At 75.4% G+C, this 42786-nt stretch carries 31 protein-coding genes, 3 pseudogenes and 1 riboswitch; of the genes and pseudogenes, 19 read left to right on the forward strand and 15 right to left on the reverse strand.

What is annotated here, in order from left to right:
- Positions 1 to 182 precede the first annotated feature (182 nt).
- Genes KJS59_RS23380 through KJS59_RS23390 form a run of 3 tightly spaced genes read left to right on the forward strand, consistent with a single transcriptional unit; the run spans position 183 to position 1334 of the window.
- Positions 183 to 551, forward strand: coding sequence for an Rv2175c family DNA-binding protein (locus tag KJS59_RS23380; RefSeq protein ID WP_213455145.1), 369 nt, complete (start codon positions 183 to 185; stop codon positions 549 to 551).
- Positions 552 to 567: 16 nt separating this feature from the next.
- Positions 568 to 918: a lycopene cyclase domain-containing protein gene (locus KJS59_RS23385; RefSeq protein ID WP_213455121.1), complete on the forward strand. Its 351-nt coding sequence runs from the start codon at positions 568 to 570 to the stop codon at positions 916 to 918.
- On the forward strand, positions 915 to 1334 hold the full coding sequence (locus KJS59_RS23390; protein WP_213455122.1) for a lycopene cyclase domain-containing protein: 420 nt from the start codon (positions 915 to 917) through the stop codon (positions 1332 to 1334). Before KJS59_RS23385 ends, KJS59_RS23390 begins: the two co-directional genes overlap by 4 nt.
- Here the strand turns inward: KJS59_RS23390 and mptB are convergent.
- Both mptB and KJS59_RS23400 read right to left on the reverse strand, forming a co-directional pair.
- Positions 1243 to 2871, reverse strand: a complete 1629-nt coding sequence (gene mptB / locus KJS59_RS23395; protein WP_213455123.1) for a polyprenol phosphomannose-dependent alpha 1,6 mannosyltransferase MptB — start codon at positions 2869 to 2871, stop codon at positions 1243 to 1245. The genes KJS59_RS23390 and mptB overlap by 92 nt on opposite strands.
- Positions 2872 to 3233: 362 nt before the next feature.
- Entirely contained in the window at positions 3234 to 4334 is a 1101-nt protein-coding gene (locus KJS59_RS23400; protein ID WP_376771245.1) for a polyprenyl synthetase family protein, read from the reverse strand.
- An 87-nt stretch (positions 4335 to 4421) separates the two neighbouring features.
- Between KJS59_RS23400 and metF the strand changes: the two genes are divergently transcribed.
- The 3 genes from metF to asnB all read left to right on the forward strand — a co-directional run bounded on the left by metF (position 4422) and on the right by asnB (position 8067).
- Positions 4422 to 5345 carry a methylenetetrahydrofolate reductase [NAD(P)H] gene (metF, locus tag KJS59_RS23405; protein WP_213455124.1) on the forward strand — a complete coding sequence of 308 codons (924 nt, stop codon included), beginning with the start codon at positions 4422 to 4424 and terminating at the stop codon, positions 5343 to 5345.
- Between the two features lie 39 nt (positions 5346 to 5384).
- A complete protein-coding gene (locus KJS59_RS23410) occupies positions 5385 to 6056 on the forward strand; it encodes a CDP-alcohol phosphatidyltransferase family protein (RefSeq protein ID WP_213455125.1) in 672 nt (223 codons plus the stop codon).
- A gap of 103 nt (positions 6057 to 6159) precedes the next feature.
- Entirely contained in the window at positions 6160 to 8067 is a 1908-nt protein-coding gene (gene asnB, locus KJS59_RS23415; protein ID WP_213455126.1) for an asparagine synthase (glutamine-hydrolyzing), read from the forward strand.
- Between the two features lie 9 nt (positions 8068 to 8076).
- Here the strand turns inward: asnB and KJS59_RS23420 are convergent, their stop codons facing one another.
- The 7 genes and pseudogenes from KJS59_RS23420 to KJS59_RS23455 form a co-directional block, all read right to left on the reverse strand.
- Entirely contained in the window at positions 8077 to 9606 is a 1530-nt protein-coding gene (locus KJS59_RS23420) for a phytoene desaturase family protein (RefSeq protein WP_213455127.1), read from the reverse strand.
- 85 nt (positions 9607 to 9691) lie between these two features.
- Entirely contained in the window at positions 9692 to 10810 is a 1119-nt protein-coding gene (locus KJS59_RS23425; RefSeq protein ID WP_213455128.1) for a glycosyltransferase, read from the reverse strand.
- Entirely contained in the window at positions 10792 to 11520 is a 729-nt protein-coding gene (locus KJS59_RS23430; protein ID WP_213455129.1) for a carotenoid biosynthesis protein, read from the reverse strand. The genes KJS59_RS23425 and KJS59_RS23430 overlap by 19 nt, the downstream gene beginning before the upstream one ends.
- A gap of 155 nt (positions 11521 to 11675) precedes the next feature.
- Positions 11676 to 12230 (reverse strand): annotated as a pseudogene (locus KJS59_RS23435) (GNAT family N-acetyltransferase); the annotation flags it as partial.
- A complete protein-coding gene (locus tag KJS59_RS32035; RefSeq protein WP_376771246.1) occupies positions 12227 to 13204 on the reverse strand; it encodes a hypothetical protein in 978 nt (325 codons plus the stop codon). The gene KJS59_RS32035 and the pseudogene KJS59_RS23435, both read right to left, overlap by 4 nt.
- Complete coding sequence (locus tag KJS59_RS23450; RefSeq protein ID WP_213455130.1) at positions 13201 to 13671, reverse strand: YbaK/EbsC family protein; 471 nt, start codon at positions 13669 to 13671, stop codon at positions 13201 to 13203. The genes KJS59_RS32035 and KJS59_RS23450 overlap by 4 nt, the downstream gene beginning before the upstream one ends.
- 53 nt (positions 13672 to 13724) lie before the next feature.
- Positions 13725 to 14687, reverse strand: a complete 963-nt coding sequence (locus KJS59_RS23455) for a S1C family serine protease (protein WP_213455131.1) — start codon at positions 14685 to 14687, stop codon at positions 13725 to 13727.
- Positions 14688 to 15274: 587 nt separating this feature from the next.
- Between KJS59_RS23455 and KJS59_RS23460 the strand changes: the two genes are divergently transcribed.
- The 8 genes and pseudogenes from KJS59_RS23460 (at position 15275) to KJS59_RS23500 (ending at position 27000) form a co-directional block, all read left to right on the forward strand.
- The gene (locus KJS59_RS23460; protein ID WP_249714783.1) at positions 15275 to 15682 is read left to right on the forward strand and encodes an SAV_6107 family HEPN domain-containing protein; all 408 of its coding nucleotides are present in this window, start codon (positions 15275 to 15277) and stop codon (positions 15680 to 15682) included.
- A 597-nt stretch (positions 15683 to 16279) separates the two neighbouring features.
- Positions 16280 to 16861 (forward strand): annotated as a pseudogene (locus tag KJS59_RS23470) (hypothetical protein); the annotation flags it as partial.
- Complete coding sequence (locus KJS59_RS32445; protein ID WP_249714772.1) at positions 16858 to 19347, forward strand: DNA polymerase Y family protein; 2490 nt, start codon at positions 16858 to 16860, stop codon at positions 19345 to 19347. The pseudogene KJS59_RS23470 and the gene KJS59_RS32445, both read left to right, overlap by 4 nt.
- A gap of 90 nt (positions 19348 to 19437) precedes the next feature.
- The gene (locus KJS59_RS23480; RefSeq protein ID WP_376771248.1) at positions 19438 to 22899 is read left to right on the forward strand and encodes an error-prone DNA polymerase; all 3462 of its coding nucleotides are present in this window, start codon (positions 19438 to 19440) and stop codon (positions 22897 to 22899) included.
- A 246-nt stretch (positions 22900 to 23145) separates the two neighbouring features.
- Positions 23146 to 23886 (forward strand): annotated as a pseudogene (locus KJS59_RS23485) (methyltransferase domain-containing protein); the annotation flags it as partial.
- Between the two features lie 152 nt (positions 23887 to 24038).
- A complete protein-coding gene (locus KJS59_RS23490; protein ID WP_213455134.1) occupies positions 24039 to 25214 on the forward strand; it encodes an alkaline phosphatase family protein in 1176 nt (391 codons plus the stop codon).
- 9 nt (positions 25215 to 25223) lie between these two features.
- The gene (locus tag KJS59_RS23495; protein WP_213455135.1) at positions 25224 to 26531 is read left to right on the forward strand and encodes a DNA polymerase IV; all 1308 of its coding nucleotides are present in this window, start codon (positions 25224 to 25226) and stop codon (positions 26529 to 26531) included.
- A gap of 82 nt (positions 26532 to 26613) precedes the next feature.
- A complete protein-coding gene (locus tag KJS59_RS23500) occupies positions 26614 to 27000 on the forward strand; it encodes a DUF3040 domain-containing protein (protein WP_213455136.1) in 387 nt (128 codons plus the stop codon).
- Between the two features lie 183 nt (positions 27001 to 27183).
- On the opposite strand, the gene KJS59_RS23505 is transcribed toward KJS59_RS23500, so the two are convergent.
- From KJS59_RS23505 to KJS59_RS23515, 3 genes are read right to left on the reverse strand one after another with little or no spacing between them, the layout of a single operon-like run.
- Entirely contained in the window at positions 27184 to 29646 is a 2463-nt protein-coding gene (locus tag KJS59_RS23505) for a transglutaminase family protein (protein ID WP_213455137.1), read from the reverse strand.
- Positions 29643 to 30941, reverse strand: coding sequence for a DUF58 domain-containing protein (locus tag KJS59_RS23510; RefSeq protein ID WP_213455138.1), 1299 nt, complete (start codon positions 30939 to 30941; stop codon positions 29643 to 29645). The genes KJS59_RS23505 and KJS59_RS23510 overlap by 4 nt, the downstream gene beginning before the upstream one ends.
- A 2-nt stretch (positions 30942 to 30943) precedes the next feature.
- Positions 30944 to 32005: an AAA family ATPase gene (locus tag KJS59_RS23515; protein WP_249714774.1), complete on the reverse strand. Its 1062-nt coding sequence runs from the start codon at positions 32003 to 32005 to the stop codon at positions 30944 to 30946.
- 350 nt (positions 32006 to 32355) lie between these two features.
- On the opposite strand from KJS59_RS23515, the gene leuS reads away from it, so the two are divergent.
- Complete coding sequence (leuS, locus tag KJS59_RS23520) at positions 32356 to 35205, forward strand: leucine--tRNA ligase (RefSeq protein ID WP_213455140.1); 2850 nt, start codon at positions 32356 to 32358, stop codon at positions 35203 to 35205.
- A gap of 176 nt (positions 35206 to 35381) precedes the next feature.
- Here the strand turns inward: leuS and KJS59_RS23525 are convergent, their stop codons facing one another.
- The 3 genes from KJS59_RS23525 to KJS59_RS23535 form a co-directional block, all read right to left on the reverse strand.
- A complete protein-coding gene (locus tag KJS59_RS23525) occupies positions 35382 to 36137 on the reverse strand; it encodes a TVP38/TMEM64 family protein (RefSeq protein ID WP_376771250.1) in 756 nt (251 codons plus the stop codon).
- A gap of 65 nt (positions 36138 to 36202) precedes the next feature.
- The gene (locus KJS59_RS23530; protein ID WP_213455141.1) at positions 36203 to 36934 is read right to left on the reverse strand and encodes a type 1 glutamine amidotransferase; all 732 of its coding nucleotides are present in this window, start codon (positions 36932 to 36934) and stop codon (positions 36203 to 36205) included.
- Complete coding sequence (locus tag KJS59_RS23535) at positions 36924 to 38162, reverse strand: Mur ligase family protein (RefSeq protein WP_249714776.1); 1239 nt, start codon at positions 38160 to 38162, stop codon at positions 36924 to 36926. The genes KJS59_RS23530 and KJS59_RS23535 overlap by 11 nt, the downstream gene beginning before the upstream one ends.
- A 543-nt stretch (positions 38163 to 38705) precedes the next feature.
- Positions 38706 to 38832, forward strand: a riboswitch (cyclic di-AMP (ydaO/yuaA leader).
- A gap of 4 nt (positions 38833 to 38836) precedes the next feature.
- Between KJS59_RS23535 and KJS59_RS31405 the strand changes: the two genes are divergently transcribed.
- From KJS59_RS31405 to KJS59_RS23555, 4 genes are all read left to right on the forward strand, one after another.
- Positions 38837 to 39697 (forward strand): C40 family peptidase, encoded by an 861-nt coding sequence (locus KJS59_RS31405; protein WP_249714778.1) that lies wholly within the window; start codon positions 38837 to 38839, stop codon positions 39695 to 39697.
- A gap of 281 nt (positions 39698 to 39978) precedes the next feature.
- On the forward strand, positions 39979 to 40410 hold the full coding sequence (gene mraZ, locus KJS59_RS23545; protein ID WP_213455143.1) for a division/cell wall cluster transcriptional repressor MraZ: 432 nt from the start codon (positions 39979 to 39981) through the stop codon (positions 40408 to 40410).
- A gap of 273 nt (positions 40411 to 40683) precedes the next feature.
- Positions 40684 to 41826, forward strand: coding sequence for a 16S rRNA (cytosine(1402)-N(4))-methyltransferase RsmH (gene rsmH / locus KJS59_RS23550; protein WP_213455144.1), 1143 nt, complete (start codon positions 40684 to 40686; stop codon positions 41824 to 41826).
- Positions 41827 to 42423, forward strand: a complete 597-nt coding sequence (locus KJS59_RS23555; protein WP_249714780.1) for a hypothetical protein — start codon at positions 41827 to 41829, stop codon at positions 42421 to 42423.
- Positions 42424 to 42786: the final 363 nt, after the last annotated feature.

A 42786-nucleotide genomic window follows, 5' to 3' on the forward strand; every position in this document is an offset into this window, starting at 1 on the left:
GGCCCGCGCCGCCCGGCCGGCCGCCCGGTGCGCTCGCCCACGGGCAGCGCCCGCCGGGCCGCGGCCAGGTCGTACCGCAGCGACCGGGCCACGCCCGCCGCCTCGTCCCGCGCCGCCCGCAGAATGCTCACGGTGCCGTTCTCCTCCCGTCCGCTGTTGGTCGGGCGGCGCCGGCATGGCAGATTGGTGACGTGAGCCAACCCACCGTGCCCGCGACCGAACCCACCACCTGGTACACCCTGCCCGACCTGGCCGAACGCTTCGAGGTTCCGGTGACCCGGGTGCGCCAGATGATCCGCGAGCGGCAGTTGCTCGCGGTCCGCCGGGAGGGCGTTCTGCGGGTCCCCGGGGAACTGGTCGGCACCCCCACGGCCCTCAAGCACCTCCCCGGCGTCCTGACCTTGCTGCACGATGCCGGGTACAACGACGAAGAGGCGCTGCGGTGGCTCTACACCCCGGACGACACGCTGCCCGGCGGCACGCCCGCGGCCACGCTCGGCGGTCCGGGCGCCACCGAGGTCAAGCGGCGCGCCCAGGCCGTCGGCTTCTGACCCGAGCGGCGCGGCCGTGGGTCACCTGACCTACCTCGGCGTCCTCGCCGGCTGCCTGGTGGCGGCGCTGTGGCTGGAGCCGGTGCTCCGGGTGAACGTGCTGCGCCGCTGGCGCCGCCTGCTGCTGACCCTGCTCCCGGTGATCCTGCTGTTCGGCCTGTGGGACCTGGCCGCCGTCGCCGCCGGTCACTGGAGCTTCGACCCGGCGCAGGTCAGCGGCGTGCGGCTGCCCGGCGGGCTGCCGCTGGAGGAGGTGCTGTTCTTCGCCGTGGTCCCGGCGTGCGCGATCCTCGGCTTCGAGGCGACCCGCGCGGTGCTGCGCCGCCCCGCCGGGGACGAGGCGGCGGCCGATGAGGAACGACCGTGACCTACACCGCCGCCGCGCTGCTCGGGGTCGCCGCCGCGCTCGCCGTGGACCTGGCGGTGCTGCGCACCCGGCTGGTCACCCGGGCCGTCTTCTGGGCCACGTACCCGATCATCGTCGGGTTCCAGCTGCTCTCCAACGGCGTCCTCACCGGCCGCGACGTCGTCCGGTACCGGCCGGACGCGATCCTCGGCTGGCGGATCGCGTCCGCGCCCGTGGAGGACCTGCTGTTCGGCTTCGCGCTGGTGCTGTTCAGCCTGTCGGTGTGGGTCTGGCTCGGCCGCCGGGGCGTCCAGCGCACCCCGGCCGCACAGGGCCGCCCGCGCTTCACCGCGCGCCGCGCGCGCCCCGGCGCCTCCACCGCCACGCCAGCACCGCCAGCGCCGCGGTCACGAGATACGCGCCGGGCAGCTTCGTGAGCACGGCGACGCCGAGCCCCTGCGGGAGGATCAGCGCGCTCAGCGCGATCACCCCGCCGGCCAGCCACCTCCGGCCGGTGGTGCCGAGGGGCACGGCCGCGAGGACGGCGAGCGGCGTCAACGCGTACCAGGGGTAGAACACCGGCGAGAGCAGCAGGACCGCGGTGAACGCCGCCCCGCAGGCGAGCAGGATCCTGCCGATCTCGAGGCGGCGCCAGCACCAGCGCAGCAGGGCCGCGTAGACGAGCACCATCGCGAGCAGGCCGGCCACCCGGGCCACGGCGACCGCCGTGGCGTACCCGCCGGCCCAGCCGAGCGCCCGCAGCGGGTACCCGGCGGCCATGCCGACGGCGGTGGGCACGGACGTCCACTGCACCAGGGTGCCGGTGTCGCGCAGGGCGCCCACCCAGCCGAGCCCCAGGCCGGCCGCGCCGGTGCCCGCGGCGAACGCGCCGACCAGGCCGGCCAGCGCGATCGCGCCGGAGCGGGCGACGGCGGCCACCCGCGCCCGGCGGGCCACCAGGAGGACGGCGAACGGTACCGCCACGATCGCGGTGACCTTCACCGCCGCGGCCAGCCCCAGCAGCGCACCCACGGCCAGCGCGCCCCGCCACGAGCGCCCCGCCGGTGCCGCCGCGTGCGCCGGCGAGGGCCGCGCGGCCACCGCCAGCGACGCCGCCACCAGGCCCGCGAGCAGGGCGTCGTTGTGAGCGCCGGACACCGCGTGCACCAGCACCAGCGGCGCGAGCGCCGCCAGCCACACCGCCCACGCGGTACCACTCGGCGCGCTTCCGCTAGGCGCATGTTCGCCGGGGGCGTGTTTGTTCGGGGCGCGTTCGCCCGGGGCGTGTTTGTTCGGGGCGCTTCCGTCCGGCCCGCTTTCTTTGGGGGCGTGTTCGCCCGGCCCGTGTTCGCCCGGGGTCCTTTCGGGCGGCACGCAGCGCGCCAGGCGCAGCGCGGAACCGGCCGCGAGCGCCACGCCGGCCAGGGCCAGCAGGCGCAGGACGGTCACCGCGGCGAGCAACTGCCCCGCCGTGCCCAGCGGCAGTGCGCGGGCGATCGCCGCAGCGCCGCCGGACAGCGCGACCGCGAGCGGACCGTACGGGGTGGGCGTCGTCTGCCACAGCGGGGGGACCGCCTCCAACCACGGGCAGCCCGCGGCCACCCCGGTCGTATACGGGTCCCGCCCGTCCGCCCAAAGCGCGCCCTGGCACGCGTACGCGTACACGTCCCGGCTGGCCAGTGGCGGGGCCAGGAGCAACGGCAGCGCCCACAACGCAGCGGTCGCCAGCAGCCACCGCGCACCCGCCCAGCCCAGCCGGCCGCCCAACCGCCACCAGGCGACGCCGAGCAGCGCCAGCCCGGCCGCCCAGGCCACCAGACCCAGCCGGTAGGCGGTGGAGGTGCCGGCCAGCCAGGCCGGCACGAACCGGGGAGCGGGGTCGCCGCCGGGCAGCGCGCCGGCACCGTACGCGCCCGCGGCGAGCAGCACGGTGGCGCCCAGCCCCGCGTACCGCAGCCGTTCGGGCCCCCGCACGCCCCAGATGATTCCACGCGCCGCAGATCTCCGTACCGCCGCCGGGCGAGGGTGCCGCCAGAACCGGCGGCGCGAGGCGCCATGGCGGCCGGGCGCCAACGCGGCCGGGCCGCCAACGGGCCAGGCGTCAACGCAGCGAGGCGCCAAGCGGCCAGGGCGCCAAGCCCAGGGCGTCGGGCGGCCAGGGCGTCGGGCGGCCAGGGCGTCGGGCGGCCAGGGCGTCGGGCGGCCAGGGCGTCGGGCGGCCAGGGCGTCGGGCGGCCAGGGCGTCGGGCGGCCAGGGCGTCGGGCGGCCAGGGCGTCGGGCGGCCAGGGCGTCAACGCGGCGAGGCGTCAACCAGCCGGGCGGCGATGGGCGCGGGTCAGACCGCGCGGTGGGTGGCGGCGGTGGCCAGGGCGGTGAGTTCGGCGGCGGCGGCCGGGTCGACGGGTGCGGCGGCCAGCGCGGCCAGCGCCTCCTCGGCGAGTTCCGCGATGCGGTGCTCGGTGCGCTGGAGGGCGCCGGTGTCGGCGATGATGCCGCGCAGCCGGTCCACGCCGGCCGCGTCCAGCGCCGGGTCGCCGAGCCCGGCGACCAGGGCCCGGCGGGCGCCGTTGTCGGCGGCGGCGAAGGCCGCGGCGACCAGGAAGGTGCGCTTGCCCTCGCGCAGGTCGTCGCCGGCGGGCTTGCCGGTGACGGCCGGGTCCCCGAACACCCCGAGCACGTCGTCGCGCAGCTGGAACGCCTCGCCCAGCGGCAGGCCGTACCCCGAGTAGGCGGCGGACAGCGCGGGCGGGGCGCCGGCCAGCGCGGCGCCGATGAGCAGCGGCCGCTCGACCGTGTACTTGGCCGACTTGTACTGGGCCACCTTGCTGGCCCGCTCGGCGGACGTGTCCCCGGTCGCCTGGTTGAGCACGTCGAGGTACTGACCGACGGTGACCTCGGTGCGCATCTCGTCGTAGTGCGGCCGGGCCCGGGCCAGCGTCTGCGGGTCCAGGCCGCTGGTGTGCAGCAGTTCGTCGGACCAGACCATGCAGAGGTCGCCGACGAGGATGGCCGCGCTGTCGCCGAACGCGTCCGCCCCGCCGTGCCAGCGGCCGGCGCGGTGCAGGGCCGCGAACCGGCGGTGGATGGCGGGCTGGCCGCGGCGGGTGTCCGAGCAGTCCATCACGTCGTCGTGGATCAGCGCGCTCGCCTGCACGAACTCCAGCGCGGTCAGCGCCGTGACGACCGCGTCGGAGTCGGGGGCGCCGGCGCCCCGGTAGCCCCAGTAGCCGAAGGACGGGCGCAGCCGCTTGCCGCCGCGCAGCACGAACGCCTCCACCGCCTCCGCCACCGCGAGCAGCGCCTCGTCGATGCCGCCCAGCCGCCGCCGCTGCCCGGCCAGGAAGGCGGCCAGCGCCGCGTCCACCCGCTCCGGTACCGTCCGCGGCGCCGCTACCAGCCCTGGGCCGACCGGGGACACCGCTGAACCGTTGGTCACGGCACCGACGCTAGGCCATCGCGGGTGGATCTTCTAGCTGGCGGGATGGCGGCCCGCCGCACCGTGGTCACCGGCTAGAGTCGCTGCGTGGCACTCGGTCTTCCCTCGGTCCTGCCGGGCGGGCAGCCGTCGATCGGTGGCCTGGTCCGCGGTGACCGGCCGACGTTCTCGTTCGAGTTCTTTCCGCCCCGTGCGCCCGAGGCCGATGCGTTGCTGTGGACGACGATCCGCGAACTGGAGCCGCTGCATCCCTCGTTCGTGTCGATCACCTACGGCGCCGGCGGCACCACCCGGGACACGACCGTCTCGGTGACGGAGAAGGTCGCCACCGAGACCACCCTGCTGCCGATGGCGCACCTGACCGCGGTCAACCACTCGGTGGCCGAGTTGCGCAACGTGATCGGCCGGCTGGCCGCCGCCGGTATCCGGAACATCCTCGCGGTGCGGGGCGACCCGCCGGGCGACCCGAACGGCGAGTGGGCGCGCCATCCGGCGGGCGTGCACTACGCGGCGGATCTGGTGCGGCTGATCCGCGAGTCCGGTGACTTCTGCGTGGGCGTCGCCGCGTTCCCGTACAAGCACCCGCGCTCGGCGGACATCGCCTCGGACACCGCCCGGTTCGTGGAGAAGTGCCGGGCCGGCGCCGACTTCGCGATCACCCAGATGGTCTTCGACGCCGAGGATTACCTGCGGCTGCGCGACCGGGTCGCCGCGGCCGGCTGCGATACCCCGATCCTGGCCGGCGTGATGCCGGTGACCACGATGAACACGATCGCCCGCTCGGAGCAGTTGTCCGGTGCGCCGTTCCCGCCCGCGTTGGCCGAACGGTTCGCCCGGGTGGCGGAGGACAAGGCGGCGGTGCGCCGGCTCGGCATCGAGACCTGCGCCGAGATGTGCCGCCGGCTGGTCGCCGAGGGCGTGCCGGGCATCCACTTCATCACCATGAACCGCTCCACGGCCACCCGTGAGGTGTGGCAGGAACTTGACCCGGGCCTGGCCGCGGCCGCCTGAGGGCGCGACCTCACCGCGCCCGCGGCGGTTGTGCATCTGATGGACTGGAACGGGTACGCGACGGGCTGGGCCCGACTGCACGGCGGCTACGACCCCCGCCGCGCCGGCCCGTTGGTGCGCGGGTGGCTGCGCATGTCGTACGGGGTCGGCCGGGCGCTGAACCGGATCGGGTTCACCCCGAGCGCCGTGACCACGCTGAACCTGCTGTTCTGCCTGGCGGTCCCGGCGGTGGTCGGGTGGCGGCCCGGGGTGCCGGTGCTGGTCGCGTCCGGCCTGGTGCTGCTGGCCGCGGTGGCGGACAGCGCCGACGGCGCGGTGGCCGTGATCAGCGGGCGCACCAGCCGGATCGGCTACGTCTACGACTCGCTGGCCGACCGGATCGGCGAGAGCGCCTGGCTGGCCGCGTTCTGGATCATCGGCGCGCCCGGCCCGCTGGTGGTGACCGCCGCCGCGCTGTCCTGGCTGCACGAGTACACGCGGGCCCGGGCCAGCATCGCCGGGATGCGCGCGATCGGGGCGGTGACGGTCGGGGAGCGGCCGACCCGGGTACTCGTGGCCCTGTTCGGCCTGGCCGCGTGCGGCGCCGCCGGCCTGGTGTCCCGGGAACTGCCCGCCGGTGCGGGCACCCTGGTCACCGCGGTCTGGGTGCTGCTGTCCGCGATCGGCCTGACCCAGTTGTTCGCGGCGGTCAGCACCGAACTCGGCCGGTAGCCGCTTCCACGCTTAAGCAAGCACCAAACCGGGGACCCTGAAATGCCGGAGTTACGGCAAATGTCTGATCAGGGGGTCGGCCGTGTGCGGGTTGGTGGTCTACGTGAGCGCTGGGCAGCGGGGTGCGCGGGGGGAGCGGCTCCCCACCGACCTGCCGCAGCGGCTGGGGTTGATGCGGCACCGCGGACCCGACGAGACGTCCGTGCGCGTCGTCGACGACCAGATCGTCCTGGGCTTTCAGCGGCTGGCGATCGTCGACGTGGACGGCAGCTCGCAGCCGCTGAGCTACCCGCCGGAGGGCGAGGACGCCGAGCGGTGGGCGCTGTGCTTCAACGGCGAGCTGTACAACTACCGCGAGCTACGGGACGAACTGCGCCGCGAGCACGGCGCCCGGTTCGCCACCAACGGCGACGCCGAGGTGGTTGCGGCCGCATACCACTACTGGGGACCCGAGGCGGTGCACCGGTTCCGCGGCATGTTCGCGTACGCCCTGTGGGACCGGACCGACGGCGTGCTGTACGCGGCCCGCGACCCGTTCGGCATCAAACCGCTCTACTACCTGCCCACCCCGGACGGGCTCTGGCTGGCCAGCGAGAAGAAGTCGCTGCCCAACGGGCGGGAACTGGACACCGACGCGCTCGGGCACTACCTGTCCCTGCAGTACGTGCCGGAGCCGTTCAGCCTGCACGCCGGGGTGCGGCGGCTGTCCGCGGGCGGCCGGCTCAGCTACCGGCCGGGCGGCGACGTGATCGCCGAGCGGTACGTGCGCCCCACGTTCCAGCCCGCCGACTCGCACGACGGCGGGCGACCCGCCCAGGACGGGCTGGTGACGGAACTGCGGGAGGCGCTGCGCGACAGCGTGCGCACCCACCTGAACGCCGACGTGCCGGTGGGCGCGTTCCTCTCCGGCGGCGTGGACTCCACCGCCGTGGTCGCCCTGGCCCACGAGGTCAAGCCGGACCTGCAGGTGTTCAGCGTGGGCTTCGACACCGACGGGTACTCCGAATGCGACCTGGCCGACGCCAGCGCCCGCGAGTTGGGGGTCAAACACACCCCCACCGTGATCACCGGCGCGGACGTGCTCGGCGCGCTGCCCCGCATCGTCTGGCACCTGGACGACCCGCTCGCCGACCCGTCCCTGACCCCGCTGTACTTCCTGGCCCGCACCGCGTCCGAGCACGTCACGGTGGTGCTCTCCGGCGAGGGGGCGGACGAGTTGTTCGGCGGGTACACCATCTACCGGGAGGCGGCGGCGGTGGCCCCGGTCGGCCGGCTGCCGCACCCGCTGCAACGGGCGCTGCGCGGCCTGACCGCGGTGCTCCCGGAGGGGGTCAAGGGCCGCAGCTACCTGGAGCGGGCCACCACCCCCCTGGAGCAGCGGTACTACGGCAACGCCCGGATGTTCGACGCGGCGGAGAAGGACACCCTGCTGCGGCACCGGCAGACCGCACCGCGCACCGAGGTCACCGCCCCCGTCTACGCCGAGGCGGCGGCGCTGGACGACGTGAGCAAGATGCAGATCGTCGACATGTACACCTGGCTGCCCGGGGACATCCTCACCAAGGCGGACCGGATGTCCATGGCGCACTCGCTGGAACTGCGCGTGCCGTTCCTGGACCGCCGGGTGTTCGAGGTGGCCAGCCGGATACCGAGCACGCTGCGGGTGCCGGCCGGCAGCAAGACCACCAAGTACCTGCTCCGTGAGGCGGTGCGTGGGATCGTCCCCGAGCCCGTCACCGACCGGCGCAAGCTCGGCTTCGCCACACCCACCCGGGTCTGGCTGCGCGGCGAAATGGCCGACTGGGCGGACGACCTGCTCTCCCACTCCGGCGCCGGTGACCTGATCGACCTGGAGTACGTGCGCGGCCTGCTCGCCGCCCACCGGCAGGGCCGGGCCGACCACGCCCGGAAGATCTGGACGGTGCTCGTGTTCTGCCTGTGGTACGCGATGTTCATCGAGCACTCGCTCGACCCGTTCGCGGCACCCGCCCGCCCCCCGGTCCCGGCCTAGGGTGGTGGCTCAGGGTGCCCCGATCTGCCGCGCGACGATCTGGGCGGACAGGGCCACCATCGGCAGCCCGCCGCCCGGGTGCACCGAGCCGCCGACCAGGAACAGGCCGGCCACCGGCGACCGGTTGGGCGTACGCAGCAGCCGCCCCGCGGTGCCGTAGATCGCCCCACCCGGAGCCGCCGTGGCTGCGGCGAGGTCGGCGGGGGTGTGCACCCGACAGAACAGCACCCGGTCACGGACGTCGACGCCCCGCTCGGCCAGCACCGCCAGGACCCGGTCGGCGTAGGCGTCGGCGAAACCGGGCCGCCGCCAGTCCACGGCGCCGGTGCCGGTGCCGTGCCGGGGCGCGTTCACCAGCACGAACCACGCCTCGTGCCCGTCCGGGCGGACCAGCGGGTCGGCCGGCGCCGTGACGAACACCGTCGGGTCCGGCGCCGGGCGGGCCGGCGCGCCGGTGCGCGGGTCACCGAACACCGCGTCGAACTCGGCGTCGTACCCGGCCACACCGCCGGGCGGGAAGAACACGCTGTGGTGCGCCAGGCCCGGGGTCCGCCCGCGCACGCCGAGCAGCAGCACGAAGCCGGCCAGGCTGCGGTCGACCAGCCGGGCGGCCCGCGCGGGGCGGGGGAGCAGGTCCCGGTAGACGGTCAACGCGTCCGCGTTGGCCACCACCACGTCCGCCGGCACGCGCCCGCCGTCCGCGAACCGGACCCCGGTCACCCGCCCGCCCGCCGCGGCGACGCCGGTCACCGTCACCCCGGTCTCGATCACCACACCCAGGTCCAGGCACCGGCTCACCAACGCGTCGGCGAGGGTGCCCATCCCGCCACGCGGGTACCAGCCGCCGTACGTCAGCTCCGCGTACGGGATCGCCGCCAGCGCGGCGGGCGCGCGGCGCGGGTCCGCGCCCGCGTAGGTGGCGTAACGGTCCAGCAGGGTGCGCAGGCGCGGGTCGCGCAGCGTGCGCCGGCCGAGGTCGCGCAGCGACCGACCCGGCGCGATCGCGGCCAGGTCGCGCAGCAGCCGCCCCGGCCGGCGGGCCAGCGGCGCCAGCGCCAACGGCGAGTCCACGGGGGAACGCAGCACGTCCCGCCAGGACGCCTCCCAGACCCGGGCGGCCCGCCGCCACAGCACCGCCCAGTCGGCGGCCGCGTCCGTGCCCAGCGCCGCCCCGATCCGCTCCGCGAACCCGGCCGGGTCCGCGCACGAGTCCAGCACGGTGCCGTCCGCGAAGGTGTGCCGCACGATCGGGTCCAGCGGCACCAGGTCCAGGTAGTCGGCCAGCTTCGCGCCGGTGGCCTCGAACAGGTCCGCGAACACCTGCGGCAGCGTCAACAGGCTGGGGCCGGTGTCGAAGACGAAGCCGTCCCGGGCGTACCGCGCCAGCTTCCCGCCGACCGCGTCGCCCCGCTCGTACACCGCCACCCGGTGCCCGACCGCGGCCAGCCGGGCGGCCACCGCGAGCCCACCCACCCCCGCCCCGATCACCACAACCCGGCGGCTGCCGGGCGGTGCGCTCCGGGCGCTCCTCGCACTCACGGTGTTGGCCTTTCGTTCGTGACTGCGGTGCTTCCTGCGCGGTCGCCGGTCCTGCGGCCCGGTGCGCTCCGGGCGCTCCTCGCACTCACGGGGGTAACTGTATGCGGCGGCCCTTCCAGCGCGCCGCGTGCCGCACCCGGAACGAACGGACCACCAGCCAGGCGAAGACCACGATCGACAGCGGGTGGGCCAGCGCGTCCGGCCAGGTCCGCGCCCCGGTCGCGCGGCCCGCCACCACGCGCGAGAAAACCCCCACCGCGTACGCGCAGAGCGCGGTTCCCGCCGTGCGCCACGCACCCGCCCCGGCAGCGCCGAAGGCGAGAACCACCTGAACGGGGTACAGGAAAAGCAGCAGGAGCACGACGGCGGCGGCGCCGGCCGGCGTGCCGAAGGCGGCCCAGAGGCTCTTGCCGTAGCCGTCGACCAGGCCGGACCAGGAGTCGTACATCCGGCAGGAGGCCAGGCGGGAGCCGTCGGCCAGGGCGATCCGGCCCCCGGCGCGCTTGACCGCGCGGGCGAGTTCGATGTCCTCGAGGACCCTGTCCCGCACGGCGGCGTGACCGCCGGCGCGGTCGTACCCGGAACGGGTGACCACGAGGAACTGCCCCCCGGCCGCGGCCAGGGACGGGCGCGGCGAGCGCTCCACCGCGCGCAGCGGCAGGAACGCCAGCCAGGACCACTGGAGCAGCGGCTGGACCAGGCGTTCGCCCCGGGTACGCGCCTCGATCCGGGGGTACGGGCTGAGCAGGTCGACCCCCGCGCGCCGCGCCTGCGTCACGGCGGCGGCCACCGCATGCGGCGCCAGGACCACGTCGGCGTCGACGAAGACCAGGTACTCGGCGGTGGTGCGCGCGGCGAGCCGGTGGCAGGCGTGCGGCTTGCCCAGCCAGCCCTCGGGCGGCGGCTCGCCGGCCAGCAGCGTGACGCGGTCCCCGGCGATCTCGCGGACCAGGTCGGCGGTGCCGTCCGTGGAGCCGTCGTCGAGGGCGGTGATCGTCAGGTTGGGGACCCCTCGCTGGCCCAACAGCGCCCGCAGGCACGGCTCGACCCGGTGCGCCTCGTCGCGGAGCGGGAGCAGCACCGCGACCCGGTCCGCCACCTCGGGCGGGTCGTCCGGCGGGCGGCGCAGCCAGCGGGTGGCGTTGACGGTGGTCAGGCCGGCGAGCCCGGCGACCACCGCCAGCGCTACGAGCGCGACCGCCACAGCCGAACCGCCAGCGGGATCGCGACGACGCCCATGCCGGCGGCGCCCCACACGGCCGAGGCGGGCAGGCCGAGGAAGGCCGCGTGGGCGAGCGTCGAGGAGGCGTAGGTCCACAGGTAGAGCGCGTACATGGGGCGGTCCCGGCCGGGCCTGTCCCGGATGGTTGCCCGCAGGATCAGCATCATCGCGATCGCGACGACCAGCCAGCCGGCGTAGTTGGTGAGCGGGACGCCGGGGACGCCCGGCAGCGCCGGATGGGGGTTGTCCCAGGTCCAGTAGCGTTCGGCGACCATCTGCGGATCGAGGAAGAGGTCCCACGCGGTGAGGCCGACGGCCGCGATCAGCGGCCTGGCCGCGGTGCGTGGGGCCGCCAGCCAGGCGGGCCAGGCCATCCAGGTCCAGGCCAGCGGAACAATCAGCGGGACGCCGGCGAGCTTCGGGCCGATCGCGTCGCCGTAGGCGTAGTGGCCGAACGGGAAGCCGGTGTGCGCGCCGAGCGCCTCCACCGCGAGCCCGCCGCCGGTGGTGGTGAGCACCAGGGCGGCGGCGGTCCGGGCGCCCCGGGTGACGGCGGCGTGCAGCACGCTCGCCGCGTACCCGAGCAGCACCGTGAGGACCGTCAACCCCGCGCGCGCCGGCCCGTCGGCGAGCGGGTAGCCGATCTGGGCCAGCACCATGGCCGCGAGGGGCAGCCAGGGCGCGCCGGTCATCCCTCGCGGGCTCGGCTCTCCGCCGTGGCGTTGCTGCCGTTGGCGCGGCTGGCGCTGTCGCTGGCGGTGCCGCCGCTGGCGGTGGCGCTGGTGCTGGTGCCGGCAGCGGTGGCGCTGGCGCTGGCGGTGGTGCCGCTGGCGGTGGCGCCGGTGCCTCCGGTGCTGCCGGCGAGGGTCAGCGGGAGCGGGCGGCCCAGGATCGCGAACAGCCGCTCGTCGCCGGGGAAGACGAACCGGCGCAGCACGTCCACGAAGCCGAACCGCCGGTACAGCCGCCAGGCCCGGGACCGGGTCTCGTCCGCCTCGGGCGTGGACAGCAGCGTGGTCGAGCCCTCCGCCATGCCCAGCAGCGCCTGCAACTGGCGGGCGCCGATCCCGTGCCCCTGCGCGGGCGGGCGGACGTGCAGCTCCACCACCTCGAAACAGTCGGTCAGCCAGTACCGGCGGGCCGGCGGATCCAGGGCGGCGCGCACCTGGTCGTGCCACCACTGCCCGGACGCGGACCGGTACCCGTAGCCGAAACCCACCAGCCGCCCGTCCCGGGCCAGCGTCGCCACCGCCCGGAACCCCGGCCGGCGCACGTGCGTGGCGATGTACCCACGCCGCGCCTCCAGCAACTCGGCCCGGTACCCCATGGCCTCGCCGTACACCGCGATCACGTCGTCCAGCCGGCGGGCGAGGTCGTCCGGTGTCCACGGCACGAGCCTCATCCGCGCTGACCCTCCCTGCCGTCGGCACTCCACCCGAGCACGCCGGGCTCCCCGTGCACGCCCAGCACCGCGAAGCGCGCGAACAGCTCCTCCGCGTACCACCCGGCGCGGGCCGTCCGCTCGATCACCGCGCGGTGCTCCGGCTGACGGTACGCGAAGCGGACGAGGTCTGTCGCGCTCCGCCACACGCTGATCGTCCCCTGCCAGCCGATCGGCGCCTCACCGACGCCGAACCGCGCGAGCAACCCGGACGCGCGGCGCAGATCCTCCGCCACCGGGGGAACCGCCCGCCAGAACGCCACCGCCCGGGTGGGCCGCAGCCGCGCCCGGGTCAGCGCCAGCACGGCCCCGCCAGCGGCGGGCCGGCCCCGCGGGTCCCCGAACGGCTGGCGGCCGGACCACAGCCCGCGGCTGGCCAGGGGGAGAAGGTCCACCCGGGCGCTTTGCTCCGCTTCCCTATCGGAAACACCGCGCGCGGCGGGTGCCGCTCGGCCGGCGCCGGCACCGGCCTCACCACTGGGCTCCGCTCCGGCCGTCCCACCGCGGCCATCTCCGCCCGGCACTTCGCGGCTCTGGTCTTGCCCGGGTTGGCTTTCCCGCTCTTGGCCTTCGTGGTGGGCTTGGCCTTCCCGGTCTTGGCTTTTGCGGTGGGCTTGGCTTTCGTGGTGGGCTTGGCCTTCGCGGGCCTGCCGGTCGGCGAGGGCGCGCCAGGCGCGGCCGGGGGCGGTGCGGTCGAACCCGGCCGGGCCGTCCGGGTCGTCCCAGGTGATGAGGGCGGCGTAGCGGGTGGGGTCGGCGTCTGCGGGGCCGAAGCCGTCGCCCGTGCCCGTACCGAGCAGTTTCGCGAACCGCACGCCGGGCAGGGCGCGCAGGCGGCGCCGATCCAGCGCCATCCGGGCCAGCGCCCGGGGCACCGCCCGCGGCGCGACCCGCCACACGTGCAGGCTGACCGCGGCGGGTACGGCTGGCGTCACGCCACCTCGGTCGGCGTGCCGGCGGTGATGCGTACCAGTTCCGCGTACGTGGTGGGAAAGACCGCCCGCGGCACCCCGCCCGCGGCCCACACCTCGTCGTACTGCTCCAGGGCGACGTCGACCAGCGTGCGGACCGGCTTCGGGTGGCCCAGCGGGGCGACCCCGCCGATCGGCTGGCCGGTGTGCCGCCGGACGAACTCCGGGGCGGCCCGGCCCAGCTTCGCGACGCCGAGGGCGGCGGCGATCTTCGCGGTGTCCACCCGGTGCGCCCCGGAGGTCAGCACGAGCAGCGGCTCGCCGTCCGCATCGAAGATCAGGGAGTTGGCGATCTGCCCCACGCGTACGCCGAGCGCCTCGGCCGCGGCGGCCGCGGTGTGCACCGCGTCCGGCAGCGTGATCACCTTGGTCGAGGCGCCGGCGGCGTCGAGGGCGTCCTGCACGGCCTGCACGTTCGGATGGGGCTGCATGCGGACCATCTTGCCCGGCCGGCCTACGGTCCGGCCACCGGGTCAACCACCGGCTAGCCGTTCTGGATGAGCCGCTCCACGACCGTCCTGACCGTGTTGACCGGGATGGCGAAGCCGACGCCGATGTTGCCGCTGTCCTGGCCGGTGGTGGCGATGGCGGTGTCGATGCCGACCACCCGGCCGGCGGTGTCCACCAGCGGGCCGCCGGAGTTGCCGGCGTTGATCGCGGCGTCGGTCTGGATCATGTCGCCGGCGGTGCCGCTGCCCAGGGAGGTCCGCTGCGCGCCGCCGCCGGAGTCGGACGCCGTGTCGCGGTGCAGCGCGGAGACGATCCCGGAGGTCACCGAGCCGGACAGGCCGAGCGGGCTGCCGAACGCCAGCACCGTGTCACCGACCTGGAGCGCGTCGCTGTCCCCGAGGGTCGCCGGGGTCAGGTTCCGGGCGCCGCTGACCCGCAGCACCGCCAGGTCCGCGCTGGTGCTCGCGCCGACCAGCGTGGCGGGCAGGGTGGTGCCGTCGGACAGGGTCACGGTGATCGTGCCGCCCGAGGAGACGCGGCCCGGGGAGGTGTCGCCCGAGGAGACGACGTGCGCGTTGGTGACGATCAGGCCGTCGGTGCTGAGCACCACGCCGGAGCCGAGGTCCGCGCCGTCCTGCCCGCTGACCTTGATCGTGACCACGCTGGGTGCGAGCCGGGCCGCGACGCCGCTGAGCGTGGTGTCGGCGTCGACGGTCGCGGCGGGGGCCGTGGCGGCGGTCGTGGTGGCGGCGGTGCCGGTGGCGCGGTCCCAGGCGGCGACGGTGACGCCGCCCGTGACGCCGCCGGCGAGCACCAGGGCGACCACGGCCGCCATCATCGCGCTCCGGCGGGGCCCGCGGGGTGTACCGGGCGTGCCGAACGGGCCGGCCGGCCCGGCGGGCGGGGCCGGCGGCGGGAGGGGCGGTTGCCACCCGTAGGGGTACGCGGGGCGCTCGAGTTGTGCGGTACCGCTGGGGGAGGAGTTCATCTCGGTCATGTCTTGACGGTGCCTCCGTGAGTTCGGGCCTGGCTTAGCGCCGGCTGTGACTGTGCTGTACGCGCCGCGCCACGCCGGCGTACCCCTTCTGAGCTGCCCCTTTGTGGGTGACGGGCGGGGCGTTGCGGTTTTGTCGTACCCGGGGTTTACTGTGGGGGACACGTTCGAACGGTTGTTCGAACGGAAGGGGCCCGCTGTTCGAGCCGCGGACAGGGGTTCCGCCCCGGGCGGAGCGATTCGCGGCGCGCCGCCCGGAGGGTTCACGGCCCGGGCCTCGCGAGTCCGGACCACAGGCAGGACCGCCGTTCGCCGCCCTCCCGACCCCCGGGCGGCGGGCGGTGGCCCAGCCGGCCCCGCCGGTCGGGTGTGGCGTGGGGAAGCTCCACGCCCGGCCGTCGGGCTGCTGCGCCTTCCCCCGCAGCGGCGAGCCCCAGCGGTCTCGCCGGAACCGGCACCACACACCGGCGTACAGGCAACGCGGAGGAGACAGCCCGATGTCCAGCATTAAGGCCCCCGTGACGGCCACCGTGACAGCCACGGTGTCCACGGCCACCGGCGACCCGTCGGCGCCCGCGGTACCGGCGCACATGCTGCCCCACCGCACCCCCGTCGAACTGCTGCTGCTGGCCCGCCGCGGGCTGGCCGAGGCGGCGCTGACCCGCCCGGACGGGCTCCGCTACGCCGCCGCGCACCTGGCCGCCCTGCGTGCCGCGGCCGCCATGCTCTCCGCCCGCGCCCGCCCGGTGCCCGCCCGCCGCAACCGGGTGACCAGCGTCTGGGAGCTGCTCGTGCGGGTCGCGCCGGAGCTGGGCGAGTGGGCCACGTTCTTCGCCCTGGGCGCGGCCAAGCGGGCCGCCGCCGAGGCCGGCATCCCCCGGGTGGTCACCACCCGCGAGGCGGACGACCTGCTGCGCGCCGCCGAGCAGTTCGTGGCCGTGATCGAGGTCGCCCTCGGGGTGGCGCACCAGCCCACGCTGGACGGCGTCGCCGCCTGACCGGCGGCACGGCACAGCACGTCAGCGCGATCAAGCACCATCGCACGAGTTCGTCCGGGGGCGGGAGTGGCCATGTCAGGGCTGGCAGCGGTGCGTTCCGCAGCCCTGGCGGGGTTGCTGCGCCCGGCCAGCGAGCTGGGCGGCGCCGCGACCGGCACGGGGGCGGACGCGGCGGGCGGCGGCACCGACCGGATGCTGCCCGTCCTGCCCGAGCTGCGGCCGCTGCTCCCCGGACGCGGCCTGCGCCGGGGCGCCACGGTGGCCGTGCTGCCCGGCACCGGCGCCCCGGCGCGGGCCGACGCCCCCACCTCCACCGCCCCGAACCCCACCGCCCCCGGCGCGGTCGGGGCCGGCCCTGAGCACGCCGGCCCCGACCCCACTAGCTCCCACCCCGCTAGCCCTGGTCTTGCTGGTCCTGGTCTTGTTGGCTCTGGTCTTGTTGGTCCTGGTCTCGCTGGCTCCGGTCGCGCCGCCTCCCGCCTCGCCGGCCCCGACCCCGGCCCTGGCCCCGGTCCCGGTCCCGGCCCCGGCCTTGGCCCCGGCCCCGACCCACACGCGGGTGAGGCACGCTCCCGGGGGGCCGCGGGGCCGAAGGGCCGGCGCGGCGCCACCCCCGCCGACCCGCTGCCGGCGGCGCCGGGCGGCGCGTCCTCGCTGCTGCTCGCGCTGCTCGCCGAGGCGTCCCGGGCCGGCTCCTGGTGCGCCGTCGTCGGCGTGCCCACCCTCGGCGCGGTCGCCGCCGCCGAGTTCGGCATCGCGCTGGACCGGCTCGCCCTGGTCCCCAACCCCGGCCCCGAGTGGGCCACCGTGGTCGCCGCGCTCATCGACGGGCTGGACGTGGTGGTCGTCGCCGTCCCGGGCGCGGTCGCCCCGGCGGTCACCGCCCGGCTGGCCGCCCGGGCCCGGCAGCGCGGCGCGGTGCTGGTCCCGTTCGGCGGCTGGACCGGCGCGGACGTCACCCTCCAGGTGCTGAACGCCGCCTGGGAGGGGCTCGGGCAGGGGCGTGGCCGGCTCCGCCGGCGGGCGGTCACCGTCTGCGCCCGCGGCCGCGGCGCCGCCGCCCGCCCCAAGCAGGTCCGGCTCTGGCTGCCCCGGGCCGCGCACGGCTTCGGCCCCGGGGCGGGGGCCGGTGGTGGCGCGCCGGCCGCGACCGCGGTCCACCGAGTGGGTGCGCTGTGAGCCGGCCCGTCCGCACGCTGCTGGTCTGGTGCCCGGACTGGCCCGTGGTCGCCGCCGAGATCGTCGAGGGTGTGCCGGCGCACACGCCGGTCGCCGTCCTGCACGCGAACCGGGTGGTCGCCTGCTCCCAGGCCGCCCGCGCCGAGGGGATCCGGCGCGGGCTGCGCAAGCGGGAGGCGCAGAGCCGGTGCACCCGGCTGACCGTGGTCGAGCACGACCCCGGCCGGGACGCCCGCGCGTTCGAGGGGGTCGTGGCCGCCGTCGAACAGGTCGCCGCCGGGGTGGCGGTGGTGCGCCCCGGCGCCTGCGCACTGGTCGCCCGCGGCCCGGCCCGGTACTTCGGCGGCGAGGAGGCGGCCGCCGAACGGATCGTCGAGCACATCGCGCAGACCTGCGCGGTGGAAAGCCAGGTCGGCATCGCGGACGGCCTGTTCGCCGCCGACCTCGCCGCCCGCGCCGGGCGGATCGTCCCGCCCGGCGGCACCCCCGAGTTCCTCGCCGGCATCGACGTCACCGCGCTGGACCGTCCACCATTGACGGACCTGCTGCGTCGGCTGGGCGTGCGCACGCTCGGTGACTTCGCCGCACTGTCCGGCGCGGACGTGCTGGCCCGGTTCGGCTTCGACGCCGCCCTGGCGCACCGCCTGGCCGGCGGCCACGACCACCGCCCACTCGCCCCCCGCCAGGCCCCGCCCGACCTGGTCGTCACCGACACGTACGACGAGCCGCTGCTGCGCGTGGACGCCGCCGCCTTCGCCGCCCGCGCGCTCGCCGAGCGGCTGCACACCACCCTCGCCGGGTACGGCCTGGCCTGCACCCGCCTGGGCATCGAGGCGGTCACCGGGGACGGCCAGGAACTGCACCGCGTCTGGCGGCACGACGGCCGGCTCACCGCCGCCGCCATCGTCGACCGGGTCCGCTGGCAACTGGACGGCTGGCTCTCCGGTAGCCACCGCCCCGGCGCGGCGGGCTCCCGTCCCACCCGCCCGACCGCCGGGATCATCCGCCTCACCCTGGTCCCCGACGGGGTGCTCGCCCACGTCGGGCTGCAACCCGGCCTGTGGGGCGAGACGGGCGCCGAACGCGAGCGCGCCCACCGGGCGCTCAGCCGCGTCCAGGGCATCCTCGGCCCCGAGGCGGTGCTCACCGCGGTCCTCGGCGGCGGTCGCGGCCCCGCCGCCCAGGCACACCTGATCCCCTGGGGCGACGAGCGCACCCCCGCCCGCCCCGGCGAGCCGACCACCTGGCCGGTCGGCTACACCTCCCCCGAGGACCCGGACGAGGCGCCCCCGGAGCGCGTCCCCCTGCGCCTGGTCACGGCCGGCGAGCCCGAGCCCCGGCCGGAGACGGAGCCGCCGGAGACGGAGCCGCCGGAGACGGAGCCGCCGGACATGGAGCCACAGCCGGACCCGGAGGCGGCGGAGCCCGAGCGGCAGCACGGCGACCGGCCGCGGCTGACCGCCGTCGCGGGCGGCGGCGCCGGTGGTCCGGACGCGGGATTCCGCCCGACGCTGGTCCGGGAGAGCACATCGTCCACAGAGGAGGTGCGGGTCGCGCGGCCCCCGGCGGGTGCTGCCGCAGCGCCGTGCACGGATGGTGCACCGGGCGCTGAGGGTGGTGCGGCGCGCGTGGGTGGCCCCGGGAGCCCGAGCGGCGAGGGCACGCCGTTACCGGCTGCGGGGCGCACGGACGCGCCTGCCCGCCTGAGCGGCGGCGCTGAGGGTGGTGCAGCACGCTCGGGTGCTCCTGCGGAGCTGAGCGATGGGGCAGCGGAGCTGGGCGGCGGCGCGGCGGGTGGCGCAGTACGCCCGGGTGCGCCTGCGGAGTTGAGCGATGGGGCAGCGGAGCTGGGCGGCAGTGCGGCAGGTGGCGTGCGGGGTGGTGTGGGCCTGAGCGGTGCGGCGGTGCCGGGTGGCGGCGCTGTGGGCGTAAATGGCGGCGCGGGGGGTGCTGAGGGCGGCGCGGAGGGCCTGGACCCCTCGACGGACCCGAGCGCCGATGGTGCGGCGGCAGCGGGCCGGTCCCGGGCGGAAGTGCTGCCGCCGGTTGCTGGGCAGGTCACCGGCCCGAGTAGCGCGGGAGCGGCGCGCGCGAACGGTGGGGCGGGCGGCGGTAGGGCGTCGGGGCGCGGGAGTCGGCGGGCGGTGTCGCCGCCGGTGCCGCCCTGGCCGGGTCGGCCCCCGCCACCGGCGCCCGCGGCGGTGCTCCTATCCGCGCTGCCGGTACAGGTGGAGGACGATGCCGGCGAGACCGTGCGGGTGAGCGCGCGACTGGCGGTCAGCGGGCCACCGTGCCGGGTGGTGCTGGGGTCGGGGCGGGTGATCGGGATCGTCGCGTGGACCGGGCCGTGGCCGGTGGACGAGCGCTGGTGGGCGCCGGCCGAGGCGCGGCGGGGCGCGCGGTTTCAGGTCGGGCTGGCGGACGGGCGAGCGCTGCTGCTGGGCGTCTCCGCCGGTTCCTGGCACATCGAGGCCGTCTACGACTGACACCGAGCCAAATCTTGGTACGGGAACGCGCTTCCCGGGGCGAAGGCACACGTAGAGGTGTGGGTGGGAAGGCAGCACGGGAGAGGCGGCGTGGGTTTCAACAATCCGGACATCCCATGGTCAGAGCTGGAGCGGACGCTCAGCGACCACAGCGGCGGCCACGGTGGCGGCAGCGGCGGCCACGGCGGCCACGGCGGCGGCTACGGCGGTGGTCAAGGCGCCGGCAGTGGTCGGAACGGCCGGGGTCAGCAGGGCGGTGAGCAGGGCGGTGGCGAGCGGCCGTACGTCGTCGATCCGCTGGCGATCGACGCGGACGGGGGTGACTCGCCGGCTTGGAGCCGGAAGCGGCAGCCGTACCGCCGCGCGCCGGTGCGGCGTCCCGCCGGCGCCGTGCCCTACGCTGAGCTGCACTGTCACACGAACTTCAGTTTCCTGGACGGGGCGAGCCACCCGGAGGAGTTGGCGGAGGAGGCGACCCGGTTGGGGCTGACCGGGTTGGCGATCACCGATCATGACGGGCTGTACGGGATCGTGCGGTTCTCGGAGGCGGCGCGGGCGCTGGAGCTGCCGACGATTTTCGGGGCGGAGCTGTCGTTGGGGCTGCCCGGTCCGCAGAACGGGGAGCCGGACCCGCTCGGGCGGCACCTGCTGGTGCTGGCGCACGGGCCGGAGGGGTACGTGCGGCTGTCGCGGGTGATCTCGGAGGGGCAACTGGCCGGCGGCGAGGAGGGGCGGCCGGTGTACGACCTGCACCGGGTGGCCGAGGACCTGAAGGACCACGCGCTGGTGCTGACCGGGTGCCGCAAGGGGCTGGTGCCGGGTGCGCTGCTCACCCAGGGGGTCACCGGGGCGGCGCGGGAGTTGGAGCGGCTCACCGCGGTGTTCGGGGCGGAGAACGTGGCCGTGGAGCTGATCGATCAGGGCGATCCGCTCGACGGCGAGCGCAACGACGCGCTGGCGGAACTGGCGAAGGCCAAAGACCTCCCGACGGTCGCCACGAACAACGTGCACTACGCGGCGCCGGGGCGTCGGCGGCTGGCGACGGCGCTGGCGGCGGTGCGGGCGCGGCGGTCGCTGGACGAGATCGACGGCTGGCTGCCGGGCGCCGCCACCGCGCACCTGCGTTCCGGTGCGGAGATGGCGGCCCGGTTCGCGGCGTACCCGGGTGCGGTGGCGCGGGCCGCGCGGTACGGGGCGCAGTTGGCGTTCGACCTGAACCTGGTCGCGCCGAAGCTGCCGGACTTCCCGGTGGCGCCGGGGCACACCGAGATGACCTGGCTGCGGGAGCTGACCATGGCGGGCGCGCTGCGCCGGTACGGGCCGCCGGAGGCGCACCCGCAGGCGTACCGGCAGCTCGAGTACGAGCTGAGCATGATCGAGGAGCTGGAGTTTCCCGGGTACTTCCTGGTGGTCCACCAGATCGTGGAGTTCTGCCGGCGGGAGAACATCTACTGCCAGGGTCGCGGCTCGGCGGCGAACTCGGCGGTCTGCTACGCGCTGGGGATCACCAATGTGGACGCGGTGCGGCACGGGCTGCTGTTCGAGCGGTTCCTGGCGCCGGAGCGGGACGGACCGCCGGACATCGACGTGGACATCGAGTCGGACCGGCGGGAGGAGGTCATCCAGTTCGTCTACGAGACCTACGGCCGGCGGCACACGGCGCAGGTGGCGAACGTGATCTCGTACCGGCCGCGGTCGGCGGTGCGGGACATCGCCAAGGCGTTCGGCTTCTCCCCGGGCCAGCAGGACGCGTGGAGCAAGCAGATCGACCGCTGGGGGAGCATCGCGGCGGTCGACGCGGACGAGATTCCGGCGCACGTCATCGAGTACGCGAACGAGTTGCAGACGTTCCCGCGGCACCTGGGCATCCACTCCGGCGGCATGGTGATCTGCGACCGGCCGGTGGTGGAGGTGTGCCCGGTCGAGTGGGCGCGGATGGCGAACCGCTCGGTGCTGCAGTGGGACAAGGACGACTGCGCCACCGTCGGGCTGGTCAAGTTCGACCTGTTGGGGCTGGGCATGCTGTCGGCGCTGCACTACGCGTACGACATGATCCAGCTCGACCTGGACATCGGCTCGATGGACCTGACCGACCCGGAGGTCTACGCCATGCTCTGCCGGGCGGACTCGGTGGGCGTGTTCCAGGTGGAGAGCCGCGCGCAGATGGCCACCCTGCCCCGGCTGAAGCCGGAGTGCTTCTACGACCTGGTGGTGGAGGTGGCGCTGATCCGGCCGGGGCCGATCCAGGGCGGCTCGGTGCACCCGTTCATCCGCCGCAAGAACGGGCTGGAGCCGGTGACGTTCCCGCACCCGCTGATGCGCAACGCGCTGGAGAAGACCAGGGGCGTGCCGCTGTTCCAGGAGCAGCTCATGCAGTTGGCCATCGACGTGGCCGGGTTCACCCCGGCGGAGGCGGACCGGTTGCGCCGGGCGATGGGGTCCAAGCGGTCCACCGAGCGGATGGCGGCGATCCGGGAGCGGCTCTACGCCGGGATGGCGGAGCGCGGCATCACCGGCGAGTTGGCCGACGACGTGTACCGGAAGCTGGCCGCCTTCGCCAGCTACGGCTTCCCGGAGAGCCACGCGATGAGCTTCGCGTACCTGGTGTACGCCAGTTCGTGGCTGAAGCGGTACCACCCGGCGGCGTTCTGCGCGGCGTTGCTGAACGCGCAGCCGATGGGGTTCTACTCGCCGCAGACGCTGGTGGACGACGCCCGCCGGCACGGCGTGGAGGTGCGCCGTCCGGACATCAACGCCAGCGACGCGAAGGCCGTCCTGGAGTCCACCCCGGCGACCCGGTGGGGCAGCGAGCCCGGTGAGCCGCCGCACCGGTGGGGGCTGGGCGGGCCGGCGGTCCGGATGGGGCTGTCCGGCGTGCGCACTCTCGGCGAGGAGGTGGCCCAGCGGATCGAGGACGAGCGGCGCGCCAACGGCCCGTACGCGGACCTGGGCGACCTGGCCCGGCGGGCCGGGCTGAGCACGGCGCACCTGGAGGCGCTGGCCACCGCGGACGCGTTCGCCGGTTTCGGGCTGACCCGCCGGCAGGCGCTGTGGGCGGCCGGCGCCGCGGCGGGGGAGCGCCCGGACCGGCTGCCCGGCACGTCCGGCGCGACCCGCCCGCCGCCGACCCTGCCCGGCATGGACGACGTGGACAGGCTGATGGCGGACGTGTGGGCGACCGGCCTGTCCCCGGAGAGCCACCCGGCCCAGTTCATCCGCGCCCAACTGGACGCGGTCGGCGCGGTGCCGATCGGGCGGCTCGGCCGGGTGGAGCACGGGCGGCGGGTGCGGGTCGGCGGGATCGTCACGCACCGGCAGCGGCCGGCGACCGCGGGCGGGATCACGTTCCTCAACCTCGAGGACGAGACCGGCATGCTGAACGTCACCTGCTCGCCGGGGCTCTGGCAGCGTTTCCGCAGGGTGGCCCGGACCAGTTCGGCGCTGATCGTGCGCGGCCGGCTGGAGCGGCACCACGGCGTGGTCAACCTCACGGCCGACCACCTCGACGAGATCACCCCGCCGGTCCGCCCGCCCTCCCGCGACTTCCGCTGACGCCGCGAGGCCGGCGCCGCGAGGCGGTGCCGCAGGCTGACGGCGTAAGCCTGCGAGGCGGCGCCGCGGGGCTGATGCCGCGGGGCTGGCGGCGCGGGCTGGGCGCCGCGCGGCGGCGCCGCGGGGCTGGCGCCGCGAACGGGAGGCGATGGTGAGGGGATCGCCACCATCGGCCGGGCGGGGCCTGGCCGGCCCGGCCGGAGTTCCAGGCGATGCGGAAGCGGGCGGTGGAATAGGCTCCCCACCGTGGAGCGCACACCCGCCCGGGTTGCCGGGCCGCACGCCGCCCCGCGGACCGCCGTCGTGTGGGCCGTCCTGGAACGCGAGTTGCAGCGGCGCGGCGGCGGGCCGCTGGAGATCATGGACGTGGGCGGCGGCACGGGCGGGTTCGCCGTGCCGCTGGCCGAGGCCGGGCACCGGGTGACCGTGGTGGACGCCAGCCCGGACGCGCTCGCCGCGCTGACCCGGCGGGCGGCGGAGGCCGGGGTGGCGGAGCGGGTCCGCGCCGTGCAGGGCGACGCGGACGCGCTCGGCGGCCTCGCCGCGCCGGGCAGCGTCGACCTGGTGCTGTGCCACGCGGTACTCGAGGTGGTGGACCGGCCGGTGGAGGTGGTGACCGCGCTCGCGGCGCTGCTGCGTCCGGGCGGCGCGGCCAGCGTGCTGGTGGCGAACCGGGCCGCGGCGGTGCTCTCCCGGGCGATGAGCGGTCACCTCGAGGTGGCCGCCACGCTGCTGCGTGATCCGGAGGGGCGGGTCGGGCTGAAGGACACGCTGCGCCGCCGTTTCGACGCGGGCAGCGCGGCCGCGCTGCTGCTGGGTGCGGGGCTGGCGGTGGAGGAGAGCCACGGCGTGCGGGTGGTGGCGGACCTGGTGCCCGCCGCCGTCGCGGACGCCAACCCGGACGGGCTGCTCGCGCTGGAACTCGCGGCGTCCTCGATCTCCCCGTACCGGGACGTCGCCACCCAGTTGCACCTGCTCGCCCGCCGCCCGTCGGACGAGGAGCGGCTGCCGGGCGCCTTCCCGGCCACCGGCGTCGCCCCGCCCGGCGTCGCGCCCTCCACCGCGGTGCCGCCCACCGCCGCCGCGGTTGACGGGACCGCTGACGGCGCGGGCGCCGCCGGTGCGGCCGGCAAGCCGGCATGACGCTGCTGGAGACGGTCCGGCCGCGGTACGGGGTGGGCAGCCTGGCCGACGTGCTGCCCGGCGCGCTCGCGCTCCTCGGCGTGCCGGGCGCCGCCGACGCGCTGGGCCTGGCCGCCCGGGCCGGCCCGGTGCGCCGGGTGGCGGTCCTGCTCGTGGACGGGCTCGGCAGTCGCACGCTGCCGCTGGCCGCCCCGCACTCCCCGGTGCTGGCCGACGCGCTCGCCGGGCGGCTCGGCACGCTGACCGAGTTGACCAGCGGCTTCCCCTCCACCACGCCGACCAGCCTGGCCTCGATCGGCACGGGAGCGGGCCCCGGCGAGCACGGCCTGATCGGCTTCACCGTGAACGTGCCCGGCACGACCCGGGTGCTCAACCACATCAACTGGTGGGGCGACCCCGATCCGCTGGCCTGGCAGCCGGTCACCACCCAGTTCGAGCGGGCCGCGGCGGCCGGCGTGGCGGTGACCGTGGTCAACCGCCCCGAGTTCGCGGGCAGCGGCCTCAGCGTCTCGGCCTACCGGGGCGCCACCCACGCCGACGCGCCGGACCTGCCGGCGCTCGCCCACGAGATGCTCGCCGCCCTCGCCGCCGCGGACGGGCCCGCCCTCGTCTACGGCTACCACCCGAACGTGGACCGGGACGGCCACCTCTACGGGGTGGACTCGCCCGAGTGGCACGCCGCGGTCGCCGGCCTGGACACCCTGCTCGACCGGCTCGTCGCCGGGTTGCCGCCGGACGCGGTGCTGCTGGTCACCGCCGACCACGGGCAGCTCAACATCCCGCCCGGGAGCCGGTTCGACCTGGCCGCCGACCCGCGGCTGCGCTCCGGGGTGCGGGTCGTCGCCGGCGAGCCCCGGGTGCGGTACCTGCACGTCGAGCCCGGCGCGGCCGGGGATGTGATCGCCACCTGGCGTGCCGTGCTGGGCGGCGCCGCCTGGGTCGCCAGCCGGGAGGAGGCGGTCGCCGCCGGCTGGTTCGGGCCGGTCCGCGAGGAGCACCTGAGCCGGGTCGGCGACGTGGTGGTCGCCTGCCACGACCGGTATGCGGTGCTCTCCACCGGCACCGAGCCGGAGGTCATATCGCGGCTGGTCGCGTACCACGGGTCGTACACGGCGGCGGAGATGCTCGTGCCGCTGTGGAGCGTGCCGGGGAATGTCGGTGGTGGAGGCTAGCCTGCGGGGGTGGGTAGGAGTCAGGCCGTGCCGCGAGGCGGTTCCGAGGGGTTCGGGCCCGACGCCGACGATTCCGGAAGCTGCATCCTGCACGTCGACATGGACGCGTTCTTCGCCTCGGTCGAGGTGCGCCGCCGCCCGGAGCTGAGGGGCCGGCCCGTCGTGGTCGGCGGCGTCGGCCCGCGCGGTGTCGTCTCCTCCGCCAGCTACGAGGCCCGCCGGTACGGTGTGCGCAGCGCGATGCCCACCGCCCGGGCCCGGGCGCTCTGCCGGCACGCCGTGTTCCTGCCGCCCGACTTCGCGCGGTATTCGGCCGCCTCGCGTGCGGTGATGCAGATCTTCCGGGAGGTCACGCCGCTGATCGAGCCGCTCTCGTTGGACGAGGCGTTCCTGGACGTCGCCGGCGCCCGTCGGCTGCTCGGCCGCCCCGCCGAGATCGCCGCCGCGATCCGCGCCCGGGTCGCCGCCGAGCAGGGCATCACCTGCTCGGTCGGGGTGGCCCCGACGAAGTTCGTGGCCAAGCTCGGTTCCACCCGCGCCAAGCCGGACGGGTTGATCGTCGTCCCGGCCGGCCGGGTCCTGGAGTTCCTGCACCCGCTGCCGGTCGCCGCGCTGTGGGGGGTGGGGGAGCGGGCGGCCGAGGTGCTGGCCCGGCTCGGCCTGCGCACGGTCGGCGATGTGGCGCACGCCCCGCCCGCGATGATCCGCTCCGCGCTCGGCGAGGCCGCCGCCGCCCATCTGGTGGAGCTTGCCCGGGGGCGGGATCCGCGCCGGGTCACCCCGGAGCAGGTGGAGAAGTCGATCGGCGCGGAGACCACCTTCGACACCGACATCGCCGACCCGGACGCGCTGCGCCGCACCCTGCTCGCCCTCTCCGACAAGGTGGGCGTCCGGTTGCGCCGCGCCGGCCAGGTTGGGCGGACGGTATCGATCAAGGTGCGGCTCACCGACTTCCGCACGCTCACCCGGTCCCGCACGCTGGCCACGGCCACCGATGTGGCCCGGGAGATATTCGACACCGCGTGGGACCTGTTCCGGATCCTCTCGCCCGGGCAGCGGGTCCGGCTGCTCGGCGTCCGGATGGAGAACCTGTCCGACGAGCGCAGCACGTTCCGGCAGCCCACGCTGGGTGCGCCGGAGCGCGGCTGGCGCGAGGCCGAGGCCGCCGCGGACGCCGCAGCCGCCCGATTTGGTCGATCCGTGGTGCGCCCGGCCAGCCTCCTGGGCGACCCCCCGGGTCCCGCACGGCGGCACGGAAAGGAAAAACCGACCGGAGCGTCGGTCGTCCCGCTTTCCGACCCGCGAACGCCCTCGTAGACTGGCGGGTAAGCAGTCGACTGGCTGCCACGGTCGATTCGGCCCGAACGGGCCGACCTGGGTGTGACCGGGGAGGAGTGCCGTGCCGCTCTCGGAGCACGAGCAGCGGCTGTTCGAGCAGATCGAGCGGTCGCTTGCCGAGGACCCGAAGTTCGCCTCGGCGGTGCGCGCCAGCGACCCGCGCTTCCACGCGCGCCGTCGCCTGCTCGTCGCTGCCGGTGTGATAGTCGCAGGGCTCGCGTTGGTTGTCTACGGCACCGTGCAGGCCAGCCCGCTGCTGGGCGTGGCCGGATTCGTGGTGATGCTCGGCGCCGCCGCCTTCGCGATGCAGTCGCACCGTAAGGCGCAGGCCCCGGACCTGCACGTGGTGGGCGGCACCGCCTCCCGCCGCACCCGGCAGCCGCGCCGGATGTCGCTGATCGACCGGCTTGAGGAGCGCTGGCGCCAGCGCCCCGAAGGCCACCGCTAACCCAGCCCCACCCCTCCCTCCCCAGCACCGCCCGCCGCCCGCACTTCCGCGGCGCATCGGCGAGGCTTGGCCACGGCCGCGGCAAGGGCCCGGCGAGCAGGGCCGCGGCGAGCAGGGCCGCGGCGAGCAGGGCCGCGGCGAGCAGGGCCGCGGCGAGCAGGGCCGCGGCGAGCAGGGGACGGGTCAGCGGGAGGTGCGGGGGGCCAGGAGACGGCGGCGCGGGTTGAGGCGGGATGCGGCGTCGCGGCCCTGGATGAACACGCCCACCACCCGCGCGTAGGCGTCGCCCATCGCCGTGCGCCACCTCAGCAGCACCGACGGGGGCAGCAGGACCGCACGGATGCGCGTACCGCGGCTGACGTGGGTGGCGATGGAACGGCGGACCGTCCCCACCGCCTCGCCCAACCCCTCGGCCCGCATCGCCCGCCGGGCGTACCGGGCGTGCTCCTCCGCCTGACCGAGCAGGCGGGCCGCCGCCACGGCGGGCGGGTCCAACTCGGCCTGCCGGGCGATCCGCTCCGCGGTGACCCGGGTGGTCTCCGCCGGATCGACCGGGAACTGGTAGTCGATCAGGGTGTCGACCAGTTCGTCCCACGCCTGGTGGGCCTCGCGGCGGGCCCGGTCGCCGCCGTCGTCCACGGTGACGGCCGCGCCGCCGGTGCCGCCGCGTCCGCCCGTGCCCGACAGGACGGTGGCGGACGGCTGGCGGACGGCGCGGGCGCGGCGGCGGCGCAGCGCCGCGCGGCGCAGCGCCGGGCTGGCGAGCAGGAGCAGCAGGACCGCCAGCCCGGCCAGGGTCCACCAGACCCACGGCGGGGTCCGGTCTGCCCCCACCGTGCCGGCGTTGCCGCCCTCCTGGGCGCCGTCCCGGCCGACCTGGTCGGCCCGCGGGTCGTCGGTCTCGACCGGCCCATTCGGCGCCGCCGCGGTCGGCGTGACATCGGCCTGGGCGCGGGTGTCCGGTGCCCACGCCGAGGGGGCGGAGCCGGAGACGTCACCGGCCGGGGTGGCGTCGAACGGCACCCAGCCGAAGCCGGCGAAGTACACCTCGGTCCAGGCGTGCAGGTTGCGGTTGGTGAGCGTGTAGACGCCGTTGTCCGGCGCGGCGCCCCGGGTGAAGCCGAACGCCACCCGGGCCGGGATGCCCGCCGCCCGCACCAGCCAGGCCAGGGCGGACGCGTACTGCTCGCAGAAGCCCTGCTTGTTGGTCAGGAAGTTCACGATGTCGCTCGGCGAGTTGCCGGGCTTCGTGGTGGTCGCGTACTTGAAGCCGCGCTCGGGGGACAGGGAGTCGTAGAGGGCGCGGACCTTGTCGTACACGGTGTTCTTGTTGACCACCCGGCTCTGCACCCACTCGGAGATCTCCCGGACCCGGGGCGCGTTGGCGTACCGCTGGTTGGGGTCGTCCGGGGCGAGCGGCTTCGAGGTCCGCAGCGCCTCCGGGTCGTACCGCCGGTGCACGTACGTGAACTGGTACTTCTTCTTGACCGAGCGCGACCGGTTGGAGTAGACGACCTGCCGGTCGCTGTCGTACAGCCAGCCCGAATCCAGTCCCCGGATGGTGAGCGGCTGCCCGTACACGGGCAGGTACGGCTCGTCGAAGTTGAGCACCTCGACGCTGGCGGACCAGCGCTGGTCGATGATCCCGGCCACCCGCAACTCGGTCTCCTGCCCCGACAGGCCGGCGGCGAGCGAGCGGCCGCGCGGGTTGGCGCTGCCGAAGCCCTGCGGGCTGATCTGGTCGGCGACGCCGAAGCGCAGGTAGTACGGGTCCGGGTCGTCGGTGCTGACCCGGACCATGTCGTAGGTGTCGTTCTGGGTCAGCCGGCCGCTCAGCTCGGCGAACAGGTTGACCCGGCCGGGGCCCGGGCGGGGCGACCCGTCGCCGGTGCCGTCGTCGCCCACGCCGGCGCCGACGTTGTCCAGCAGCCCGCTGGTCATGCCGGGGATGGCCAGCGGGACCAGGACCGCGGCGAGCACGCCGACGACGGCGAGGCGGCGGCCGGCGGCGGCGAGCGGGGACGGCTCCCACAGGTCCACGTCCCGGCCCTCGCCGGTGAACCGGCGGCCGAACCGGCGCACCCGGTCCACGTTGTCGGTGACGAGCAGCCAGAGGAAGCCGAGCGAGCCGATGCCGAACGGGATGGCCGGGACGCTGTCGGTGTGCACCGCCACCGGCACCGAGTAGATCGCCAGCATGGGCAGGCCGGCGAGGGCGGGCCGGCGCAGCCCGACGGCGAGCACGTCCACCACGATGCCGACCGAACCGACCCCGGCGACCGCCAGGAACAGCAGGCCGGGGCGGTCGGGCACGGGGATGCCGTAGCCGCGCACGTCGTCCATCGCCTGGGCGAGCAGGGCACCGAACCGGTCGAAGGTGGCGCCCGAGGGGAGCACGCCGATGAACTCGTGACCGCTGGGGAACAGCCAGGTCAGCACGAGCAGCAGGGTGCCGGCCATGGCGCCGACCTGGGCCGACAGCGGCGCCCGCAGCGCGCGGGCCAGCGTGGCGGCGCCGGTAACCAGGGCGATCGTGATGCCGACCTGGAACAGCCAGGTCCACTGCTCGAAGATCGACGTCAGCGGCGCGGCGGAGAGGAAGGTGGCCGCGGCGGCGACGAGGCCGACGTTGCGGCGGGAGTTCACCGCACACCTCCGGCGACGGTCTCGGCGAGCGCGGCGCGGACCGCGAAGCCCTGCTGGCCGCGCGCGGCCAGCGGCCACAGCGCCGGCAGCTTGGCGCCGTGCGCCACCGGGACGACCCGCCAGCCGGCGTGCACCAGCGCCAGCCGGGCGGCGCCGTGCTCGCGGTCGGCCTCGGCGCGGGCCGGGTCGGGCAGGTTCAGCCAGCTGGTGCTGTCGATCAGGAACGCCACGCAGGTGGCGTTGTTGCCGCGCAGCTGACCCAGCAACTCCGCCTCCGGGACGGTCAGCGTGCCGAGCAGGGCCAGGATCAACCCGCCGTCGGAGCGGTGCCGCACCCGCTCGACCAGTTCGGCGAGATCCGCCCGCTGGGCCAGCTTGACGTCGGCCAGGTGGTCCAGCAGGGCGCCCTCGCCGCCCGCCTCGGCGGCGTCCACGTCGATGCCGGAGCCGGTGACCATGCGCAGCTTGTAGCCGTTCTGGCGCAGGTGCACGGCGACGCTGGCGGCGGCGGATACCGCCCACTCGAAGCTCGCGGTGGGGCCCTCGCCGCGGTGCGCGGTGGCGCGCGTGTCCAGCACGACCGTGCCGCGGCTCTCCCACGGCTGCTCCTCGCGGCGGACCATCAGCTCGCCCACCCGCGCGGTGGAGCGCCAGTGCACCCGGCGCAGGTCGTCGCCGCGCCGGTACTCGCGGGTGGCCGCGTCGTCCTCGCCGTGCACCGCCACCGAGCGGGCCCGGCTCTCCCCGGTGCCGGCGAACTCGCCCGCCAGCCGCACCTGCGGCAGCGGGTGCACCTGCGGGATCACGGTCAGCCGGTCGACGCTGGGGAACGAGCGGGTCAGCTCGCACAGTCCGAACGGGTCGGTCAGCCGGACCACCAGCGGGCCCACCTCGTACCGGCCGCGCACATCCGCCCGCACCGTGTACGCCACCGAGCTGGCCTGGTGCGCGCCGAGCCGCTCCAGCACCACCCGGGGGCGGCTGCCCAGCGCGTACGGGAGGCGGTCCTCCAGCAGCAGGGTGCCGGTGGGCAGCCGGGACATGTTCTGCAGCCGCAGCACCACGCGGGCGCTGGCGCCGACCGGCACCCGGTGCGGCTCCAGCGTGCGGGTGCAGGCCAGCCGGTACCGGGAGCGGCCCACGTAGCTTGCGGCCAGCAGGGGCAGGACGGCGAGCAGCACGGCGACCCGCAGCAGGTCCTTCTCGCCGAGGATCAGCGCGGACAGGGCAGCCGCGGCGGCGGCGGCGAGGAACGACCGCCCCCGGGTGGTGAGCCCCCGCAGCGCCTCGCGCATGGTCAGCGCCGCCGCGGGTCGTACGGGTTGGTGTCGCCCGCCTCGGGCGCCGGTGGCCGGGTGTCGTACGGGGAACGCTGCCGCTCGCCGGGGACGGGCAGCCGGTGCACCAGGTCGGCGACGATCGCGTCGGTGGTGCGCCGGGCCAACTGCGCGTCGGCGGTCGGGATGATCCGGTGCGCCAGCACGGGCACGGCGAGCGCCTGGAGGTCGTCGGGGAGCACGAAGTCGCGCCCCTCCAGGGCGGCCACCGCGCGGGCGGTGCGCAGCAACTGGAGGGTGGCCCGGGGGGAGGCGCCCAGGCGCAGGTCCGGCGCCTCGCGGGTGGCGTTGACCAGGTTCACCGCGTACTGCTTGACCGGCTCCGCCACGTGCACGTCCCGGACGGTGGCGATCAACCGGCGGACGGTCGCCGCGTCGGAGACCGGGCTGATCTGGGTGAGCGGGTCCTCGCCGGAGTGGACGTCGAGCATCTGGAGTTCGGCGCCGGCGTCGGGGTACCCCATGGCGATGCGGGCGGTGAACCGGTCCCGCTGCGCCTCCGGCAGTGGGTAGGTGCCCTCCATCTCGATCGGGTTCTGGGTGGCCACGACCATGAACGGCGTCCGCAGTTCGTAGGTGGTGCCGTCGACCGTGACCTGGCGCTCCTCCATGCACTCCAGCAGGGCCGACTGGGTCTTCGGCGAGGCCCGGTTGATCTCGTCGCCGACCACCAGGTTCGCGAACACCGCGCCCGGTTTGAACTCGAAGTCGTGCGTCTCCTGGTTGTAGACGCTGACCCCGGTGACGTCGCTGGGCAGCAGGTCGGGCGTGAACTGGATCCGGCGCACCGAGCAGTCGATGGACTTGGCCAGCGCTTTGGCCAGCTTGGTCTTGCCCACGCCCGGGACGTCCTCGATCAACAGATGACCCTCGGCGAGCAGGACGGCGAGCGCGAGCCGCACCGTGGCGGTCTTGCCCTCGATCACCTTCTCGATGTTCGCCACGATGCCGTCGGTGGCGGCGCGGAACTCGTCGCCGGGCAGGGTCTCCCCGAGCTCGTCCCAGGTGCGCTCTGTCGTCACGTGCCCTCCTCGTCGTACCCCCGGCTGCCCCATATGAGTCTCTGGGTGTGCCGTTAGGTTCGCGGGAGTTCGGCCAGGTGTGCCCCGCACGTGGTTTCACCCGCGTTACCACAGGCTAGCCCCGGCACACGGGAAACGCCGCCCCCACCAGACACCCGCGAACCACCCCGACGCCCCGCCCGGGCACGCGGTAGACTGCCTGACATGGCCGGGGCCTTCCTGCTCCTTCGCTAGCCGTGCCGCCGCCGGAGTCCCGGCGACCGCACGGCGACCCCTCCTGAGCGAGGGGCTTTTTTGTGCCCTCGAAATCCAACGCACCGATCGGCCCCGAACGACTTGGAGTGACGACGATGAGCGAGGCAGTCGAGACGGCGGTGGATACCGCGCCCGCGGACATCCCGCCGTACCGCTACACGGCCGCGATGGCCGACGAGGTCGAGCGGCGCTGGCAGGACCACTGGGAGGAGAACGCGACCTTCCGGGCGCCGAACCCGACCGGCCCGCTCAGCGAACCGGACCACCCGCGGGCGGGCGCGCCGAAGATGTTCGTGCTGGACATGTTCCCGTACCCGTCCGGCGCCGGGCTGCACGTCGGGCACCCGCTGGGCTACATCGGCACCGACTGCTACACCCGGTACCTGCGCATGGTCGGGTACAACGTGCTGCACCCGATGAGCTTCGACGCGTTCGGGCTGCCGGCCGAGCAGTACGCGGTGCAGACCGGCACCCACCCGCGCAAGACCACCGAGGCCAACATCGAGCGGTACCGGTCCCAGCTGCGCCGGCTGGGCCTGGCGTACGACACCCGCCGGTCGTTCGCGACCATCGACGTCGAGTACTACCGGTGGACCCAGTGGATCTTCCTGCAGATCTTCAACGCCTGGTACGACCCGCGGGTGCGCCGGGCCCGGCCGATCGGTGAGCTGATCGCCGCCTTCGATTCCGGGATGCGCAGGACCCCGGACGGGCGCCCCTGGGCGGAACTGTCCCCGGTGGAGCGCCGCCGGATCGTCGACGACCAGCGGCTGGCATACGTCTCCGAGGCGCCGGTGAACTGGTGCCCGGGCCTGGGCACGGTGCTGGCGAACGAGGAGGTGACCGCCGACGGCCGGTCCGAGCGCGGCAACTTCCCGGTCTTCAAGCGGAACCTGAAGCAGTGGATGATGCGGATCACCGCGTACGGCGACCGCCTGCTGGAGGACCTGGACACCCTGGACTGGCCGGAGCCGATCAAGCTGCAGCAGCGCAACTGGATCGGCCGCTCCACCGGCGCGCACATCAAGTTCACCATCGCCGCCGAGGCGGTAACGCAGAGTATCCAGGTCTTCACCACCCGGCCCGACACCGTCTTCGGCGCCACCTACATGGTCCTGGCGCCGGAGCACGCGCTGGTCGACCGGCTGGTTCCGGACGCCTGGCCGGACGGCACGAAGCCGGCCTGGACCGGGGGCCACCCCGACCCGCGCGCCGCGGTCGCCGCCTACCGGGCGTTCGCCGCGGGGCGCACCGAGGCGGAGCGCACGGCCGAGGCGAAGGAGAAGACCGGCGTCTTCATCGGCGCGTACGCCACCAACCCGGTCAACGGCGCGCGGATCCCGGTGTTCATCGCGGACTACGTGCTGGCCGGCTATGGCACCGGCGCCATCATGGCCGTCCCCGGCCAGGACGAGCGGGACTGGGCCTTCGCCGAGGTGTTCGACCTGCCGATCATCCGCACCGTGCGCCCGGCCGAGGGCTTCGACGGCAAGGCGTACACCGGCGACGGTCCCGCGATCAACTCCGGCTTCCTGGACGGCCTGGGCGTCGCCGACGCCAAGGCGAAGATCATCGACTGGCTGGAGGCCAGCGGCCACGGCCGGGGCGCCGTCACGTACCGGCTGCGCGACTGGCTGTTCAGCCGCCAGCGGTACTGGGGCGAGCCGTTCCCGATCGTCTACGACGAGACCGGCCTGCCGGTCGCGCTGCCCGACTCGATGCTGCCCGTCGAGCTGCCCGAGGTCGCCGACTTCGCGCCGCGCACGTTCGACCCGGACGACGCGGACACCGACCCGGAGACCCCGCTGTCCCGCAACACCGACTGGGTCACGGTCGAACTGGACCTGGGTGACGGGCCCAAGCGGTACACCCGGGAGACCAACGTGATGCCGCAGTGGGCCGGCTCGTGCTGGTACGAACTGCGCTACCTGGACCCGACCAACGGCGAGAAGCTGGTCGACCCGGCGAACGAGCGGTATTGGATGGGACCCCGGCGCGACGGCGACTCCGGCGGCGCGGACCTGTACGTGGGCGGCGCCGAACATGCGGTGCTGCACCTGCTGTACGCCCGGTTCTGGCACAAGGTGCTGTACGACCTGGGCCACGTGAGCAGCTTCGAGCCGTTCCACAAGCTGTTCAACCAGGGCATGATCCAGGCGTACGCGTACACCGACGCCCGGGGCGCCTACGTGCCCGCCGAGGAGGTCGTCGAGGAGGCCGGCCGGTACGTCCACAACGGCACCGAGGTGCGCCGCGAGTACGGCAAGATGGGCAAGTCGCTGAGGAACGTGGTCACCCCCGACGAGATGTGCGCGACCTACGGCGCGGACACCTTCCGGGTGTACGAGATGTCCATGGGCCCGCTGGAGGTCGCCCGCCCCTGGGAGACCCGGGCGGTGGTCGGCGCGCAGCGGTTCCTGCAGCGCGTCTGGCGTGCCGTGGTCGACGAGCACACCGGCGCACTGCGGGTCACCGCCGAACCGGCGGACGAGCAGACCCGGCGGGTGCTGCACCGGGTCATCGAGGGCGTCCGGGGCGACCTGGAGAACCTGCGGTTCAACACCGCCATCGCCAAGCTGATCGAGCTGACCAACGCGCTGACCCGCCTGCCCGCCACCCCGCGCGAGGTCGCCGAGCCGCTGGTGCTGATGGTGTCCCCGTTCGCCCCGCACCTGGCCGAGGAGCTGTGGTCCCGGCTGGGCCACGCCGGCTCCCTGGCGTACGAGCCGTTCCCGGTGCCGGACCCGGCCCTGCTGGTCGCCGAGTCGGTCACCTACCCGATCCAGGTGAACGGCAAGGTGCGCGGCAAGGTCGCGGTCCCCGCCGACGCCGACCAGGCGGCGGTCCGCTCGGCGGCCCTGGCCGCGGTGGCCGACCAGATCGGTGACAGCGCCCCACGCAAGGTGATCGTCGTACCCAACCGCATGGTCAGCATCGTCCTGTAGCGCTCGACGCGGGGCCGTCCGGTGGGGCGGCCCCGCGTTTTGTCGCCCGGCCCACCGACGCCGCCGAATACGCCCGCGTCAAACGCGACCTGGCCGCCGCGAACCGGCACGACCGCCCCGCCTGCCGGGGCGGAAAGGCGCTCTTCATTCGGGAACTCCTCGGCCGGATCACCCGGTCAGCCTGACACCACCTGGGCGGCGGTGAGGGCGGCGGGGTACCGGGCGGCGCGGTGGGTGCGGCGGCGGTTGAGCCGCCACTGCGCGACGACGACGGCGGTGGCCACCAGGCCGAGCAGGGACGGGGCGAAACCGAACCAGTTCATGCCGTGCGGGTTCACCGCGGCCGCGCCGACGGTGGCGTAGCCGACCGTGGACGGGATGCTGGCCAGCACGGTGCCGACCAGGTACGGGCGGATGCGCGCGCCGGTGGTGCCGTAGCCGTAGCTGACCAGGCCGAAGCCGCCGATCGGCAGCAGCCGGACGGTGATGACGCCGAGCACGCTCTGCCGCTCGAACCAGGAGTCCAGTTTCGCCAGTCGGCCCCGGACCCGGGCGGCGACGAAGTCGCGGCCGAGCAGGCGGCCGAGGGCGAAGGCGATGACCGCGCCGATCAGGGTGGCGGCCAGGGCGTAGCCGGTGCCGCCGACCGGGCCGAAGAGGGCGCCGGTGGCGAGCGTGATGGCGGTGCGCGGGACCATCGCGATCAGCAGCAGCGCGCCGCCGAGCACCGCGATGACCGGGCCGGCGGGGCCGAGGTGGCCGGCGGCCTCGGGGATCTCGCGCAGGCTGGGCATCGGGGCGAGGAACGCGCCGCCGGCGAGCGCGCCGATGACGGCGAGCAGGAGGATGAACCGCCGGGCGGAGCGCCGCCGCTGGTCCGCGGCAACCGGGGCGGCCGCGAGCGCGGCAACCGGGGTGGCCGGCACGGTCACGGCAACCGGGGCGGCCGCGTCTGCGGCAACCGGGGTGGCCGCGAGCGCGGTCACCGGGGCGGCCGTCACGGGCGCCCCGCGGGAGCGGCGACGGCGGCGCGGCGCTCGGCGCGCAGCCGGTCCGGCCAGGTGTCGTCCAGCGGGGGCAGGCGGTCCGCGCCGATGGCCCAGCGCAGCAGCAGGTCCGCCAGGGCGGGGTTGCGGGCCAGGGCGGGGCCGTGTGAGTAGGTGCCGAGGGTCTTGCCGAACCAGGCGCCCTCGGTGGTGCCGTCGTTGCCGACGCCGGTGGTGACCCGGGCCAGCGGGTTGACCCCGCGACCGAGGTGGGTGCGCCCGCCGTGGTTCTCGAAGCCGCTCAGCGGCGGCAGGCCGAGGCGGGGGTCGATGTCGCCGGCCAGTTCGCCGACGGCGCGGGTGGGTCCGCGGTCGGAGTGCAGGTCGAGCAGGCCGAGGCCGGGGCACTGCACGCCCTTGGCGAAGAACGAGTGGCCGAGCAGCTGGTACCCGGCACAGATGGCGAAGATGACCGAGCCGCTCTCGGCGCTGGCGCGCAGGGTGCCGTCCGCGGCCAGGCGCTGGGCGGCGAGCGCCTGCGGACCGTCCTCGCCGCCGCCGATCAGGTAGATGTCGGCGGAGCGGGGCACCGGCTGGTCCGAGCGGACCTCCATGGTCTCGACCGGCAGCCGCCGCTGCTCGGCCCGGCGGGCCAGGATCAGCACGTTGCCCCGGTCACCGTAGGTGCTGAGCAGGTCCGGGTAGACCCAGACGATCCGGATCCGCGACTCGTCAGTTGACACGGTTCAGCTCCGCTCGGATGTCCTGGAACGCCGAGTAGTTGGCGATCACTTCCAGCCGGCCGGGAGGTATGGCGGCGACGGCGTCCTCGAAGGACGTTACGTGCCGGAACGGTACGCGGTTCACTTCGAGGCGTACCGCCAGGTCGTAGGCGCGGTCACCGGTGATGAGCACCGGGCGGCCGTCGGCGAGCGGGGAGAAGTCGACGTCGTACAGCCAGGACGTGTCCCGGCCGTCGGGGTCGCGGGCGTTGATGGACAGCAGGGTGGGCGCCCGCTCGGCCATGTCGAACGCCTCCAGCCAGCTGGCCGGGTTCTTGGCCAGCAGCAGCCGGACGATGCGGCCGTCCCGCTGCACCTGCGCGTACCGCCCGGCGATTGAGGTGACCCGGGCCAGCCGGGGCACCGCATCGATCGGCCGGACGCCGAACTGGGCGGCGACGGCCAGCGCGGTGGCGGCGTTGCCGATGTTGACGCTGCCGGGCAGCTGGAGGGTGACCTTGTGCCAGTGGCCCAGCGGGTCCAGCACGCCGTCGTCCTCGACCACCCACTGCGGCTCGGGGCGGCGCAGCGGGCAGCCGGTGCACCACCACTGGTTCTCGGCGCGCTCGATGTGCGACCCGCACTCCGGGCAGACCCAGGAGTCGTCGTGCCAGCGCTGGCCGGCGCTGAACCAGGTCACCGAGGGGCTGGCGACGGCGGCCCAGACGACCATCGGGTCGTCGGCGTTGGCGACCACGGCGACCTTCGGGTGGTTGGCGAGCGTGGTGCGCCACAGTTGCGCCATCATCGCCACCTCCTTGGCCCGGTCCAGTTGGTCGCGGGAGAGGTTGAGCAGGGCGACCGCGCGGGGGTCGGTGGCCGCCAGCACCTGCGGCAGGTAGTGCTCGTCCACCTCGAGGACCGCGTACGGCGTGGCGCCGGCCTTGGCCAGGGCGGAGGTGTGGCCGCTGGGCATGTTGGCGCCGAACGAGTTGGTGGCGACGTCGCCGAGCACGCCGACGGCGGCGGCGGTGAGCCGCGTGGTGGTGGTCTTGCCGTTGGTGCCGGAGACGAGCGCGACCTGCCGGCCGGTGGCGAGGTGCTTCAACAGGTCCGGATCGATCTTGAGGCCGATCCAACCGCCGATCACCGAGCCGTCGCCGCGGCCAGCGGCGCGGGACAGCGCGGCGGCGGTGCGGGAGACCTGGCTGGCGACCTTGGCGCGCAGGGGGAGCTTCGCGTCGGGCACGACGGCGAGGGTACCCGACGCGCGACCCGCCCCGGCTTGGGCGCTCCGCCGTCGACCGGTCATCCACCCTCCCCTCTGGTCGCCCGTTCGGACAACCGTTCGGAGCCGACCGGTGGGTCTCCGGTGGAGAGCCCCGACCGGTCACGGAAAGTTTCTGTGGGGCTCTCGCCGTGATCGTTCGACAACGCCCGGCCGCCCGGGAGTGGCCGGTAGTGACATGTCGGATAGCTCGTGCTTCCCCGGGTGGGGAGGAATATGCCGGATCCGCTCCACGGAAGAGTGATTACTCAGCGTTATCACGGAAAACCGTTACAGAGGCCGGGTCGCCGTGCTGCGCAGCTCGGTGACCGCGCCGACCAGGTGACGCCGAGCCCCTGCCCGCCCGGCGGCGCCGATTGTTCTGTCGTCAACCCGCGCGGAATCCAGGGCAGGGGGTCGGGGGACCCACATCGACCCGGCGCCACCGGGCCTCAGAGCCGATCGGCGTGCCTGAGAGCCACCACCCGTGTCCGCGGGCCATCGTGCCCGAGGCGCACGGGCCGCCAGGCCGCAGCGCCTGGCCGGGCCGCGGGGCGCGGGTCTCGGGGTGAAGCCGCACGACCGCGGCCGGACGACACCCTTCCCGCTCGAATCCAACAGCTAACTCCGCAGGCGTGTCCGGAGGGAATCTCACTGTGCCCGAGTCCTACGCGGGCCGGCACCGGCTGCCCATGGCCGGATCCGGCTCCTCCCACCTGTCCCGTTCGGCCCTCGGCCTGGCGCTCGGCGCCGGCCTCTGTGCCGGCCAGTTGATCTCCGGCGGTCCCGCCTCGGCGGCGCCCGCCACGGTGCCGCGGGCGGCGCCGGGCCCGGTGGCCGCAGCGGTCACCGCGGGCCAACCGGTGGCCGCCCAGGCGGTACGGGTCGCACCGACCTTCACCCGCAAGACCGTCCGGTACGGCCAGTCCGTGCTCGTCGCCGCCCACCTGGTCGACCGGCGCACCGGCGAGGCGCTGGGCAACCGACCGGCGACCATCCAGTACACGGTCGGCCAGGGCTGGCGGACCGCCAAGGTCATGAACACCTCGGCGGCCGGCAACGCCTGGCTGACCAGCAAGCCCACCCGGGAGACCGCCTACCGGATCCTGGTCCCGGGCGCAAACAGCGGCGAGATCCGGGTGAAGGTCACCGGCGTCCCGCAGTCCACGGTGGGCGACCGGGTGGTCGCCGAGGTGCGCAAGGAGGTCGGCAAGCCGTACCGGTTCGGCGCGGCGGGCCCGGGGGCATTCGACTGCTCGGGCCTGACCAAGTTCGTCTACCACAAGGTCGGCCGCGAACTGCCGCACAAGGCCGACAGCCAGCAGCACTACGGCCGGGCGGTCGCGAAGTCGGCGGCGCAGCCGGGCGACCTGATCGTCTTCCGCAGCGGCTCGTACGGGTACCACGTGGCCATCTACGCCGGCGATGGCTACATCTACGACGCGGCCAAGCCGGGTACCCGGGTGGCCAAGCGGAAGATATGGGGCAACAACTACGTGGTGCGCCGGCTGGTTTAGCCGACGGGGCGCGGACGAATGTAGCGGGGCGGACCCTATGGCGGTCCGTCCCGCGGCGCATTCGCCGGTCCCTCGATCGTGTCGGAAAGCGGACCCCGTGGTGCGCCCCGCCGCGCCCCTCCACTCCGCTCCACCGCCTCTGACCAGCCACTTTTCACCCTTCTGGCGGCCTCAATGGAGCGCATTCGCCTTGCGGGTGGAGGGAAGTGGAGTAGAGTGGAGGGCGATGGCGGGGCTGGGAGTTCCCGTCGGCCTCGGGGGGTTCGCGAGGGGGTGGGCCGGTGTTTCTCGGCACGCACACCCCGCGCTTGGACGACAAGGGCCGGCTGATCCTTCCGGCCCGGTTCCGGGACGAGCTGGCGGGAGGTGTCGTGATCACCAAAGGGCAGGAGCGCTGCCTCTACGGGTTCCCGATGCCGGAATTCCAGCGGATCGCGGAGCAGTTGCGGGCCACGCCGATGACGCACAAGGCCGCCCGGGCGTACAGCCGGGTGTTCTTCGCCAGCGCGCACGACGAGGTTCCCGACAAGCAGGGCCGGGTGACGATCCCGGCACATCTGAGGGAGTACGCGGGCCTGGACCGGGACCTGGTGGTCATCGGGGCGAGCAGCCGCGTGGAGATCTGGGACAGGACCTCCTGGGAGACCTACCTCGCCGAGAGCGAAGACGAGTTCGCGGACATCGAGGAGGGGGTGCTGCCAGGCGGGCTGTAGGGCGGGGGCACCCGGCCCACCGGCGCCAGGTGCCGCACCGGCCGGTGCTCCAGCGGCGCGCGAACGCCGCACGGGACCGGGCCGCCCGGCGCACCGTGAGATCTCCAGCCGCTCTCGCTCCTGACATCTCTTCCCCGATGCCAGGCGCGGGCCGCACCGACCGCCGGTCGGGGAACGGCGGTGAGCGGATGGGGATCTGGCGGTACGACGAGCGGCCCGCGGCCACCACGGCGCGACAGGCAGGGTCGCGTGGCTGCGGCAAGGGGGTCGACGGTGGGGGAGCTTCGGGGCACGCATGTGCCGGTGCTGCTCGGGCGGACGCTCGAGCTGCTGGCCCCCGCGCTGGACCTCGCCACCTCGGCCACCCGCCCGGCGGTCCACGTGGACGCCACGCTCGGGCTCGGCGGGCACGCCGAGGCGGTGCTGCGGGCCCACCCGCGGGCGGTGCTCGTCGGCATCGACCGGGATCCGGAGGCGCTGGCGCTGGCCCGCCGGCGGCTGGCACCGTACGCGGACCGCACGCACCTGGTGCACGCGGTGTACGACCAGCTGCCGGAGGTTCTCGCCGAGCTGGGGCTGGCCGAGGTCGACGGGGTGCTGTTCGACCTCGGCGTCTCCTCGCTGCACCTCGACGCGCCCGACCGCGGGTTCGCCTACGCGCGGGACGCGCCGCTGGACATGCGCATGGACCAGAGCCGCGGCCTCACCGCGGAGGACGTGGTCAACGGCTACCCGGCCGGGGAGCTGACCCGGGTGCTGCGGGTGTACGGGGAGGAGCGGTTCGCCGCCCGGATCGTCGGCGCGATCGTGCGGGAGCGGGAGCGCAGCCGGCTGACCTCCACCGCCCGGCTGGCCGAGCTGGTCCGGGAGTCGATTCCGGCACCGGCCCGCAGAACGGGAGGAAATCCCGCAAAAAGAACGTTTCAGGCGCTTCGGATCGAGGTAAACGGGGAACTGGCCGCGCTGGAGGTGGCGCTGCCGGCGGCGCTGGACGCGCTGGCGCCCGGCGGCCGCGCGGTGGTGCTGTCCTACCACTCGCTGGAGGACCGGATCACCAAGCGGGCCATCGCCGCCCGGGCCCGGGCCACCGGGCCGGTCGACCTGCCGGTCGAACTGCCCGGCACCGGGCCGACGCTGCGACTGCTGACCCGGGGCGCCGAGCAGGCGGGCGAGGCGGAGGTCGCGGCGAACCCGCGGGCCGCGTCGGTCCGGCTGCGCGCCGCGGAACGGATCGACGAACGGCGGCGTACCGCCGCGCAGGCCGCCCGCGAACGGCCGCGCCGCGGTGCTGCGCCAGGCGGGCCGGGCGCCGCGCAGGCGCAGGCCGGTGACGTGCGGGGCGGTATCACCGGGCGGGCGGCGGGGGGACAGTCCGCCGGCCCGATGAGCCCCGAGGAGGAGAGAGGGGGAGGGTAGATGACGTATCAGCAAGGCGACCCGCGGGGGACGGGCGCGCAGCCGCGGTCGGGGGGCCGGACCACGGAGGAGCGCGCGGCGGCGGGTCGCTTCGAGAGCGACGGGGCGACCGCGCTGGCACCGCGCCCCGGCCGCCGGGTCCGGGCGCAGAGCCCGGCCGGCGAGCGGGCGCCGCGGCTGCGGGTCGCGCCGCCGGCGCCGGTGGTGGTGCCGCGCACGCCGTTCATCGTGCTCGTTCTGCTGGCCGTGGTCGGCGGCGTGCTGGGCATCCTGGTGCTCAACACGAAGATCAACGAGAACGCGTTCAAGCTGCAGGATCTGCAGGAGAGCCAGGCCGCGCTCAACGACGAGGAGCAGAGCCTGAACCAGCAGATCGCGCAGTACGAGGACCCGGGCAACCTGGCCGCGCTGGCCCGCAAGCTGGGCCTGGTGCCGGCCGGCGTGCCCGCGTACATCCGGCTGCCGGACGGCAAGGTGGTCGGCGTGCCGCAGCCGGCGGGCGGCTCCGCCAGCCTGGCCGCCGACCAGCCCGCCGATCAGACCGCGACCGGCGGGCCGTCGGGCCCGCCGGTCACCGGGCAGCGGGTGGGCCGGTAAGCCCATGCCGCAGCGCCCCTCGGAGCCGCACCGGGAGTCACACAACCAGGCTCGGCGTCCCGATCCGCCGTACCGCCAGCCGCGCCGGGGCACCGACCCGCCCCAGCGGTCTGGTGGGGCGTCCCCGGCAGCCGGCCGGGAGCGCCCCACCGGACCGCGGCGCGGCGCCCCCGGGCGAACGGGCGGCGACCCGGACCGCGATGAGGGGCTGTCCCGAGGCGGGATGTTCGGCGCGCGGGCGTACACCCCGAGGGGGCGCACGGTCCGGGAGTCCGGGCCACCGGCCGACCGGGAGCGCGTCGCCGCGGGGCGCCCGGACGGGGGCGGGGAGCGCGCCGGCCGGGGAGCGGCCCGGTCCCGCCC

Source organism: Rhizomonospora bruguierae, assembly GCF_018397995.1.
GTDB classification, from domain to species: Bacteria; Actinomycetota; Actinomycetes; order Mycobacteriales; family Micromonosporaceae; genus Rhizomonospora; species Rhizomonospora bruguierae.

Coding starts and splice junctions, on each gene's coding strand:
- KJS59_RS23410 (WP_213455125.1), top strand. CDS start 5,385: ATGGACTGGAACGGGTACGCGACGGGCTGGGCCCGACTGCACGGCGGC.
- KJS59_RS23430 (WP_213455129.1), bottom strand. CDS start 11,520: ATGACCGGCGCGCCCTGGCTGCCCCTCGCGGCCATGGTGCTGGCCCAG.
- KJS59_RS23450 (WP_213455130.1), bottom strand. CDS start 13,671: ATGCAGCCCCATCCGAACGTGCAGGCCGTGCAGGACGCCCTCGACGCC.
- KJS59_RS23455 (WP_213455131.1), bottom strand. CDS start 14,687: ATGACCGAGATGAACTCCTCCCCCAGCGGTACCGCACAACTCGAGCGC.
- KJS59_RS23460 (WP_249714783.1), top strand. CDS start 15,275: ATGCTGCCCCACCGCACCCCCGTCGAACTGCTGCTGCTGGCCCGCCGC.
- KJS59_RS23490 (WP_213455134.1), top strand. CDS start 24,039: ATGACGCTGCTGGAGACGGTCCGGCCGCGGTACGGGGTGGGCAGCCTG.
- KJS59_RS23510 (WP_213455138.1), bottom strand. CDS start 30,941: ATGCGCGAGGCGCTGCGGGGGCTCACCACCCGGGGGCGGTCGTTCCTC.
- leuS (WP_213455140.1), top strand. CDS start 32,356: ATGAGCGAGGCAGTCGAGACGGCGGTGGATACCGCGCCCGCGGACATC.
- KJS59_RS23555 (WP_249714780.1), top strand. CDS start 41,827: ATGACGTATCAGCAAGGCGACCCGCGGGGGACGGGCGCGCAGCCGCGG.